Here is a 55,312-nt window from a genome sequence, read left to right on the forward strand (position 1 = left end):
CGCGAGCAAGCTCGCTCCCACAGGGATTTTCAGTGTTTCGTGAATCCGATCCAGAGCACAGCTTCCGGGGCTCGAGCTCGCTGTTTCAAGGAATCAGACGGATAAGGAAACGGCCTGTAGCTCCAATCTGACAACCGTTCATCGGTGAACTACGCTGCGATACATACCCTCGATCTGAATTTCGTGACGCAAGGATCCGACACATGCGGAGCAGGCTGCTCGCTGGAATGTTTACTGTCTTCGGGATGTTTTGGTCGGTGCAATTGTGGGCCGCAGACGCACCGAAAGTGGTTGAAGCTCCCGTTGAATTGAAAGTGGCCAACCGCAGCATCATGGTGTTTCGCGCGACCCTCCTCGGTGAAGCTCCGGCCTCGCGGGTCAAGCGGGCGAAAGCGGTGATCGGTGAGGCGCTGGACGACGTCGACGATCTCAATGTCTCCATCGACCCGATCATGAAAAGCTACATGGTGCTGCTGGGAAGCCGGCGCGCCTTTATCGTTTCGCCCAGGGACTTTGACGAGACCGAATACGACTCGGTACAGCAGGCCGCCGAAGCCGCGGCTGAAAAGCTGCGCCAGGCGGTGGCCGAAACCCGGGAAGCCCGCAGCCTGCGCTTGATACTCCGCTCGGTTGGCGCTGCGCTGCTGGCCACGGGTATCTACTTGGGCTTGCTGCTGTGCATGTTTTTTTTGCGCCGAAAACTACTGAAAAAACTGCCCGGCCTGATGCACCGCCACACCCAGGCCCTGAAAGTCGGGCGGGTTCCGTTGATCGACGCCAACTTCCTTTATCCAGTGGTCAGCCGCGTGCTGGAATGGCTGCGCTGGGCCATCGTGTTATTGCTCACGTACGAGTGGCTGGGGTTCGTCCTGTCGCGCTTTCCCTATACCCGGCCCTGGGGTGAAAGCCTTAACAACTATCTGCTGGAAGTCGCCGACTATTTGCTGCAAGGCGTTCTCGGGGCCGTCCCCGGGCTTGGCGTGGCACTGGCGATCTTTTTCATTGCACGGGGTGCAACAGCGTTCACTCGCCGGATACTTCGGCGCATGGCCACGCCCGGCACCTTCAGCTGGCTGAACCGCGAAACCCTGCAGCCTACCCAACGCCTGACGTCGCTGGCGATCTGGCTGTTTGCCTTGGCCATGGCTTACCCCTACTTGCCGGGCGCCGGTACCGATGCGTTCAAAGGCTTGTCGGTGTTGGTCGGCCTGATGATCTCGCTGGGCGCTTCCAGCGTAGTCGGCCAGGCGGCGGCCGGATTGATCCTGACGTACACCCGAACCCTGCGTCCCGGTGAGTTCGTACGCATTGGCGAGCACGAAGGGACGGTCACTGAACTGGGCATGTTCACCACAAGCATTCGTACCGGTCTGGGCGAAGTGCTGACCTTGCCCAACTCGATGATCACCGGCGCGGTCACCAAGAACTATTCACGGGTTGTACAAGGCCCCGGTTATGTGGTCGATACCGTGGTCACCATTGGCTATGACACACCGTGGCGGCAGGTCGAGGGCATGTTGCTGGAGGCCGCCAGACGGACACCCGGCATCCTCGAAGTACCGCCGGCGCAGGTGTTTCAAACGGCATTGTCGGATTTCTACCCCGAGTACCGGTTGGTGGCGCAAGCCATCCCCAGCCAGCCACGGCCACGTGCCGTGCTGCTGAGCATGCTGCACGCCAACATCCAGGATGTGTTCAACGAGTACGGCGTGCAGATCATGTCGCCGCACTACCTGGGCGATCCGCAACAAGAGAAATGGGTGCCCAAGGACAAGTGGTACCCGGCACCCGCGCAGGAATCGAAGGAGTCCTGATTTCGCCTGAAAGGGCGCTCGCACCCTGATCGAATTTGGGGCGCAAGCAATGCGCGATGACCATCTATCGTGCTTGACCATCCTGGGTTATCAGATGTGATTTAATCTGGTTCATATTGAAGCAATCTGAATAACGTTAACCGGTATCTGCTGCATCTCGCGGCACGGGAGCAAATGTCATGGCTACTACCGTCAAAACCCGCTCAGTGACGGCACACGTCCCGGTAGACCTGGCCGAACGGGTTGATGCGCTCGCAGAGCGTCTGGATCGCTCTCGAAACTGGATCGTCAAGCAGGCACTTTCAGCGTGGCTGGATCAGGAAGAAGAGCGTAGTCGTCTGACCCGTGAAGCCTTGGCCGATGTGGATGCCGGTCGTGTTATCGACCATCAGGCTGTCCAGGCATGGGCCGAAAGTCTCGGCACAGACTCTCCGTTACCAGTGCCGCGCTGATGGAGTTGAAGTGGACTGGCAAGGCGCTTTCTGATGTAGCCCGTTTGTACGAGTTTCTAGCCACCGTCAATCAACCTGCCGCTGTCCATACGGTTCAACAGCTGATTGCTGCTCCAGGCACTTTGCTGGTCAACCCGCGCATTGGAGAGCGTCTGGAGGAGTTCGATCCGCGGGATGTGCGTCGAATTCTGATCGGCCACTATGAACTTCGATATGAAATTCAGCATTCAACGATCTATCTGCTGCGCTTGTGGCATACACGCGAGCATCGATAGCGCCTGCAAGCAGGATGTCGGGTTGCAAAAAATCATTGCGGGAGCCGGCGGGCGGGGAACGCGCGTTGCGCAGGGTGCGTTGAGCGACCGGCAAGGCCGCTCAGTTGTAGCGGTGTTAAAAAAGCATATAGGCGGATGCGGTCGTCTGGTTCAGGTCGATCTCGCCGACCTCCAGCACTTCGTATTCAGCGCGCAGGCCGATGTTGCGAAAGACATCGACCTCAAGGCCGACACCGTAGGTCAGGTCAACCCCGGTATCGTCGTCGGTGGCATTGCCGTCGGCGTCCCAGGCGTGAGCGCCGACACTGCCGAATACCCGCATCCGATCGCCCAGGGGAAAGCCGACATGGGCCGCAGCCTGGGCCGATTTGCCTTCGAAATCGACATTCTTGTCCTTGAATTGACCGAGATCGACGTAGGCCCCCTCGAAGGCCAGGTAGCTATTGACGCGATACCCGGCATAAACCTTGTAGCTGGTGTCGTCGTCGTCCAGTCTGGATTCGTCGGTCTGAATGCTGCTTACGCCAGCGCCAAGATATAAACCTTTGTCATCAGCGAGCGCTTGAAAAGACAGCAGCGATAGCAGTGAAGCGAAGCCAAGGTTTCGAAGTCGCATGTGTGGTGGAGTCCTTGTACAGGTTTGTCTGGTGTTAGGGTTCGGCGAGCATTTGAGGGGCCGTGAGGGGTTAATAGAAGTCATTGATTGATATTTTTGCGTCGTAAGGCGGGATGTTTGCCGGGCATTGAAAGTAGCGTCTCGCCAGTGCTTGAACAGGCAGCGCTTTGCAGAACAACCAGCCTTGCGCCAATACAACCCCCTCCGAAACCAGGTGCGGCAGTTGCTCCTGAGTCTCGACGCCTTCGGCCACGACCTTGATCCTTAGTGACTTGGCCAACCGGGCGATGTGTCGCCACAAGGCATCCTCGGCAGCGATCTTGTCGTCTGCGATGAATGAGCGATCTATTTTCAGAATGTCGAAAGGCACCGAATCCAGAAGCGAGAGGTTGGAATGGCCGATACCGAATTCGTCCACTGCAATGCGATGTCCACACGCACGAAGCCGTCGCAATTGCAGGGCGGCAGGCTTCTGATCGAGCATCGTCCTTTCGGTGATTTCAAAGGCCATGGCGGACACAGGCATGTTGTAGGTTGCCAGCACGCTGGCCACATAGTCCGGGAAGCTCGGGTCCTGAATATCCTGGGCGCAAAGATTGACCGTAATGTAGAAGTCCTTGCACGCCCAAAGGTAGGTGCTGTAATCCTGCGCCACTTGTCGAATCACCGAACGCGTCAGTTCGTGGATCAAGCCAGACTTCTCCGCCATCGGAATGAACACATCCGCAGGCACATGGGTGCCGTTGTCGCTCCAATGGGACAGTGCTTCGGCACCCACCAGATAGCCCGTCGTCAAATTGACGATAGGCTGGTAGTGAACACCCAGCGTGTTGGCTTTCATGGCATTGCGCAGCCGTACGGCAGTAGAGGTGTAATGCCGTTGGGCACGCCTAGCGAGCAAGAGCAGCGCTGTGAACACGCACGCAAGGCCAATGAATAATTTGAATTTGAGACTTGTCAGGTAACTCAACGGCAGAGAAATGACCGAGATCAGTTCATTTCGGTTGCCCGCAAAGGCGATGAGGACCTTGTCTGCCGAGGTAACCAGTTCTTCAAGGTGGAAGGGCTTGCGCATCTTCAGCGGCTGAGGCCCCGTGGAGGCAATGGGCACTGCGCCGCCGGGGCCGATGAGGTCCAGTTGCAGGTCCTCGGGAAACTTCAAGTTGTCGAGCAGGATCTTCTTGTTTGCCCAGACGTAGGTTGACTGTTCCGACACAATGATGAAGTCGGTGTCCGCAGAAACTGCGTGGCCGGAACCTACCCAATAAGTGCGTCTTCCAATTGAGAACTTGCGCTTCTCATTGCCTGCCAGTAATGAAGGGAGTTCTTGTCCGTAGGAGGAGCAGATCTTGCCATTGGGCAACTGGATTGCCGCTTGATCGACAAATCGCAGGTTTTTAACCAGGTCGGCCAGTTGTGAATATTGCTCGGCGGAGCATTCCTGGCCCGAACGATCGAGATCGCCGAGGGTTTCCAGTACCTTGTCGATCTGCGCATTGGGCTCCACTTGAGCAGCGCGCAGATCGGCGTAAACGTTATTCAACTTCCGTGCAATGAATTGCTCAGCCAGTCCCCCGGCACAAAACCATGCGGCCCAGCCCGCTGCAGCAATCAGACATACAGTGACTGCGTGCCTTCCAAGTAACGCTTTATATGCGGCAACCATCGAAAAACCTCGAGGTATCATTATTTCACTGTGCACCGCTGTAGAAGCGGATTAAACGTCTTCAGTACCAGTCAATTACCCCGGCCAATAAGATGCCGCTGGCATAGGCGGTAATGCACAGAATGATTTTCTGCTTGAGCGGCAGTGTGTTTATTCGATGATGCATGCTTATTTCCTTGAATGGGCAAATAAGCAATGGTGGGTCCATGTGGTTAATCAAAGGAAATTATTAATCATCATTTGCAGGGCTTGGCTGAGTTGCGCCTGGCCGTTTCTGACGGTGTCTCTCCGTAAGCAATCTGATACGCCTTGGAAAACCGGCCCAGATGGTGAAAGTTCCAGAACATTGCGGTTTCTGTCACGGTGGGCCACGTTTTATTAATCAGGTCGCGGCGGGCACTGGCGAGTCTCAGGTTTCTGATGTAAGCGATTGGCGACATCCCGAACGTTTCAATAAAGCCAAAATGCAGGGTGCGCGTGGTGGTATCAAGTTGCCTTACCAGTGATTTTATAGAGAGCGTTTTTTTTGTGTTTTCATGAATGTACTGTATGGCTTCTATCGCCACCTTTCTTCTTGTCGGAACTTTACGGCTGAAACTGCCAGCGGGTGTCAACGACTGCAATAGAGCAGCAAGCACTGCACTTTCAATCGCTGAACCCTCTGCTGCGCTGCGCTGTGATGAATCAGAGTCGTTGATGTCGACACAGCAAGCGCTGATGGCTTGAATGGCCGATTGTATGATTTGAAAGTTTTCAGCTTGAAAACTGTGTTGTGTTCTGTTTGCAAGTATATCTATGACGGCGTGATGTTGGCGGCACCGGTCATAGTTTTCCAGTGTTGTGGTGATGCTGAAAAGTGTTTCATTCGGTTCGCAGGTGTAATGCACCGATTCATCGCTGTGCAGTACGATGATTTCGTCGGGCCGTAGTTTGTGATTGTTTACGACGGGACGACCAATCGGAGGCTGCGAGATGGCGAATGTCACGAATCCGGCAGGGACAGAACTGACCAGGGTGACGGATGAGTCGAACTCAAGACGGCTGAATTGGAGTTCGGGACTGTGAAAGAGCTTATGTTGCCGAATGCACGCCTCTTGCTCGGTCGGAATAAGGCTCATTTCCCATTTGCCTATTGTTCTGTTCAGTTGGCTCGGCAAGGCAGAAGACAAATGAAAGATCTCGTCGGGCGGTGCGATACTCATGAAATTGAAGGCTCATCTGTTAAATGATTAGGGTCTGGCCTGACGGGCAGTCATGGAGAAGGTACGCGATTGGGCGCCCTATCGGTCGGTGAGATCGACCCCATTGCCATTGGCTTTGAACGGGTTGTCAGAGTCCCCGGATCAGTTCCAGCTCCGCCGAAAATGCATACTTGCTGTCCAATGGTGAATCGTCCATGTGTTGAACGTTGCTCGGGTCAATTTTCGAACTGAAGATCTGCGATTGGGGTTTCATCGGGTCAATGGCTGCAGCTGTAAATGAGTAAAAGTCGTTAATACGATAACCGGTTTTTACCTGATAGCTGGTTTTCACTGCACTTGGGACCTTCTTGTTGGTTTCGACACTCGTCAATTTGGCACTGTAGACGCTCTTGTCGTCGGCCATGGCCTTGAGAGAAAGCAATAAACCAAACGACACGGTGACGAAGTTTTTCAGTAGCATCGAGGCGATTTCCTTATGAACGGTTTATTCAGGCAGAGCTGAATGTCAGTTGCATCTCTGCCGCGATCTGGCCGGAAAATAATCTCACCTCGTGGGTGCCTGCCAAAGTCAATAACTCATATTTATGAGGTTGTCAGAAGAGGTCAGTCACCGCTTGCTCCTGCGAGCACAACACTCTTCAAAGTAGTATGAACGAGTTGGCGTAGCTCATGCCGGTATCACTTTGTGGCGGGGCAGGCAGCGCAGAATCACTGTTCTGCTCGTCCGCATGATACTCATTCTCACTGTGAATCTTCAGATGCGACAGTTTCTGGCTGTCATCCGGGCTTGTTTCAATTTCATAATATTCAATGGTCATGCTTTCGACGGAGCGTTCGTCGTGCGCCAACGAATAAAGTGGCATGGCAGACAGAAAAAAGACCACCAGGAAACCGAAAGTCGTCAATTGATGAGGTTGCAGCAAATGCATGGCTTTCACTTGATTCTCCTGTATAGGGCATTGTCCCGGGCGAGAATCAAGCAGGCTCGATTCCTAAGATTATCGGCGAGGGATTGTTGTCAGGAGAGACGTCTGATTCAAATCAATAAGTATTATTTTTGTTTGAGAATTCCTTGATGTGAACCTGTGCCAGGCGGGCGTCGAGTCGCTGCGGGAGCCCGACTAATGGTTCATGCAGCGCAAGCGGCCAAGTTCATGGATATAAAAACACACGGCGTTTTTATCCTGGGTCGGGATCAACTCGTAGTTTAGGATGGCGCCTTCTTGCAAGACATATTGACGTCTGAAAAACAGGTCAGGGGTCTTTTCAATGGCAAAAAGTTCATTGTCCTGGCTGAGTTTGATGTTGCTGACTTTTATCTCGACGTGTGAATTGTTTTCTCCAATTATATTCGCCGAGATGGTCGCATTGCGGATTTTTCCATTCAGGCTTTCAAGGGTGGTCCCCGTGAGTCGGCCATGCCCGATAGTGAGGTACTCTTCGGTGTTGAGTTGATCAAGATCTTCCAGCCATTGTCGGGATTTTGTCTGGTAACTGGTATTTTCCATGTAGTGCGAAGGGGAGTAAACAAGGGAGAAAATGCACAGTGCATTGATCAAGCCTATAAGAGGCCAGTGAACGGCTTGCGGAATTCCGAACTTCATAGGGTGACTTCCAGACATTGACGAATCATCAAGGCGAGGTCTCTTTCGCTGCTGTTCAATTGCAGATTTGCAGTGCTTTGATCCTGGCGGATGCACGAAATGGAATAATTGGCTTTATACAGGTTGATCCAGACCTGGCCCTTCAGGTTTGGCGGTAGCTGTTCAGTTTGTTTGACCGACAGATCCATCAGCGCTTGAGCCTCGGCAAGATCGCTGCCCACGGCGTGCATGACCAGTCCATTCTTGTCGATACTGGAGATTTCAATTTTTGGCGCGTCGAAGTCGAATTGAAAAACAGTAAAGGCAACGACTGCCAGCGTAACGATATAAGCGATCAGCTGGGCTTTTGTAATGCGAGTGGATCTACTGGGTTTACCCGGGGATGCAAGCAGTTCTTCGCTATCAGGTGGCGGTCGTTGTCCGGGGAGGGAGGCGGGTGGCGGCGCTGTTTCCTCTCGGGGTACGGGTACATCCGCTTCTGCATCGACTACGCATTGCCGGTTGAAGCAATATCCTCGTCGAGGAACAGTCATCAGGATCTCGTGATCTCGACTGTCATTGAGAATATTGCGTAACGAGAAAACCGTTTGATTCAAACTGCCGGAGGCAACCACGCGGTCATTCCAGGTGTAGTCGATGATTTCATCGCGGCTTTTAGTGACACCTGGCTCCATGAGCAGCAGGTCCAACAGACGCGACTCAGCTCTACCTAGCGTGGAATTTTGTACATCTCCATGGGGTGTTGTAATGGAAAGCATGGCGTTGTCCGGGTCGAATACCGCCACGGCGCCATTTTTCAACTTGAAGGTGTAGCTCATATAAATCTTCCGTTCAGGCGGTGCTGGCCTGAGTATAGGGGCCGGATTTGGCTCGGTACATTCTGGTCTGGGAAGTGAACGAAGAGGAGGGCCAGGAGGAAGGTGCACTGTGTGTCGCATTCACAAAGCCGGACTGGCTCGTTTCAGAGGCGTGCCGTGTGGCAAACAGCCCGGCCTGTCAGAGGTATCAGTTCAATCATACAAGGGAAAAGCATTGCTGGATGACCCACGGTTTTTGATTTGGACACCGTGAATAATGCTTGGAATGGATTATCTGCGCTATCCGAAAACTGCAAGCTCGGGCTGGTGGGTTTGCGCGGAGCCATGCCGGAATGAACTAACTTCGCTCTTGCGACAGATTTCAATTGCAACCTGAAGTATCAAGATACAAATCAATGATTGTGTTTTTGTCCGCCTGTCTCATTGAAGACTATTTTTGATTCTGATTAGCTTTGAATCAGGGGCATTAGCGCTTTAAATGGCTCTCGAGGAGCGTTGATACACATCGCGTTCATGATTTGTCTGTCGCGATGTAAACGATCCTCACCTCTCGTTCTACGACTTTGCCCCGAGTCCTTTCATGAAGGGCTCGGGGCTTTTTTTCAAGCTTTTGCGGGTAGCCAGAAGCCAGGACGCGAGCAAAACGACAGGGACACAAATACTTCACGCCTCTGTCGCCGTCGATCAAGGCAAGACATCGTAGCCACGTTGTTGCAGGCAGCTGCTGTAGACGGAGTTGTTGGCAGTGACGCTTTGTTCGCTCGCACTCAGATTCTGCCGCCGCTCCTGACGCTGCCTGGAAGCCCCCACGACGGCGCCGGCAGCCGCGGCACTGTGTGCGCGGTTCTGGCGATAATCTTGCTTGGTATCGTTGTCGATCTGGTCATAGAGGTTTTCATGTTGTCGACCGCGAATTTCTGCCGCGGTCGCGCCGGCTACCGCGGCGGTTGCGGCGCCCTTCACCCGCCCCCCGGATGGCACGGTGCTTTGTACCGGATGTTGCGCGTTGGCCTGGGACTGGCAGGCACTGGTGTCCTGCTGGATGGTCTGGGAGGTCTGACCTTTGAGGGGAACCACGGTTGCAGCCAGGGCGCTGGTGCTCAGCAACATCGTAACGAGCGCTACGTTATGGGCCAGTATTTTCATCATTGAGTCTCACGTCAGGCGTCGGTACGGTTAACGGTTTGTCAGAGGGAAAACACGGCAAGGTATCACATTGAAACCCCATGCAGGTCTGCTTGCGATGGGGTTTGCCTGAGCGTCAACGCTTGAGGAGGAGGGCCTGCATATCGTCGGTCATGCCTTTGAGCGCAATCTTGAAGTCATTGGCAACAATCGGCTGTTCGGCATTCTTGATGGTCTCGCCGAATACCTTGCGAACGATCTTCGCGACCGGCATACCGGTTCTGGCGTCGATCAGGTTGGCTTCGATGTACATCTCGGCAGTCTGATCCCGATGCCCGGTGGCTGCTTGCGTTGCCCCGACAATGGCCCCGATTGGAACGGCCTCATACCAGTGCATGCCTTCGTTGTTGGCGCTGACGTGAGTGATCGCCGCTTGCAGGATCAGCGATCGCGAATCGGTCGGTACCAACTGTGCATAGGGGACGATCGTGTAGCGCTGGGCAAAGGCGGTCTTGACGCTGTTGCTGGCCATCAATTGCAGGTCTTGCAGCGTCTTCAGGCTGACACGCGCGGTCGGCTGCGGCGCTGGATACAGCTCCATCTGCCTGAACACCACCGTGGAGTACGCGCGAGGATCGAACCCCGGCGATACCCAGCGCAATACCTTCTGCTCACTCGGTGTAGTTTGCTCCTCCAGGCCCTGGTAATTGCCCAGGAAGCCCGAGTATTGTTCTTGCTGCGCTACTTTCGAGACACAGCCGACCTGAAATACACAACTCAAAGCTATACCCGCAATCCATTTATTCGACATGCCCATGTATTTGGTTCTCAAGTGATGAAAGTTGTCATTCGGGTTCCGACCTGGCTCCAGGCATTGGTCTGGGCGCCTCGTATTCGGGCACTGGTACTCGCCAGTCGGTTACGCACAGCAGGTGCTTGCACGCCGGTCAAAGCGGGCCGAATGCTGCCTGTAGCAGCGGGATAATCCGAATCAATAACGCTTAAAAACTATTAAACGCACGGCCAGGAAAGATTGCACATCGATCACAGTTGCCTACGCTAACCCTTTGCAACGCCGGCTTTGGCGTCTACAGGTGATTGAGAATGGATGTGAAAGAACGATGGATGGGTAGCGCGTCGACACTCGTCGCTGTGTTGGGCTTCATCCCGATAGCTCAGGCCGACGATTCGGCAGAGTTGGCGAAGAAAGCCCTCAACCCGGTCGCGGCGATGTACAGCCTGCCAGTGCAGTACAACTGGGACCAGAAGATGGGGCCAACCGGGGAGGGCATGCACAGCGTCACCAATATCCAGCCTGTACTGCCGTTTGCCTTGAACGAAGACTGGAACCTGATCTCTCGCACAATTCTGCCAGTCATCGACCAGCACGGCCTGGCCCCCAATGGCGCGGCGGACAAATCCGGCACCGGCGATGTCACCCAGAGTTTTTTCTTCTCGCCGACCAGGCCCACGGACAGTGGCTGGATTCTCGGTGCCGGTCCTGCGATGTTGATACCGACCGGCAGTGACGAATTGCTCAGCAGCGAGCAATGGGGCCTGGGCCCGACGGCGGTGGCGTTGAAACAGTCCAATGGCTGGACCCGAGGCATTCTGGCCAACCATATCTGGGGCCTGGACGACAGCCCGCCGGACGACAAGGAAAAGGTCAACCAGACCTTCCTGCAACCCTTCCTCTCGTACACCACTCATACGTACACGACCTACGGGGTGAACACCGAGTCGACCTACAATTGGCAATCGCGCGAATGGTCGGTACCGATCAACCTGACGGTCACCCAACTGTTGAGAATCAGCGGCCAACCGCTGACGGTGCAGGCCGGCCCGCGCTACTGGCTCGACAGCCCGGAAGACGGCCCGCAAGGCTGGGGCTTTCGCGCCGCCGTGACGTTACTGTTTCCACGCTGATACGCCGTTTCCGCTCATACGCCACTACGAACGCGATCGGGATGCCACGGGCGTTTTGAGGACTGGCGGCGATAGCCTTCGGCGTCTTCAGAATTGCCAGAACCGGCATCGATCTACGCAATAACGTGTGGTATCGGAAGCGTTATTGCTGCAATCTATGCACTAATGACCTGCATTAAACCCGTCTTGTTCATTACAGGGTCAGTTCTCACACTAGAAGCTCATATGTGAAGGCAGCTTCTGACTGAAGGGGAAATGACCATGGTATCTGCGATCCGGTTTAACCAGCCCGGCAATCCTGAAGTACTGAACCTGGAAACACTGAGCGAACAATCGCCAGGGCAAGGCGAGGTCTGGCTCGAGCAAGCAGCTATTGGTGTCAACTTCCTCGACGTCACCCAACGTAGGGGCGCGGTGCCCGTTGCGTTGCCATCCGGACTTGGGCTGGAAGGCGCTGGGCGCGTCGCCGTTGTGGGGGCCGGTGTCAGCAATGTGCAAGTTGGAGATCGCGTCGCCTATGCGACCGGCCCTATTGGCTCGTATGCGTCGGCGCGGCTTTATCCGGCAGAGCGGCTGGTGAGGATTCCGGATGCACTGTCGTTCGATGATGCAGCGGCTGTCATGTTCAAGGGCATCACTGCACAGTATCTTCTGAAAGCCACCTACCCCGTAGGGCATGGCACAACCATGCTGCTCTACGGTGTGGCTGGAGGGCTGGGGGAAATTATGGTGCCGTGGGCAAAACACTTGGGGGCCACTGTGATCGGCGTGGTTTCAAAGCAGGCCAGTGTCGAAAAAGCTCAAGCGTCGGGATGTGATGAAGTCCTGGTGTTCGACGCTGACAGCCTGGCATCGAATGTCGCTCGTATCACCAACGGGAAAAAGGTCGACGTCGTCTATGACCCGATAGGGCGTGTTTCTTTCCAGGCCTCCCTGGATAGCTTGCGACCACGTGGTGTGATGGTATCGTTCGGCGCTTCATCGGGTGCGCCGTCAGCCGTGGAACTGTCGACACTCAACGCCAAAGGCTCGCTGTTCCTGACACGTCCTTCGTTGGCAGCCCATACGGCGAGTGTCACGCAATACCAGGAGCGAGCGCAGGATGTGTTGGCCGCCATCGGTGCGGGTATCATCAAACCTTCGGTCCGGGCCAGCTATTCACTGGCTGATGCAGCATTGGCGCACGCCGACCTGGAGTCGGGGCGCTCATCGGGGGCGATCATTCTAAAACCATGAATCCTGATGTTCTGAACAATCAGCACAGTGACGAAATCGCTGCGTTTCTGGCCGTGGCCTCGCAAGGCTCATTTGTCGGCGCCGGCCGGCTATTGCAGCGGCACCCAACCGTCGTCTCAAAGCGGCTCGCGGCCATGGAAAAGCGCCTTGGCGTTCGGCTCGTGGAGCGCTCGACCCGGCAGGTGCGAATTACTGAAGTCGGTGCCAAGCTGGAGCAGCGTCTGCGCTCAGCCATCGAGTTGATGAATGAAGCGCAGCAGCAAGCGGCCGAGGGTGCCAGCGAAATTCGGGGTACATTGCGACTTGCATTGCCGGCAGCCATGGGAAGGCTTTGGCTTGGCCCGATGCTGCCGGAGTTTCTCAAGGCCTATCCCCATGTCTCGATCCTTGCAGACTATAGCGAACGTCTGGTCGACATCATTGATGAAGGTTTTGACGCTGCAATCCGAATCGGAGAATTGGAAGACAACCGGTTGATCGCCAGAAAGCTGAGTGACCATCGCCGGATACTGTGTGCCTCGCCTGCTTACATCAGAGAGCACGGCATGCCGGAAACGCCGCAGGATCTGGTCAATCACAATTGCCTTCGCTTCAGCGGTCTTGCGTCTTTTCCCCAGTGGAGACTCCATCGCGGCAATGAGCTGCAGACGGTTTCTCCGAAAGGAAACCTGACGGCCAATGACAGTGAATCATTACTGGCGGCGGCCCGCGCGGGTGCAGGAATACTGGGGGTCGGTGACTGGTTGATGAGTCGTGATATCGTTGCCGGGCGGCTGTTGCATGTCCTGCCTGACTGGCAACTGGATGCCGCAGGTGGGGTTTATCTGGTCAGGCCATCGGCCAGATTTCCCAGTGCCGTGGTTGTCGCTTTCAAACAATGGATCGAGTCAAAGTTTATCCCTGCGCCCCCATGGGCCATTTGATCGACGTTGTAACTGAGCATGGGGGCATATCCTGATTGGCAAGCTAACGCTCAAAAAAGCACGAACTCGATCGTCTGGCGATACAGTTCAGTTTTTCTTCTTGATGAGTTTATTCATGTAGTACTTTAGGCTAAAACGATCTTTTGGCCTTGGTTTGTAGTGAGTTTTGTTTCTTTGTGCAGGATCGATCACCATGGTTCCTGCGGTGTAGTAATAAAGTGCGATAGACCTGCGGGTGATGTGCTCTGGAGTCGTTAGAGGCTCTGGGTGCCCATGATTGCTGTCTTTGTCCGTATTGAAAATGACACAGCGATTGTAAATCGGCAGGATTTTTTTAAGGCAGGTCTTCATGTCGACATCCCAAAGTTCCAGGTTGCCGCCGTATTCCTCTCGCCAGTCTTCAGTCAGATAAATGATGATATTCAGTCGGCGCTCGACATTAAGCTTTTTGTTGAGCCTGAAGTCCGAGTGCACCCCCAGGAAACCACCGCTTTTGGTTTCATGCAGGCCGCCACCGACAAAGTAGGGGTCGGGTATCAAACCTTCAATGCCTGTGAGCTTTTCAAGAAATTGCAACATGGGCGCCGAGTTGAAGATGTTGAAAACAGCCTTCAAATGGGGCGCGCATTCGTTGGGGCTGATTTGACGTTTTCGTTGACCTTTATAGCCTCGCTCGTAGAGCATTTCGTTGTTGGTTGGCTCGGTCGGGAAGTGCGAGCAGATACTTGCAATCAGGTCTTCGTGCAAGAAATTGTCGATGACGATGTGCGGAAATGGCGTAGCCTGAGTATAGCGATTGGTCAATGACTCACCAAAGGCGCTGGCGGCGTTCTGGTCGAAATCAAGCTCCGGGGACAGGGTGATAGGTAGTGCTTGAGTGATGGGGGCCATTACCGCTCCAATAACTTGATATTAAGACTTATTAGGTGACGTCAAACAGCGTTGAGCGCACGGCTCGTTGCGTCTGTTCGTAGCTTAACTTTTTTTGTCGTCCTTGTTCAGACGCTTAAGGATGTTGTTGTACATTTTGGTGCGTCTATGACTCTTGTCATAACCACCAGCCGCTGCGACAGTGCCGGCCTGAATGTGATCCAGGTAACTGAAGATTTTACGCGGTGATAACATTTCAACGACATAGCCAAGTTCGGTCATGCGGTCTTGGAGCGTATAGCCTGGTACACGGTCATCCATCGAAAAATGCAAGTTGTGTTGTTTGATAAGCTTGCAGTTCCACAATGTGCAGAAACTTTTCAAGTAGACTTCTTTGTACGGTTTTGGTTCTCTGGAGCGCATTCCCATCGAAATTTTCAGGCGTCGGAAATGATGTTTGAATAGTCGCGAGCTAAAGCGCCAAAAAGTTCTGGTGGTGCCGCGGTTTAATTGCTCAACACAACCGACGGCCACGACGTTCGGGTTTTTCAAGCATTTATTCAGCATCATCGGAAAAACATTTTTATCGAAAACAAACGTATCAGTGTGCATCAAGAATAAATAATCAGTTTCAATCCGCTCCAGCACCAGATCAAGTGCCTTGCCATGCGCGATGTGGCCCGGTTCTGGTTCAGTCACAGAACGCTCGATTAAATTGATCCAGTCAAGCGTGCGTAAATACTCAGTGCTTTCATCGGCGGAATAGTTGTCAACTACCCAGATTGGGACGCCTTTGCTGCCCACATGCTGGTGCAATAAGTCCAGGCATATCTTGGTGATTTCCGGTGTTTTGTAATTCACTATGACGATGCTGAAAGCTTTAGAGCTTTCGGGCGCAGAATCAGGGTTGTTCATTGTTCAGGTGCTCAATGGTATTGTATTTAATTGTAGAAGTAGTTGAATCTGCATGCGGATTCTGCTTGGCTTTCTACGAAAAATTTGCGTGGCTATAGAGCACATTTTGTTAGATCGCTTTGTTATGCATAACAACCATAGCTTACTCAGATCTGATGGCGCGCAGTAGAACGGACTTCATCGTATAAGGATCTGCTCTACAGGTAAATATCCGTGACTTGATTCGTTGAATCAGGAGGCTGCTCAGGCGAGCGCCTTGGGAAGGTGTGAACTGAGCTCATTGATCACTCCAGTTCGTCATCCAGCACATGCCACCGCTACTTTTTCGCAGCGAGAAATGACTCGGAGCTACCCCATGCCAGCGCTTGAGTGCCTGGGAAAAGCTCGACAGGTCACTCAAAGTCAATCGCTCGGCAATCTCGGTGAGGCTCAAGCGTTCGGCATTGAGCATCTCGATGGCGCTGCGGCTACGGGCCTTGGCCAGCAAGGCTCGCAAGGTGGTGATGTCATCGTGCATGCTTAGCGACGATAGTAGCGGTGATCGTCCTCGTAGCGGTGCCGCATGGCCCGATCCTGGTGGTATTCCCAATCACGATGGCGCAGGGCTTCTCGACGGGCTTGTTCTCTACGCCACTGTTCTCTACGCCAGTCGTCCCGGCGCCAATCGTCTCTACGATCATGCCAACGGCCGTCGTGCCAGTATCGGTCGTCATGGGCAAGCAACGGCCCAGATTGCTTGCCGGCCATACTGGCCAGGGTTGGCCAAGGGTTGCCGGCAACCTGGACCGGAACCTGGACGGCTGCGACTTCAGTTGCCAAAACAGAGGTTGAGGCTTTCATCTGTGTTGCTGATGCCGAGCCCATTGCCGCGAACGCGAACAGGCCGAAGAGCACCATCCGTGGGTCATGAAATTTCATGAGCGAAGAAAACCTATGGTTGACATTTGGGGGTATGGCCATCTGGCTGCGGGAAGCCTGTGAACTCGCGCTTACCGAGCGGATGTGCCTACCCACATAGACCGATAAATAAGGAAAAGTTCTAGGAGCCCGTTACAAACGACACGCCGCAGATGTGCAGCCAGACGAAATCAGACCAGTCCCTTTCTCACGAAATGCCCGCTCTGCAATTCACAGCTTGTAGCCAATCTGCCGCAACAGGTTCTTGCGCCACTGGATGTCTTCATCGCCTTCAATGTCATGGGCACAGAAGCCATCCACTACACCAAGGATTGCTCGCCCTTGTTGCGTCTCAGCGAGAATCACTTCGACTGGATTGGCGGTTGCACAAAAAATACGGCATACCTCTGGAACCATTTTGATGGTGTTCAACACGTTCAGCGGATAGAAGCCGTCGCCCAGGAAAATGATGAAGCTATGGCCTGCGGCGATGGCTTTCGCATTCTTCTGTGCAAGTTCAATCATTGAGGTACTGGTGCCAGACCATCGCACCAGGCACTTGCCAGAGGCTTCACAAAAGGCCACGCCAAACTGGATACCCGGCACGGCATTAACCAGTGCTTCGTGGATGTCTTCGACGGACTTGATGAAGTGCGTCTGACCCAGAATGAAGTTCGTCACATCCGGTTTATCGATTTTCAACGTGATGAGTTGCATCTCAAACGCCTCCTTTCACGATGTTGCCAGCAGAGTCTGCCAACAAACCAAGCATAGCTACTCATTGGTTATCGCTGCGTCCACTGAAGGAACTCGAGGAGACCCTGGCTGGGCCACGCTGGCCCTCAGCGCTCTGGCTACCTGGCTCTGGATCGCGTACGCAGGCGTTTCAACGGCTGAGTAATCACGGGTATAGCGAGTGGCGAACTCGCTGACGCCCCATTGCTGGTACTGCTGCACGTGCTTCAGCTCGTGCGCCCACAGCGCGACATTGTTCAGTGCATCATCGGGACTGCGAAAGACGATGATGTCGACAAGGGTGACCGCATTTACATCGGGATTCTGCAGCATGGCGTTAGCGGCGTTCAGTTCCACATCGTCGCCGACCTTGTAGCGAGCCGAATCGAGCACTCCAATGTCATAGTAGGGTTCGAGCTGGGCCCGGATATTCAGCGGGACTGGCCGGATATCACCCGTTGCCAAGGTATTGCGCGATTGCACGATCCAGTTCTGTAAACCGACGGCCGCCATCTGGTTCATGTTATCGAAGAGCTCCCCAACGTCCCCTTTGGCGCCTGGAGCACAAAAACAAGCGACCGCGCAGACCTGGTACTGTCCTTGCGGGCAGGCGAAAGCAGAGGACGAAGTAGCCACGCAGAAAAGCGCTATCGCCAAGCGGACAAGTTGACGCATAAAGGCAGGTGACAATTGGTTCTCCCAGAGGCAATGGCGGTCGGCAGGCGATCATTCGGGCAGCTTGCGCACGTGTTGGACCGCTTTGGGTACCGTTCGATTCCCTGGTGTCCAAATATTATTCAGGCCATTGCCCCTATCGTTCTGGAGTTTGCATGAAGGTTGGCGTGATTTCCGATACCCACGGCTTGCTCCGTCCCGAAGCGCTTGCCGCCCTGGCGGGGTGCGAGCAGATCATTCATGCCGGCGACATCGGTAGCTTGGACATTCTTGAGCGACTGGCGGCTATCGCTGCGCTGCACGTCGTGCGCGGGAACAATGATCAAAACCAGGCATGGGCAGGACATCTCCCTGATTTTCTGCGATTGGACCTCAACGGTTGGCAGACGCTGTTGGTGCATGACATTGCCGATGTCCCGGTCGATCTGGACCCAGGCATAAAGCTGGTGATCACCGGCCACTCCCACAAGCCACGAATGGAATGGCGCGGGGAGCGATTGTTTGTCAATCCAGGCAGCGCGGGGCGACGACGCTTCAAGCTGCCTGTCACGCTGGCCCTGCTCGAGATAACGGCGACTTCGATTGAGCCTCGGTTGCTTGACCTGTTGGAGCAGCCCCCCGGATTGATTGAACCCTTGACGATTTGAATCGGCAGTATTCAGAAAATACAAATGAGAATATGTATTAAATGCTGGTGGTCCGTCATCAGAGTTGTTTCAGGAAGCCCTGTAGCAGTTCATTGACCTCTGTCGCCCGCTCTCGCTGTATCCAGTGGCCGGCACCTTCGAGGATATGGCACCCGCGCAGGTCCGGCAGTGTCTGCGCGAAGGCTTCGATCTGCCGCGCAGAGCCCGGAAATTTCAGCACGGCGTCGCGGCTCCCGGCAATGAACATCGACGGCTGCCGGATAATGCAACCGCGCCAGGGGGCCAGCAGTGCCCACGAGCGCGTTATGTTGCGGTACCAGTTCAAGCCGCCGCGAAATCCGCTGCGGGTGAATTCGCCGGTGTAGTAGCCAATATCCGCAAGGCTTAGCCAGGCTGGCAGGGTTTCGGGCTCGATCATCCCGCCCAGGAAGCCCTGGCCCGGCTGCAGCCGGCCGAATACCGGCCCATCGGGCCCGTCACCCGAGCCACTGAAGTAGATGCGCCGGATCGACGATTCGACATCGCTTTCCAGTTCGGCCTCGGCCACACCCGGCGTCTGGAAGTACTGGATATAAAAGTCGCTGATACCCCGCGAGGCAAGCGCGCCCAGGGGCTCCACGCGACCCGGTGGCGAGAAGGGAACGCTCATGCCGACCACTGCTCGGAACAGATCGGGTCGCATCATTGCTGCGCTCCATGCCACCAGCGCGCCCCAGTCATGACCGACGATCACGGCTTGTTGTTCGCCGAGTGCGTTGACCAATTCCACCATGTCGCCTACCAGGTGGAGCGTGGTGTAGGCGTCGGGTTCGGCCGGCGCATCGGTGCCGCCATAGCCACGCATGTCAGGCGCGACCGCTCTATACCCAGCGGCCGCCAACGCCGCAAGCTGGTTGCGCCACGAGTACCACAGCTCCGGGAAGCCGTGGCATAACAAAACCAACGGGCCGCAACCTTGCGTTGCTACCTGCATGCGGATGCCATTGATATCAAGCATTTCGAGGCGTGGCTCGTTCATGTGCGCTTCCTGCCATTCAAGCGATGGACTCCAGCAGCCGCGGCAGATTCGCCTGAGCCTTCTGCCGGCTGACAGAGAGCCGATACAGTTGTGCCATTTTCTCGGTGTCGGTTTGCTGCAGGCCCCTGAGCACCGCAGTCAGAAAAAACAAGCGCGACTGCCTGATCCAGCGCGACAGGCCTTCATGCTCTGCCCAGCGTAGTTGGTTACCCAGGTAGACCGCCCACATTCTGATCCAGTCCGTGGGTACGTGAGGCGGGGGGACCATCGTGCAAAGCGCGTTCATTTGCGCTTGATCGGTCAGGTGGCTTTCCACGTAAGCGATCAAGGCCGCGCTGAACACGGGTTGGCAACTGCTGACCATCAACAGGTTGATCTTGCCGCCGTCGAACACCCTCATTTCAGGCAGTGACGGGATGGCACTGGCGCTGCAATCAATGTGCAGAGTGCCTGGGCTCGTGGCGATGCTGCCCTGGTCGAGCACGATGCGCGTTGGCTCGATAGCTCGCACCCTGCCCAGGCGCACAATGTTGCCGATGCGTCGAAGCTCGCGTAATTCCGCCTGTGTGACGGTGGCGCAGCGGTAAGCAGTGGGTTCGACGGACTTGTCCAGGCGCAAGAGTTGGCCGGCGGCCTCAAGTCTTGCGAACAGGTCCGGGATCGAGTCTGCGGCTGCGATGGCCTCGAATTGTGCCATGAGGCCGCCGATTGTTCGTTCGAAGCTGTCGGGGCCGGGTTGCAGGTTGGCCCGGTCGATCAACCAAGGATCGTTCGGCATGATCCAGCAGATTTTTGCGGGCGCAACACCGTTTTGCAGACACCACAGGCAAGCGTCGATCCCGGTCTTGCCCGATCCCACCACGACGTAGCCGCAGTGGGGGTGGCGGATCTTCGGCAGGTCGTTCAGTGGCACGCATTGCACGCCGGGCTCCACCCTGTACCTGGGCGGGTGGGTCGAGGGAACTGCCGTCTGGGCATGGGTGGCGTCTACCACCTTTTTGTGCACCCGGACCTGATGGTTTACGCCGCTGAGCAGCGAGGTAAACCGGTGCTCGTCAATGCGGTCGCCGGTGTAGTTGCACATGGGAAAGTAACGGACTTGACCTGACGGCAGAAACTGCTGATTCATCACCTGGTCGAAGTAGCTCACCACCTCGGCGCCGGAGGCTAGCTCATACAGGCCTTCGTTGAGTTGCGCCTGGTCTTTCGTTCCGCTGCCCAGTTCCCGTGAGTTGACGCCATAGAAGGCCGAGGGCTGGTGCAATCGGACGAATGGGTAGGCGTCATTCCAGTGCCCGCCAGGTCGGTCGTGTCGATCCACCATTATGATGTGCGCATTCGTTTCCTTGAGTAGCGTATCGACGAAAGCCATGGCCGTCGCGCCAGCACCGATGATCAGGTAATCGGTTTCGATCAGATTTGCGTCCATATGCTTTCGCCTTTCTGAAGGTTCCCCCCTCAACCTCAGAAGATTAGCCACCTGTACCGAGCCCGATAGAACGAATGCTCCTCATACAAATAACCGATGGAATTAATGGTTGCAGCCTGAGTCGCGACTCTCCAGTCGATGCAATACCTGACGCTCTGGCGCATGCACGTGGCGGCTCCGCACTCGCGCATTCAAACGCCAGTTCGGCACCTCCCAAGGCATCTGACCGTTACTCAATAAGCTGATCGATCAACACCGCGTTGGTATAGATCAAGCTGCCGTCGCTCGCACGGTGCCCGACCAGATGAAACTGACCGCGTTCGTCGTGCAGATAGACTCGCATTTGACAGTCGGACAAGGGGGCGTATCCCTCGGGTATGATCAAGTCCATCGAGTCCATATCGACATCGACCATGGCTTCAGGCTCGTGGGTCTTCTGCAGGCGCTCTTCGGCCTCTTCCAGACGCAGATGCAAAGGCCCGTCGACGTAGAAGTGGACTTCCCCCATCGGGGTGGACTTTGGGGCGCCGCTGGTTTTGCACCAGCCTTCGATCGTCAAGGCACTCATGACGAAACCTCCCATTTGGATTGCTGGACGCTGTAGCTATCGTCCCTGCTCAATGCCATCACTCATGTTTGATGACTGCACAAGGGCAGGGTTCATCCTTTGGGGCCGCCTCCGGTCGCACTCTGCCGTCCGTCATCAGGAATTAAGTATAGCCGGCAACCTGAACTCCCTTGCCAGCCTCACGGTACAAGCCGATGGCTCTATACTTCTCACTGACATTACCGCCCGGATGGGTGGTATTTGTCTGCCCTGCCTGGACGTAAGTGGCGATGCTGTTGCATAACCAATGAACAACAGGAATAGGATGAAGAGGACATGGCAATAGCAATTGTTTTGATACTAATCGTTATTGCATCAGTGCTATTCAACATACTAGCGCCCTGGCAGGCGACACCGGCAGCTTCCAACTGGGGCTCCATAGATACCACCCTGTTCATCACCTTGGTCATTAGCGGAATATTTTTCATTGCCATCACCGTATTCATGGCGATAGCGGTGATGCGCTTTCGGCACAAGAAGGGGGCTCGGGCGGCCTATCAGCCAGAAAATAAAAAGCTGGAACTATGGCTGATTATCGTTACGTCGCTAGGGATCGCCGGGATGTTGGCGCCTGGTCTGGTTGTTTATAACGATTTCATCCGGGTGCCGAAAAATGCTTACGAACTTGAAGTGGTCGCCCAGCAGTGGCAGTGGGCCTTTCGTTTTCCCGGTCAGGACGGGAAGTTGGGCAAGTCGGATATCAGGTTTGTTGATTCCACCAATCCCCTCGGCCTTGATCCCAAGGATCCTGCAGGGCAGGACGATGTGCTGGTAATGAATAATGAAGTTCGCCTTCCGCTCGATCGGCCGGTGAAAGTCTTGCTGCGCGCTAAAGATGTCCTGCACGATTTCTATGTACCGCAAATTCGCAGCAAGATGGATATGGTGCCAGGGATGGTGTCGTACTTTTGGTTTACGCCAACTAAAACCGGAAAATACGAAGTCCTTTGCGCTGAATTTTGCGGCGTAGGGCATTACAACATGCGCGGCCATATGATCGTGGAAGAGCAGGGCGTCTTCGATCAATGGCTAAAGGGCCAACCGACTTTTGCGCAGACATTGACGACAGCGGCCAAACCCGGTCGAGACAGCGTGCTGGAAAAAGGCCGCCAGTTGGTCGAACAGCACGGCTGCAAGGCCTGCCATAGCCAGGATGGCAGTGCCAGTCTCGGTCCGGGATGGAAGGATTTGTACGGCCGAACCGAACAGCTTGCCGATGGCACCCGTGTGCAGGTCGACGAGGCCTACCTGAAAGAGTCGATTCTCGATCCGAAGGCCCGGCTGGTACAGGGCTACCCGCCGGTGATGGTGGCCTATACTCTGAAAGATGATGAACTGGGTGCTGTCATCGCCCTGATCAAATCACTGGGTGCTGCCGGGCAAGACGATGCAGCTTCGACTGGCGAAGCGTCGAGCCCAGGTGAGGACCTGGCGGCGCAAGGACAGCGGCTGGCCGGATCGCTTGGTTGTCTGGCCTGCCACAGTGTCGATGGCAACAAGGGCGTCGGCCCCAGCTGGCAGGGCCTGTATGGCAAGACCGAAACCTTTGCCGACGGTACGAGCGTGAAGGTTGATGAGGCCTATCTCAAAGATTCGGTTCTTCACCCCAATGCCAAAATCGTCAAGGGCTACGCAGCCGTCATGCCGACCCTGGCGCCGAGTGACAAGGAGCTGGATGCGCTGATCGCTTTTATCAAATCCAAAGCGAATACTGACGCGGATGCGGGCAAGGCGGAGCCAGGGAAGTAGCCGTAAAGCAGCCAGAAATACACTGAAACTTCGGCAGGAGGATGACGTGATGGCCTATGCGGAGCAAGCCGAGACAGAAGCATTGCACGAGCCCAAAAGTTTCCTGACCAAATACATCTGGAGTCAGGACCACAAGGTCATAGCCATTCAATATTCCTTGACGGCTCTGTTCGTGGGGCTGATCGCTTTGGTGTTGTCCGGCTTGATGCGCCTGCAGATAGGTTTCCCCGGCAGTTTGGCGTTCATGGACGCCAGTACTTACTATCAGGCGATGACCATGCACGGCATGATCATGGTCATTTACTTGCTGACGGCCTTGTTTCTGGGGGGCTTCGGCAACTATCTGATCCCGTTGATGGTGGGTTCCCGCGACATGGTCTTCCCTTATGTCAACATGCTGAGTTACTGGACCTACCTGCTGGCGGTACTGGTGTTGCTCGCCGGTTTCTTTGTGCCTGGCGGTCCCACGGGGTCGGGCTGGACGCTTTATCCGCCACAGTCCATTACTCAGGGCACACCGGGAGTGGAGTGGGGCATCGTACTGATGCTGGTCTCACTGGCGATTTTTATTGTCGCAACCACCATGGGCGGGTTGAACTACGTCACCACGGTGTTGCAGGCGCGCACGCACGGCATGACATTGTTTCGCATGCCGCTCTCGGTATGGGGCATCTTCATGGCCTCGATCATGGCCTTGCTGGCGTTCCCGGCGTTGTTTGTCAGCGCGATCATGATGCTGTTCGACAAGCTGTTGGGTACCAGCTTCTTTATGCCGGCGATGGTCTCGCTGGGGCAGCAGCTCGGTCACCAGGGTGGCAGCCCGATATTGTTCCAGCACCTGTTCTGGTTCTTCGGCCACCCGGAGGTGTACATCGTTGCTCTCCCTGCATTTGGCCTGGTCTCCGACTTGATCAGCACCCATGCGCGTAAAAATATCTTCGGTTACCGAATGATGGTGTGGGCCATTATCGCGATTGGCGTACTCAGTTTTGTGGTCTGGGCGCACCATATGTATGTCAGCGGAATGAACCCGTACTTTGGCTTTTTTTTCGCTGTCACCACCTTGATCATCGCGGTGCCTACCGCGCTGAAAGTCTATAACTGGATACTGACCCTGTGGCGCGGCGACATCCATCTCACCGTGCCGATGCTGTTTGCCCTGGCTTTTATCGTCACCTTCCTGGTCGGCGGTCTGACCGGGTTGTTTCTGGGCAATGTGATCGTGGATATACCGCTCTCGGACACTTATTTCGTCGTGGCCCACTTTCATATGGTCATGGGGGTCGCACCGGTACTGGTGGTGTTCGGCGGCATTTATCACTGGTTTCCGAAAGTGACCGGGCGCATGTTGAACGACACCCTGGGCAAGCTGCATTTCTGGATTACCTTTCTGGGCACCTACGCCATCTTCTTCCCCATGCACTACCTGGGTTTCCAGGGCATGCCACGCCGCTACTACGCCTATGAAAACTACGTGTTCATCCCACAATCGGCGCAGGAGTTGAATGCCTTCATTACGGTGGTCGCATTGACCGTCGGCGTTTCCCAGCTGCTGTTCCTGTTCAACCTGGCCTGGAGTGCATTCAAGGGCAAGCCGGCAGGCAGCAATCCCTGGGGCGCGGCCAGCCTGGAATGGCAAACGCCGGACACTCCGCCGAAACACGGTAACTGGGGAGAGAAGTTGCCGGTCGTGCATCGCTGGGCCTATGACTACAGTGTGCCGGGGATAGAACAGGATTTTGTACCGCAAACGGTTTCCGCCGAGGAGCTGGAGCAGCTTCGACAGTCCGGCGCTGGAACCAAAATAGCGGACGTTAAAACATGAACAGACTGCTATTGAAAAATACCGGCAGCGCTGACCCCGGCGGCAGTTGGAGTCGCGACCCTGGGGGTATTCAGGCCGCGGAGGGGGCCGATCGAAGCCAAACCGCAAGAGTAGGCCTGCGCCTGTTTCTGGTGGTGGTGAGTTCGTTATTCTTCCTCTTCCTGATCGCTTTTATTGCCCGCTCACAAATGGCCGACTGGCTACCCCTGACAGAGCCTTTGGCGCCGTTGGCCAATTTGCGGCCGCTCTGGCTGAACTCGGCTTTTCTGGTACTCGGTTGCATCGCGCTGCAGTGGTCGCGTATGGCCGCCCGACAGGCTCGGCTGGGCGCAACCGTGATCGGTTTTGCATTGGGGGGCGTCTTTGCAATTGCCTTTCTGGCGGGGCAATTCTGGGTCTGGCAGCAGTTTGTCGCGTGGGGCTACTTTGTGGCCAGCAATCCGGCCAACAGTTTCTTCTATCTGTTGACCGGGCTGCATGGGCTCCACCTGCTGGGCGGGCTGATCGCCTGGTGCTGGATCGTCGCTAAATTCCTGCGTCATGTGCCATTGGCGCAACTTGGCGCCAGCGTAGAGCTCTGTGCCATCTATTGGCATTACTTGTTGGGTCTCTGGTTCGTGCTATTCGCGCTGCTGGCCAGCACGCCACAAACCTATGAAGCCATCGCCAGATTCTGCGGCCTGAGGTGAAAAGCCATGGCATTGCACCCACAATCCCAAGCCCAAACCGAGAGCCGTTCATCCAATCCACCGGGCTCACCACCTGCACCGGGATGGCAGGGCATCGCCAGCGACTGGTCCTCGGATAAAGAGGCCTTCAAGCAGGTCCCCTGGGGCAAGGCGATGATGTGGATATTCCTGCTCAGCGACACGTTTATATTCACCTGTTTTCTGACCGGCTACATGTCGGTACGCATGGCCATCACCACCGCCTGGCCGAACCCCAGTGAAGTGTTCGCATTGACGATCGGCGGAAGAGAGATCCCGCTTATTCTGATCGCCATCATGACCTTTGTGCTGATCAGTAGCAGCGGCACCATGGCCATGGCCGTGAATTTCGCCTATCGCCGTGATCGCGCGAAAACCACTGCCCTGATGCTGGCGACCGCTGCCTTGGGGGTGACCTTCGTCAGCATGCAGGCCTTTGAATGGAGCAAGCTCATCGCAGAAGGGGTGCGTCCCTGGGGGAACCCCATGGGGGCGGCGCAATTTGGTGCCAGCTTTTTCATGATTACCGGTTTTCACGGACTGCATGTGTCAATCGGCGCCATCTACCTCAGCATTGTGGCGCTGAAAGTATTGCGGGGAGATTATGAGCGCTCCGGAAACTATCAGAACGTTGAGATAGCCGGGCTTTACTGGCACTTCGTGGATTTGGTGTGGGTGTTTATTTTTGCATTCTTCTATTTATGGTAGAGGAGCACGGGTGATGGCACATGCTCAGAGTCAGCAACATCCAATCAGTTTGTACCTTAAAATCTGGGGGCTGTTATTCGTCCTCAGCACGATGTCGTACCTGGTCGACTATTTCCACTTCCATGGCTACCTTCGGTGGACCCTGATAGTCACTTTCATGTTGTTGAAGGCAGGTTTAATTGTCTCCATCTTCATGCATATGGCCTGGGAGCGGCTGGCCATGGTCTACGCCATATTGGTGCCGCCTTTGTGTTTGCTGGTGCTCGTCGGACTGATGGCCACCGAGGCAGACTATGTTTTCCTCAGCCGGGTCATTTTCTTCGGCCAATAAGCCGTTTTCGGATGGCCATCAGTTTCCAGACGCTAACCCGATATCACTCGCTTGAACTGATGCCATTTGTGCTGCCAGGCCACTGTCCAGTGGGGGGCTGCCGCTCCCGTGCCGGCGATCTTCAGATTTGGATGATGATCGATTACCTGGTCCAGGATCGTTTCCTGATCCGGTTCTACATCCACGAAGAAAATATGTTTGCCCTCTTTTACCACCTGCTGGAAATTGCGAAAGTGAGTGTTCGGCACCTGGAACCCAAAAAAACCGCCTTCCCAGATGCAGAAGCCCAAAATAACAATGGCCAGGAAGACAAAAGGCGTCCAGCCTGCGGCGGTTTCGGTCCAGCCCATCCAATAGGCGCCACCCAGGACCAGTGCCGCGAGGGGCAGACCGACTACAGCACCAATCTCACCGGAGTGAACAGCATCTTGTTCCATCAACGAGTTGACCTCGTGGAGGTGATGTTCTTCGACATCAGCAACTTTTTCACTGAGTACATGGATCTGTTCAGAATTGATGCCGCTGGCTTCCAACTCATTTTCAACTGTTTCGAGATCGTTGAGATTGTCACTGATGTAATAGTGCCGATTCATGCCACACCTCCAAACCCAAGTTTGCCGTAGACCTCCTCTGTCCGGCAGCCGTTAATAACCGAGATTTGCAGTCAGTAGCTGTGCCGTGGGGAACGTTGCACACTTCTTGCAAACTGAAAAAAAGTATAGCACTCGCCAGCACGCCCCCTAGTTGATCTGCACTATGACCGGTCCTTCGGTTACGATCGGCGGGTTGGCGCGGATACTCGAGGTGTTTTTCTGAATCCAGTCACGCGCCACTTTCAAGCTCGCATCACTGCCAGCCTTGTCTCTGCAAACAGTGATCGCCGTACCACCGTCACCCGTATTGAGCAATGTGTAGCTGACGAGGCCAGGCACTGTCCGCAAGGTCGCTTCGATGTCGTCTTTGCGCTCTTCCAGAAGCTCGAAAAGCTGCTTCGCTCCCGTACCCAGGTAGGTTCTTATCACCGCGTACATAGTCGTCTCCTTTGGGAGTACCGTCTTGATCCCCATCCAGATCCGTTGATGGCCGCCATCACACAAGTTTCAGCTCGCCCTGATTCATTAAGCTTAGCCAAACGCCGGCGACAACCGAAATGCAACGACCACCGGCCCATCGCAAACATCCAAACCCGGCGCTAACTGAAACTTGAACCTTGACGCAACTGCGCCGGGCTCACGCCAAGGCGTTGCTTGAAGGTGGTCGCCATGTGTGCCTGGGAGTTGAAACCGCAGGCGTAGGCGATCTCCGTCAGCGTGGCAGTCGAATCGCGCATCAAGGCTCGGGCCCTGGCGAGGCGTCGGTCGATCAGGTAAGCGTGCGGGCTTTTGCCTGTGGCGTTTTTGAAGGCCCGCATGAAATAGCCTTCGGACAATCCAAGCAGGCCCGCCATCGCCGGTACGCTCAACGGGCCATCGAGGCCAGCATCAATGAACTCATCGAGCAAGCGCATCCGGTAACCGGTTATCGAGCCATGGGCCGGTGACGGCAGCGCTTCGCCATTCGTCGCCCGCGCAGACAATGCCAGTGCCCAGGCTTCCCAATCGTCCTCCACGGACGCGTGCAACAGCGCGGTGCGCATTCGCCATGCGAGGGCAGTGGCCTGCCGGTCGATGCGATTGTTGAAGGCACGATCGCCCACCAACCCAATACCGTCGGTGCGCATCACCCGCAGGTATTCACCGCCCGTGGCTGATTCGGACAGCACGTCACATCCGGTGGGAACGAACGCGAGGCCGTCGGGCACGGCATCGAAAGGACGTATTCGGTCACTGCCGATAGCGTGCAGGCCTCGCTGGCTGTCGAAGGCAAAGCCGATTCCCGCCTGGGTCGCCACATAGCGGGTCGCGTAGGCACGGCCGGGTAGCAATTCGATCGCCCAGGGGCCGGCCTCGATGCGGCGGACCGGATCGGACAGGAGCGTTGGCGGCAGGCGATTTCGATGGCTCATGAATGCCATAGTAGTGAAGAGGGGGGACAAAAGTCAGGTCAGTTTTTTGAAAGCCAGCGTACTGCGCCCGTGTCCAGACTGGGCAAAATCTCAGGGGGATAACTCATGCACAGACTCACTCGCGACGATATCGAACAGGCTGCACGCAACGTTTACCAGGTCATGCCGGCCACCGCCCAATACCCTTGGCCCTTGCTGGCTCGGCGGTTGGGTTGCACGGTGTGGGTCAAGCACGAAAATCACACGCCTACCGGTGCTTTCAAAGTGCGCGGCGGTATTACCTTCATGCACTGGCTCAAACGCGAACACCCGGGTGCGAAGGGCATTGTCAGCGCTACCCGCGGCAACCATGGCCAGAGCCTGGCGCTGGCGGCTGGCGCACTGGGTTTGCGGGCGTTGATCGTAGTGCCGCAAGGTAACTCGGTAGAAAAGAACAACGCCATGCGCGGCTTTGGCGCTGAAGTGGTCGAGTATGGCCGCGATTTCGATGATGCCCGTGAAGAAGCGGCACGCCTTGCGCGCGTGCATGACCTGTTCCTGGTTCCGCCGTTTCACACCGAGCTGGTCAAAGGCGTCGCCACTTATGCGCTGGAGCTGTTCAACGCAGCGCCGGACCTGGATACCGTATATGTACCGATTGGCTGTGGCTCGGGGATTTGCGGGGTCATCGCCGCCCGCGATGCGTTGGGCCTGAACACCCGGGTGGTGGGCGTGGTTTCCACCGAGGCGGCGGCCGCACAGTTGTCGTTCGACACTGGGATCCTGTGCGAAACCGCCTCGGCAACCACCTTTGCCGACGGTCTGGCTGTACGCAAGCCAGTGCCTGAGGCCTTTGCCGTCTACGCGCAAGGTGCGCAGCGGATCGTAGCGGTGAGTGACGCGCAGATTGCCGAGGCCATGCGCGTGTATTACACCGATACCCATAACCTGGCTGAAGGGGCCGGTGCGGCGGCGCTGGCAGCGCTCATTTCGGAGCGTGAAGCCATGTCGGGAAGAAGGGTGGGTGTGATTCTGTCCGGCGGCAACGTCGACAGATCGGTGTATGCGCAAGTGATTGCGTGAAGGGGCAGTGGCCTTGGTCACATAAACCTGGCCACATAAATTTGAAAAGCACGGCGTTGCTCGACACAATCGCGCCCCGATCCGGCCAAAGGCGCCGGACGTTCGTGGTGAAAAGGGGCCGCAGGTGAACGAACAGACATTGTCCATGCGCCTGGAGCGCGTGGCGGCGCATGTGCCAGCCGGCGCGCGCCTGGCCGATATCGGCTCGGATCACGGCTACCTGCCGGTGGCGCTGATGCGCCGTGGCGCCATCGCGGCGGCGGTGGCTGGCGAGGTGGCGTTGACGCCGTTCCACGCGGCCAACCGCACCGTGCGCGAGAACGGCCTGGACTCGCAGATCACCGTGCGCCTGGCCAACGGCCTGGCGGCAATCGAGCCGGGAGACGGGATCACGGCGGTCAGCCTCTGCGGCATGGGCGGCGAAACGATCCGCGACATCCTCGACAGCGGCAAAGCGTACCTGAGCGGTCAGGAGCGCCTGATCCTGCAACCCAACGGCGGCGAACAGCCACTGCGCCAATGGCTGATGGACAATGGCTACCGCATCCTCTGCGAGGAAGTGCTGCGGGAAAACCGTTTCGACTACGAAATCATCGTCGCCGAGCATGACGGGCCGGTGATGTACACCGCCCAGGAGCTATACTTCGGCCCATTGCAGATGCAGGCCCGCAGTCCGGCGTTCCTGCTCAAGTGGCAGCGCAAGTTGCGCCAGAAACAGAAGACCCTGACCCACTTTGCCCGGGTGCAACAGGCCGTGCCCGAGTCGACGGTGCAGGACATCGCGCGGCAGGCCCGGTGGATCACTCAGTTACTGGCTTGAAGATGCGAGGGCCAGGCGAGGGGCATACAGCGCGATGGCGGTTTTTTTCGGAATAAAGCCAGAAACGATTCAGCCTCTTGGCTACGCCGGTTTCAGCCAGGGAGACAGGTACTCCCTGGTGCTGGATTTGGTACCGTTTGTCGAGCATTCTGCTCAAAAAGTGAACGATTTTGATAGGCTTCGCTCTGATGTTCCAGCAGGCGGGCCCCTTTGAGCGGTCGCGCTGCACTCACTAATAAAAAGGACGTATACCTCATCTGCATTGAATGGAATGCACATGGGGATTTTTTTTACCTGAGACCTGGAGTGATAGTATGCCGTCATCACTGACTCGCTGGGCGAGTCGCTCCCTCTTGTAATACCTAATTATTAAGTTGCTTCAATCATTGCGAACTTGATCTTGCAGTTGCGAATAAATAATTCGCACGCCTGGGGCATGGTCAGTTTGCACTGCTGTTATAAGTGGAGATGTCATCTTGGATATTAATACAATGATCGGCCTGATCGGCCAGAAAGAATCCATGGAGTTTTTGCGTTTAGGTGTTGTTTACGTTCACCTGTTGGCTTGCTGCGTGGCGATTGGCCTGGTGTTTGCCAGCGATGCCGCAATGGTCAAGGATTTATGGAAAGGTCGTGTGTCGTCGGGGCACGATAATGAACATATGGCCAGTCTTCAGAAGTCTGTTTCCAATGCGTTGATATTCTTGTGGATCACTGGAGCCGCGGTAATAGGCATTGATTATCTGGATAAAGGCATGAACTATTTTGCCAATCCAAAACTTCAAGCCAAAGTCATCATTGTATTGTTGCTGACGTTCAACGGTATGTTGTTGCACCGCTTTGTATTGCCGGCAATGCTGAAGGCCGGGTCGCTGCTTGATCTCAAGGTCAGTGTACGAATGTTTGCCCTGTTCTCTGGCGCACTGTCGGGTGTGTCCTGGCTGTATGCCGCCATGCTCGGTGTCGGTCGACCACTGGCCTGGAAATATTCGCTCACCGAGTTGCTGATGGCCTATCCGGTGTTGATCGTGCTCGGCTTTGCGATGATGGTGGCGCTGACTCAGTGGGCGCGCAATCGCCACGAGGCAACGCCGACCCAGGAGACTTGGCTGTTCGCGGGAATTCCTGCGCTGCGCTGAGCTGACGAAAATCCAGGTAAAGACGGGTAAAACCGTTTGACCCTTTGAAACATCAGACCCACTACTGAGCGCCGACAGCAACGTCGGCGCTTTTTTTTATTTCAGTAAAGATCAAAAGATCTTCAGTTGATCTGCGCCGCGTCAAAGCCTGCAAGTAAGCTTTTTCGTCATAGACGATTCTGATCCACTTGAAAGCGAGTGACCTCAGGGCCGTTTGGCTAGATGCCTGCTTCAGCGCCAAGGCCCGGCCGGGGTCCATGGCCGACTATAATTTAGTGTGGGGGGACCGTCGGAGGTGGCGCTATGCGTATCTTCAAGCAACTCCTGCTCTTGGTCGCGGGGCTTCTGGCAAGCAGCTTTTCCCTGGAGGCAATCAGCGGTGGCAGCCTCGGTCAAAATCCTCACCCGGCCGTTCTGGCCAGTGGGCAGGCACAGCAATGCGGGCAATTCCACCATTTCCACAGTGGCCCGTTTCATATGGGAAACCGGCATTTCGCACCAATGCACAGCCGGCATTTCGTACCAATGCACAACCGGCACTTCATACCGATCCACCGGATAAACCGCTTCGAGGTGATCAGGGGGGCCGGGTTCAGCGATCAGCGCTTCGGTTCCAGGCACGTTCACTTTGTGCGCCAGTTCGATCCACGTACGGGGCAGCTTGTGATTCGGGAAATTGTCTGGTGACGCAAGCCGCTCCAGAGAACCGAGGTTGCCAACGGTCTGGTTGTCTTCCTCCCATAGCGCAACCAGAGTGATGTATTGCGTCAGGAACGGATCAGTCTCACCAAAGAGGGGCAAAAACTGCGCGAGGGCCTCACCGAGGACGGCTTCCCGCAAACCGGTCTTGACCCCGACGACTTCGTGCAAATGCAGAAGGCCATTGTGAAGTTACGGGGCAATCTCATCCGCTCGACGAAAGACAGGGAGTAAGTCGTAGTGAGTCAAGTGAGTGGCCCCCCCGAATTCGGAGTGAACTGCCCCACAAATGGGCCGCCATTCCCCAGCAGTATTCGCGTCTCCTCCAGCACGGTAATTCAACCTCTGGCCAATGTTTTCGGGGCTCGCACATGTTTTACACAACGCTGGCAAAGTAATTGCTGAGTGAGAGCTTGTCCCGTTCTTGAAAGTTGCAGAGTCGGGAACCTGTGGAGCTGTCAGTACCCCATTGAGAGATTGCATGTAACCATCGGTTTACATCGCGAACTACCCCGCCTGCTCAATTGAAGTGCTGCTGTCCTCCTCTGCAACCGTCCAGGGGAAATGCTTATGAGCCACTCCAGATATACGTGCGCGCAGGTAGCGCTGCGCGGGTTGTGTTTTCTAGCTGGCCTGCTGACGGTAACGCTGATGGCGGCAGACGAACCTCAGGTTAATGACAATCAAAGTAATGAGAAATGGCTGGAGCCGGCACGCTCCAGGATAATGCACGTGACTGGCGCGATGCCGTTCTTTCCACATCGGGCCAATACCCCCGGCAACCTGGTTTTGAATATAAAAGACTTCGACAATGCCCAGGTCTGTGGCGCTTGCCATACGGAAATTTACAAACAGTGGCGCTCATCGATGATGTCCCAGGCCTGGGATGAACCCATCTATCGGGCCTTGCTCAGGCGTGCGAGTTCGGCCACCGAAGGGAAGGTCGATAACTTCTGCACTGGCTGCCATACCCCGATCGGTCTCACGACCGGGCAAATCAATTCGCAAGTCAACCGCTCGTCCATTGAAGACAGCGCGAAGAATCATCCGATGCCCGGAGTCGATTGCGAGACCTGCCACAACATCAGTGCCCGCACGGGTCTCGATAACGGCGCCTATGTTCTGAGCCCTCGGGCGCACGGTAAACCGACCAAGTTCGGCCCGCGTAAAGACGCCGTTTCGCCTTATCACGACACTGTGTATTCCGCTCTGCACACGCGCTCGGACTTTTGCGCTACCTGCCACAACGTCACGCACCCGTTCAGCAGTGTGGCGGTCGAGCGTACCTATGACGAATGGCAAGAGAGCGCCTACAGCCTCAACGGCGTCACCTGCCAGAGCTGCCATATGCCGGGCTTTGCGGGCAAGGCCGCGATCATGGGGCCAGACCGCGAGGAGGTCGCTTCGCATTGGTTCAGCGGAGCCAACGCGATGATGCTCAAGCATCTCGGTCAGGAAGTGGGCGCGCAACGCGCGCGCGACATGCTCGCGCGAGCGGGGGAGATAACCTTCCAGCAACTGCCGGCCGCCATCATTCCAGGGCAATACAACTCGGTGGCCGTCAAAGTTTCCAACGTGGGCGCCGGGCACAAGCTGCCGACCGGTTTCCCGGAGGGACGGGAGATGTGGATCGATTTCCGGGTGCTGGATGCCAGTGGTCGCGAGCTCTATCGACTGGGTGCGATCAAGGACGGCAAGACCGAGGACAACACGCGAAACTTCAAAGTGCACATCGGCGACGAGGACGGCAATCCGTTGGACGTCGAGGTCTGGAATGCCACGCAGATTCTCTCGGACAACCGCATTCTGCCCAAGGGCTACGATATCGGGGAGTTCTCCTTCCTGGTGCCGGCCGACGCCGTCGGGCCGCTGACCCTGACGGCCGTACTGAACTACTGGCCGTTCTCCCAGAAGTTGGCCGACTACCTGCTCGGCAAGGACAAGGTGCAGGTGGAAATCACCCAGATGGCCAAAGTCACGCAGAGCGTACCCTTGTCACCGATCACTGCTTCCCGACCCTAGGGAGGGGCGTTGAAGCGCTTTCAGGCTTGCTCCCGGAACACCCGCGCCACGACGGTGGACAAGTTGCTGTGACTGGTGTTGGTCGGGGTTCCGGCCTGCGCCGCGCAGGCAAGTCACGGACCGATACGCAAGACGACAATCGTTTTGTCACCTTCAGACTTCGTTAAGAAATGTCTTTGATACTTCTCCCCATCGATCCGGGGAGAGGTTTTCAATGTCAGATTTCAACTGGAACGTTCAGTTGCCGCTGCACTTTGGCCTGGCCGAAGCACAGCAGATGTATCTCGTCAGGGCCTTGCCGGACGCCCCGCAACGGAGCGCTTTCGAAGCCTTTATCCAGCAACGTTTTCGTAAGGCCCACGGTGCCGATATTCGCCATTTCATGCCGGAGTTGTTTGGCATGAGCGATGCGTCCGGCACGCTTTGTGCGGTGGCCGGGGTACGTCTGGCGAGCGCCGGGCCGCTGTTTCTGGAAGGTTACCTGGACGAGCCGATCGATCCGCTGATCAGTGCCGCGGCCGACCACACTGTAAGCCGCTCAGCCATCGTCGAGGTAGGCAACCTGGCTGCCAGCGACACCGGAAGCGCACGGATGAGCATCATCGCGATGACCTACGTGCTCGCCATGGGGGGGCTGGAATGGGTCGCTTTCACCGGGAACCTGGGGCTGGTCAATAGTTTTCATCGTCTTGGCTTGAAGCCCGTGACCCTGTGTGCTGCCGACCCGGCGCGTCTGGGCGAGGACCGCCACGCCTGGGGCAGTTACTACGAAAGCAAACCCTGGGTTCATTTCGGCAATATCCGCTCCGGTTTCATTCATTTGCGCAACATTGGCCTGTTCAGTCGCCTGGGTTTGCCAACCTCCATTGAGGGGGCTTGCCATGTCGCCTGAAATGGAGCGTTTCAAACAGACCCTGCGTAATCACGCCGAGCAAAAAAACAACGCCATTGCCTTGTGGGGCGATCATCTGAGGCTGGATTACGCCACGCTGTATACCGAGATCATTTATCGCCAGCAGCGCCTGCGCGATGAACGGGTCAGGGTGGTCGCACTGGCGCTGGACAATGGTGTCGAAGCCATGCTGTGGGACCTGGCCGCGTTGTTCGAGGGGTTGACCTGCGTGGCCTTGCCGCCTTTTTTCAGTCCGGCGCAACGCAAGCATTGCCTGGAGCAAAGCCAGGCCGAACACGTCATTGCCGAGCCGCAACTGCAAGACGAGCTGCAAGCGGCCGGGTATCAGCAGTGCGGCGAGTTCTGGCACCGCACGTTCAGTGGCCCGAACCGGATGCCTGACGGCACCGCCAAGTTGACCTTTACCTCGGGCACTACAGGCACGCCCAAGGGCGTGTGCTTGAGTGCCGACAGCATTCTGCGGGTCGCTCGCGAACTGGATCTGGCCAGCCGCTCCACCGATCCGCAACACCACCTGGCGCTGCTGCCGCTGGCCATTTTGCTGGAGAACGTCGGTTGTTACGCCGCACTGTATGCCGGCGCTACCGTGAGCCTGCCGAGCCAGAAAACCCTGGGGATTGAAGGCGCCAGCGGCGTGGATGTACCGAAACTGTTGGGGTGCCTGGCCAGTCGATCGCCCCAGAGCCTGATTCTGGTACCGCAGTTGTTGCTGATGCTGGTCAGTGCTGCCGAGCAGAAGGCCTTTGACCCACAGCACCTGCGTTTTGCCGCCGTGGGCGGTGCCCGGGTCAGCGAAGATCTCCTGCACCGCGCTCAACGGGTGCGCATCCCCGTCTATGAAGGTTACGGGCTGTCCGAGTGCGCGTCGGTAGTGTGCCTCAATCGCCCGCAAGCATCGCGCCCCGGCAGTGTCGGACGGCCGTTGCCCCATGTGGAGATTCGCCTGGCGGACGACGGCGAAGTGCTGATCAAGGGCTCGACCTTGCTGGGCTATCTGGGAGAGGCGCCGCACACCGCCCAGTGGTGGCCCAGCGGCGATCTCGGCGAGTTCGACGCCGAGGGTTTTCTCTACCTCAAGGGGCGCAAGAAACATCAATTCGTCACCAGTTTCGGACGCAATGTAAACCCTGAGTGGGTGGAAGCCGAATTGACCCAGCGCGGGCCTGTCGCCCAGGCCTTCGTCTATGGCGAGGCCATGCCTCACAACCATGCGCTGCTCTGGCCCCACCGCCCGGACTGCACCGACGAACAACTGGCCGCCGCTGTGGCCCAGGCCAACGAGGCATTGCCCGAGTACGCCCAGGTCCATCACTGGAGCCGGCTCGACCAACCCTTCACTGCCACCAACGGCTTGCTCACCGCCAATGGCCGGCCCCGCCGTGACGCCATCGTCGAACGCTACCGGGGGCCATTGAGCGAATCTGCATTTTCCGAGGAATCCGCACCATGAGCTTTTTTGACACGCTGCAACAAGCCACCGAGCAAGAACGCATTGAGTTGTTCAACCTGCCGATCATCCGTGATGCGCTGCAGGGCGACGTCAGCCTGGAAAGTTATCGGGCCTTTCTGGCACAGGCCTACTACCACGTGCGCCATACCGTGCCGTTGATGATGGCCTGCGGTGCGCGCCTGCCATTACGTCTGGAGTGGCTGCGCGAGGCGGTATGTGAATACATCGAGGACGAATACGGCCACGAACAATGGGTACTCAATGACATTGAAGCCTGCGGCGGTGACAGAGTCGCTGTACGCGACGGGCGTCCGTCATTGCCGATCGAGCTGATGGTCAGTTTCCTCTACGACCTGATCGCCAGGGACAATCCGGCGGGACTGTTCGGCATGGTCAACGTACTCGAAGGCACGAGCATCGCCCTGGCCACCCAAGCCTCCGAGAGCATTCGCCAGCGTCTGGACTTGCCGCAAAGCGCCTTCAGCTACCTCAGTTCCCACGGCTCACTGGATATCGAACATATGCAGACCTACCGTCGACTGATGAACAGTCTTGAAGACCCGGGCGACCAGGCCGCCGTCATTCACGCCGCCAAAGTGGTGTACCGGCTCTACACCGATATGTTTCGTGGCTTGCCGCGTAACGGGGAGAACCTGCATGCGCCTGTCTGAAGCTCGCGTCGTGTTGACCGGTGCCAGCGGCGGCATCGGCCTGGCCATCGCCACCGCACTGTGCGCCAGTGGTGCCCAGGTGCTGGCCGTGGCTCGGCATCGGGAACCGTTGTCACCGCTGCTGGAACTCTATCCCCGTAACCTGAGTTGGATCCGTGCAGACCTGACGTTACTCTCCGACCGCCGCCAGGTGCTGGCGCAGGCCCAGGGCATCGGCGGCATCAACCTGCTGATCAATGCCGCCGGGGTCAATCATTTCGCGATGCTCGAACAGCTGGACGACAATGAGATCAATTCGATGCTCGCGGTGAACATCGGTGCGCCGATGTGCCTGACAAAACTGATGTTGCCACTGCTCAAGCAAGCCGACAGTGCCATGGTGGTGAACGTCGGTTCGACCTATGGCTCCATTGGCTACCCCGGCTACGCCAGTTACTGTGCCACCAAGTTTGCCCTGCGCGGGTTCTCCGAAGCCCTGCGCCGGGAGTTGGCGGACACCCGGGTCAGCGTGCTTTACGTTGCCCCACGAGCGACCCGTACCACTATGAACAGCCCGGCGGCCCAGGCGCTGAACGATGCGCTCAAGGCCAATGTCGACGATCCGCAAACCGTGGCGGCCGCGGTGATTCACGCCATTGCCGGTGACCGTCGCGACTTGTACCTGGGCTGGCCAGAGCGTTTTTTTGTACGCCTGAACAGCTTCCTGCCCCATCTGGTGGACCGTGGTTTGCGCAAGCAATTGCCTCTGATCCGCCGCCTGAGCCAGAAACCCGACCAGGAGAATCTCGAACCATGAACAAGATCATCGCTTGCCTGCTGCTTGGCGCATTGAGTCAGAGTGCCTGGGCGCTGGATACTGCCGACCAGCAGCGTCTCAACGGTATCCAGCAAAGCTGGGCGCATATTCAGTACGAGTTGCCCGAGGGACAACGAACCGCGGCTTTTGAAAAACTGGCCGCCCAGGCTTCGAGCTTCAAACAGGAACGCCAAACGGTGGCTGAGGCCTGGATCTGGTCTGGCATCGTCACCAGTAGCTGGGCGGGCGCCCAGGGAGGGCTGGGTGCGCTGAGCAAGGTCAAGGACGCCAAGGCCGACCTGGAAAAAGCCCTGGCCCTGGACCCCAAGGCCCTGCAAGGCTCAGCCTATACCAGTCTGGGCGCACTCTATGACCGCGTACCGGGTTGGCCCATCGGTTTCGGCGATTCGGACAAGGCCGAGCAGTTGCTCAAGCTGGCATTGCAATTGAACCCCAACGGCATCGACAGCCTGTACTTCTGGGGCGATCACCTCTACCGTCAGAAGCGTTATGCCGAAGCCAGGGCGGCGCTGCAAAAAGCCATGCTGGCTGCGCCTCGACCTGGCCGCGAGAGCGCTGACGCCGGGCGCCGCAAGGAGATCGAAACGCTGTTGGTGGACGTGAACAAAAAACTCGGCTGACAGGATAATGCTGGAAATTGTAGGAGCGAGCTTGTTCCGGGCGGCGTTCCGACGATGGACTCAAGAGCGCCGCGTTTAGCCAGTAAATACGCGTTATCGTTAACGACCATCGCGAGCGATCGAGCGTCGACCGGCTGCTCCTACAGAGAACCACATTCGCTTGACTGAACAGCATTACGGCTGACAGGAGACCCTGTGCGCTTATTACTCATAGAGGATGACGTGGCGCTCGGCGAGGGCATTCATCAGGCCCTCAGCCGTGAAGGTTATACCGTCGACTGGTTGCAGGACGGCAACAGCGCCTTGCACTCGCTGCTCAGTGAAATCTTTGACCTGGCGGTGCTCGACCTTGGCCTGCCGCGCATGGACGGCCTTGAAGTGCTCAGACGCTTGCGTGACAGCGGTTCCAATCTGCCGGTGTTGATCCTGACCGCGCGCGATGCCACCGAAGACCGCATCGCCGGCCTGGATGCCGGAGCCGATGACTACCTGATCAAGCCTTTCGACCTGGCAGAACTGAAGGCGCGTATACGTGCGTTGCTTCGGCGCAGCGCCGGGCGTGGACAATCGCTGATCGAACACGCCGGTATCAGCCTGAACCCCGGCACCCAGCAAGTCAGCTACAAAGGCGAGCCGGTGGCCCTGACACCCAAGGAATATCAGTTGCTCCACGAACTGCTCTCGCCACCCGGCCGGGTAATGACTCGCGATCATCTGATGCAGTTGCTGTACGGCTGGAACGAGGAGGCCGAAAGCAACACCCTGGAGGTGCACATCCATCACCTGCGCAAGAAATTTTCCAACGATCTGATCCGCACCGTCCGTGGTATCGGCTACCTGGTAGAGGAGCGTCGATGACCTCGATCCGGCGTCGCACCCTGACCCTGATCATCGGCCTGATGCTCGCTGGCGTGGCCGTGATCAGTGTGTTCAATCTGCACGACAGCAACCACGAAATCGCCGAAGTCTATGATGCCCAACTGGCCCAGAACGCTCGCCTGCTGCAAGGCGTCATGCGTATGCCCATGGTGAGCAAGGACCATGCGGATCTGTACAAGGCATTCAACCAGGCCCTGAACGAGGCGACGCCCAGGGCCGACGGGCATTCGTATGAAACGAAAATTGCGTTTCAGGTCTGGAACGCCAGGAACGAAGTGCTGGTACATACGGCCAGTTCTCCGTCCTTCAGCACACCTGCGGTCACACCAGGCTTCAGCGATGTAGTCGATATTGACAACCGGCATTGGCGCGCCTTCCTGCTGGAAGACAAGCAGAACAACCTGCGTATCTGGGTGGGCGAACGGGACGATGTGCGAATGGACTTGGTGGACCGGATCGTACGCCACACGCTGTGGCCCAATATTCTGGGGAGTTTATTGCTGGCCGCCATGATCTGGCTGGCCATCGGCTGGGGATTGAAACCTCTGGTCAACATGGCTGCAACGCTGCGGGCCCGGCATCCCGGCTCACTCGAACCCTTGCAATTGACGCCGCTACCCACCGAGCTTGAGCCCATGCAGGCAGCCCTCAATCGCATGCTCGCGCAAATTCAGGAAGTCATGGGGCGCGAGCGACGCTTTATCGCGGACGCCGCCCACGAAATGCGTACACCACTGGCCGTGCTCAGGATTCACGCGCAAAACCTGATGGAGGCGGGGAGTGAAGAGGATCGTCGCGCATCGCTTGAGTTCTTGATTGCAGGCGTGGACCGTACCAGCCGACTGGTTAACCAATTGCTGACGATGGCTCGTATTGAGCCTGCGGCAGGGACTAAACCGCCTGCACCTATTGATCTGGCCAGCACTGTTCGCGACAGTCTGGTTCAGTTAACGCCCTGGTTGCTGAGCAAGGGGCTTGAACTGGTTTTTGATGTCAGCGACGACATCAGTCTTGCCAGCGTCGACCCGGCCGCGATTGATATCGCCTTGAACAACCTGGTGACCAATGCGGCGAATTTTTCCCCCCGGCATGGAGTGATCACTGTAAGGCTGGTCGAAAAGGAGAATAGCTACGAACTGTCTGTCGAGGATGAAGGGCCAGGCATCGATGAGCAGGATCGCGATCGGCTTTTCGAGCGTTTCTACAGCAGCGGAAATGATCAGGGTGCAGGGTTGGGGCTGACCATCGTCAAGGCCATTGTGGATCGCTATGGTGGGCAGATCAAACTGGAGAACCGCATCCCTGGAGGTTTACGCGCTACGTTAGAAGTTTGTCGCTTTTGACGTTGTTCCAGGTTTTGTCTGGTGCGCAGTACAGGCGAGCGACTGTTGGTCGGATGAAAGATGGCGCCGGGTTTTATGAGCCTGGCTGTTTATTGACGTTTTTAATAGCGTTTTAAAACAATGGGTTGGCGTCTGAAAATCAGAGTCCTGTCATAGTGAACGTTTGTTGACGATCGAATTGGGTCCGACTTAAGTCTGATTTCCGAACGCCGGGCGCCCGGGGCATGCGACTGGCAACCGGCGGCGTCCCCGGTTCCCTGCTATTAATCAATGTGTGTACGAGTGCTGATCGTTTCGGGAGCGCGTCATGAATCCAACCATTCGCATCGGCATTGCCGACGATCATCCGATGTTGCGTGAGGGTGTTGCCAATACGTTGAGAAAGCGGGCGGATCTTCAGGTCGTGGAGCAGGGCGCCAATGCGCAGGATGCCATGGATATTGCCCGCAAGATCCGTCCGGATGTGATGTTGATGGACGTCAATATGCCGGGCGATGTGTTCGCCGCGGTGCGGTTCATTTCCACTCAACTGTCGAATGTGAAAGTACTGATGCTGACGGTTTCGGAATCCGAAGATGACGCCTTTTTGGCACTGGAGGCCGGCGCGCGCGGGTATGTGTTGAAAGGAGTCAGCGGACCGGAACTGGTCCTGGCAATCAGATCGGTTGCCAGGGGGGAGACGTATATCACCCCCGAGTTCGCCAACAAACTGCTGAGTAACGACAAGAAGCACGAAGCGCAAAATCACACGATTGATCTGACCCATCGCGAGGAGGAGGTCATTCGTGAAGTTTCAAAGGGGCTGACCAATAGGGAGGTTGCGTCAAAGCTGATGATCAGCGAAAAAACCGTCAAGCACCACATGGGTTGCGTGATGCAGAAACTGCACGCCAGAAATCGTGTCGAAGCGGTCACGGCTCTACGGCATTACAGGGAGCGCGAAGCTGTCGGGCGACTTCACACCGGTGCAGCGAAAACACCAATGGATGCCGGAACGCCCCCTAGAGCTTGAACTGTGCATTGACCGACGTACCAGAGACGCCAGAGTCGATGCTGAACAACCCACCCAGAGATTCAATGCGATAACGCAAACCGGCGAGCCCCAATCGGGTTCTGCCGGATGCCCCTTGCAGCATGGCGTCTGCCGCCATGCCTGGACCACTGTCCCTGACGCTGATGTTCAATACGTCATCAATGTATTGCGCCTGGATGACCTGACCCTCGCCGTTGGCATGCAGGTAAGCGTTGTTGAGGGCTTCCTGCACAAAACGGTACAAACAGAGTTTGAGCGGCAGTGGCGCGGCCTCCGGTAGCAGTCCCAGGGTTAATGTGACCTTGGTGCCAGTGCGTTGCTCGTGCCGTTGCGCCACCAGTTGCAACTCTTCCACCAGGCTCAACTCATTGATTTCCGGAAGTGCCAGACCTCGCGATAAATCGCGGACCTCACGCAATGCGTCGGTGGCGGCGCCACGAATGGTTTCCAGCGACTCCTGATCGACATCGGAACAGTTTTCGGCCAGGTCGTCGAGCCGGATCAGAATCAAGGTCAATAACTGCGCCGGCCCATCGTGCAAGTCTGCACCAATGCGCCTCAAGGTGAGTTCGTTGACATGGGAAAACTCCTGGGTAGCCGTCGCCATCTTGCGCTGCAGTTCGGCATTGCTGATGTGCAGACGGGCTTGCTCCTGCAGTCGTAAGCGCAGTGCCACTTGTTGGCGCTGGATGATCTTGTCACCGCGTCGCACGATGAAAAAAAGCAGCGTCAGCATTGCCAGGGTCGCGGCGCCAACGACCACCCATACCTGCTCTCGGACGCGATTGATCTCGCGCTTGAGACTACCGGCCTTTTCATAAAATTCGCCCACCGCGATGACTTTCCTGGTGCTTGAATCCCGCAGGGGCGCGTAGATCTCATAGAGCGGCACGTTGAGGCTGCGCTCGAACTCGTTCTCATCCTCGTTCAGCCCTTCAAGGTCGGTGACTACTTTGCCCTTGAGTGCCTCGGTGATCTCATCCAGTGGGAATGTGTGGTTGGTGATGGCTTTATTCGTGCTGTAGACCACCGTGCCATCCGCCCGCCAGATCTTGATCGAGACGATATGATGTTTGAGCGAACGACTTTCCGTGAGGTGGTCCAGAGACTGGACACTTGCCGCCGAGAGTTTGTTGTCCCGGCTCATCTCCTGCACATAGGGCTCCAGAAACGTATCCATGTACTGAGCGCCTGCTTCTGCTGCGCTATGTACCGCGGCACTTTCTATTCGTGCGCTCACCAGTTTGCCGACGAAGAACATGGTCAGTCCCAGGATCACCGCAGCGGCAATGACAAACTGGGTCGAGCGACTCAGATTGCGCGCCTTGACCCTGATCCGTGTGCGCCAGATTCCATTGCGAGACGCATCGCAAACAGGGGCTGGTTCGACCAGAGCCTCAGTCTCCAGCGCGGTAAAATTCGCGTTTTCCGATTCGGCTTTTGCATCTTTTGCCATCGACCTGGTTCCCTGATCATCGTGATAAGTCGGTTGGAAACCCTGCAACTCAACGGATATCTGGAGATTGGCTGTGGGCGCTACGCCCATGACTGACAGTAGTTCACTGTATGGCGATCCGACAGCTTCACCGATGGACTACACACTACGGATGATCAGCAAGAGCACCGTCAGTGCTGCTGGATGGTGGCGCTCGTGCGGCGCTAACCGAGAGGTTTCGGTTAGCGCCGCACGGCGATGTGTTGCGAGGCGTACACCCGACCTATGTTCAGGCTTGCGCGGCGCTGACCTTGCCGGTGACCGTGGAATTCTTGCGAACCGCTTGATGCAGCAGGCTGGAGACCATGAACCCGATAATGGCCAATACGCTCATCAACGAGAACACGTAGTTGTAGCCTTGCTGACCGGGGAAGTGGTCAAGGATTGCGCCATAGATGACGTAGGCGAACATGCCCGGCGCATAACCGATCAGGCAACCGATCCCGAAGGCTGAACCGGTGATGTGCTGGGGAATGCCGACTTCGCCCATGGGTGCCCAGAACACGCCGCGCATGGAAAATACAATCAGCGCGAAGGAGAGGGTGGCTGCCATGCCCGCGTAGATGAAACCCGGGCTTTTCGGGATGAGCATGATCACGCCCATCAGCGGCAACAACGCCAGGAATGCCCACTTCAGATAGCGGCTGGAGCTCTTGAACTGCTTGTCGGCAATGAAGCCACCGGCGGGGCCGCCGAGGATCTTGAGGAAGTACTGGTTGATGATGCCATAGGCGCCGACCAGGGCGACGGGCAGTTCGTACATGTCCTTGAGGTAGGGAATGAAATAGGTCAGGCCGCAGTACACGATGTAGACCATGAACACGTTAAGGCTGACCAGCCAGATGCCCGGCACCTTGATGGCCTCGAGCAGGTTCGACAACCCGTTCTTCGGCTTGGCGGTCGACTGGGTATTGCCGCTCTTGAGCAGCAGCCAGGTCAGGGTACCGGCAAGAATGTCGATGACCGAGTAGAAAAGGATCGCCGACTTCAGACCGTTCTCACCGGAGCCCATGGCGACGAACACGCCCAGCGCAGAGAAGGCGACCAGGGTATCGATGACACCACGTCCGCCTTCGAGAAGGCCGAACAGGCGACCCTGTTCCTTATCGTCGCCCAGGTTGCGGATGGCTTTGAGCAGCGAAGGCCAAAAGAGGCAGTCGGCACATACCGCCAGCAGGCAGAACACAATCAGCAGATTGCTGAAGGGTGGAAAGGTCGCCAGGTAGAGCCCGAGGCTGCCGGTACCGATCAGGCCGAGGGGGATCAGCTTACGCGTGTCGTACCGATCGGCGAGCATGCCGCCGACCACGAACAGCGCGGTGGCGATGATGGCGTTGGCGCTCAGCAGCACGCCGATTTCAGTGTGGGACAGCCCCATGAACTCCTGCATGGGAATGTAGAAGGCGTCTTTGAGATTCGCCAGCTTGTAGATGGTGCCGCCACCGAGGATGAGAATCAGGAATCTGAGCCATTTGGCCTTGTCTTGGGATGTCATTATTGTTCTCCAGGCGTAATTGGGTAGGCAGTGCCGGTGGGCACGCCAGGTTCAGTCGTCAGCGCAATGGGCCAGGGTCAACTCGGCCAGGGTTCGGAACTCGGCCAGCAGACCTCGTACATAGGCCACCTGGTTGTTGGCCCAACGGTGTTCATCGGCCAGCATTCGTTCCAGCGAGAAGCCTTCCGGCAGCGCTGTTTCACTCATTTCCCGGTAGGCAATGAACGGGTCGGCGGCTTCGTCGAGTTGGCGGAACGCCGGAGCAACGTAGTGGTTTTCCTGCTCGAGAATGAAGGCGATCACTTGCGGGGTTGATTCGCCGAGCATCAGCAGTTCGAACAACATGCGTGCGTTGGGCAGGTCGTCTTCGTCACAGCCCTGCAACACGCCGTAATGGCCGAATGCGTTTTGCTCGGGGACGATGCGCACACCCTTGAGGTGGGTCTGGCGTATGTGCGGCGCCAGGTTACGCAGCGCAGCAAGGGGCTGTTCGCAGGCATTGATCATGTTGCCGAAGTCGAACAGGGCGTGCAGGCGAGGGTGGTTCAGGCGGCTCAGCAGTTGCGCGATCTCGTCGCTCTTGAGTTCTTCATGCTGCTCGAAGTCGAAGAACAGGTCGTGCTCGTCTGCCTGCTGCGCAAGGTAGTGCAGGTCTGACTCGATCAGGTCCATGACCCGCGACAGCGCCCCTTCGTAGCGTGAGTAGACACGGATGTTGCGGGTGCCCAACGCCTTGGCAACGGCGATCACTTGATCGACATCTTTTTTCAGGGTGCTGCTGATTTCCAGATGCACGTCCAGCCCGAGTGCATTGGCCTTGTCTGCAAACGCCTGAAGCTGCGCGGGCGTCATTTGACTCAGGCTGTTTTCCTCACCGTCGAGCAAGTGCAGGCTCAGCCCCTGCAGCTCGTGGCGATAGGCGAAGTCCAGCAGGTCAGCAGGTGTCACGCGGCCGTGGGTCAGGTTGGTCAGCAAGGGGTAGGCATGGGCAAACAGGCGCAGTTGCCCAAGCCGGTCGAGCAACTGGCGGGCCAGTGCCTCAGTCAGTACGGGGGCAGCCCCGGCCCGGGCAGCCTTATGGCTGAGCAAGGCGTTGAATCGTTCCTGGATCTTATTGTTCATTCGAGTCGTTCCTGGTTCAGACGCCGGGTCTACCGGCGCAGCCTTTATCGCGCCAGTCAGGAACTCTCGATAGATCCATTATCAGTTAAATCATAAGACCACTTGCCTTGCGTCAGGTGGCCTGCTGCAGATGGCCCATGTCGCTCAAGGCATGGGCAAGCGCTTCGACCCGCGCTTGGGCCTGGTCCTCAGGGGTGCTGGCAAAGCCGATCAAAAGGGCCGGCGGCAGGACATGCTCGAGGCAGTAGTCACTCAGGGGATAGGTATGAATGCCATGCTGGCCGAGTTCCCGGGCGATGGCGTCGTCGTCAAGATGCGCGGGTAACCAGGCGATCAGGTGCATGCCGGCTTCAACAGGCGTGATCCTGAAGAAAGTGCCCAACCGTCGCTGCAGTTGTTCGACCAGTGCTTGCTGGCGAGCCTGGTACAGCGCACGCATTCGACGAATATGACCGAGGAAGTGGCCTTCGCGCATGAAGTCCGCCGTGACGGCCTGTAGCAGCGTGGGCGGGCTGCGATCCATGACCGCCCGCAAGGTGCAGAAGGGTTCGATCAGGGCGTTCGGCAGTATCACGTAACCCAGCCGTAGCGAGGGGAAGAGCACTTTGCTGAAGGTTCCGGCGTAGATGACCCGGGCCCATTGATCCATGGCATAGAGTGCCGGCAGGGGGCGGCCGTTGTAGCGAAATTCACTGTCGCAGTCGTCCTCGATGATCCAGCTTTGATTGCGCGCAGCCCAGTCGATGAGCTCCTGGCGCCGCGCATAACTCATGGTGATGCCCAAGGGATGCTGACGGGAAGGCGTGGTAAACACCAGGCGAGCGTCAGGACACAACGCCACACCTTGCCGGACATCGATCCCCTGTTCGTCGATACGCAACGGGACCACCAGCCCCCCCTGGGCCTGGAGCGCAATGCGCGCCGCGATATGCCCCGGATCTTCCATCCAGAAGCTGTCCTGCGGATTGAGCAACAGCATGCCCAGCAGGTTGAAGGCTTGCTGGGCGCCGGAAACGATGACCACCTGCCCGGCAGTGCAGTCGATGCCCCGGGCATCGAAGACGTATTCGGCAATCGCCTCGCGCAGGGCCAGTAAACCTTGCAGTTCGCCATAACCGAGCATGGCCTTGGTCGGCTTGTGCAGGTGGCGGTTCATCAGCCGTTTCCAGACTGATTGCGGAAACGCATCGTAGGCACTGTGGCTGGGCAGGAACGAGGTCGGGCTCCCGGTCGCCCAGTCCGCATAGGAAACGCCGCGAAAGTGATCGCTGCGCAACGACAGCATGGACTGGCTCAGGTCGGACAGGCGAGGCGGCTGGGGCTGGTGTTCTGCGTCATCAGTACCGCGGCCTTCCCATTCATGGCCGACGTAAGTCCCGGCCCCGGTGCGCGACGTCAGAAAACCTTCGGCAATCAGTTGATCGAACGCGTTGAGAATGCTGATTCGCGACAGCTGCAGTTCTTTGCTCAGGGTGCGGGTAGACGGCAGACGCACGCCGCCCTGAATCCTGCCACCGAGAATCTGTTTGCGAATCTGCAAGTAGAGTTGGCGGTACAAGGGGATGGAGCTGGCGCGGTCCAGCTCGATACCCGACAACAACAAACCTGCGGAGGATTTCATTTTTTGTTCGTCTGGATGGAGTGTGGTTGGGCCTGAATTGCCGTCAGGCACCCGGGTGCGAAAGGGTATCGAGCGGTACTGGATATGTCATCCGGTCCGCTTCTTCGACGAGCACTGGCCAATAGAATCCAACCGCCGCCCGGCACTAACGTATCTTGTCATGGTCCATAACCCCCGCACGACCCTCCGCGGTCGAATTGCCCGGAACCGACCGGCCCCGCATCGGTAATTTGATCAAGGACAGTGAAAGCATGCTCGCCGCCACATAATCAGCAACGCCCTCTACCCGGTTCCGTGAATCGGGACTCGCCATACGTTTACCCCTCAATCCCATTCGAAGATTTTAAGCATGCACCTACGCAAAATTGCAGTTGGGCTGTCGGCCCTTGTTTTGCTCTCGACCGGGGCGCAAGCCCGCAGTCTGCTGGACATTCTCAAGCCGCCCACCGCGCAACATGAACAAACGTCCCGCTCGGGCTCGATCAGCCAGAACGCGGCCCTGGATCTCTATTCAAGCAAACAGAAACAGGCATCGTTTGACGGCTGCGCAGATCTGTTCCCGGCAGCGAAACCGATCAACACGGCCACTGTGCCGGCAACCATGAAACCCCTGGCGCTGTGTTCCGACAACTTCGCGGTGCTGTACTCGCAAACCAGCAAGACCCCGCTGGTTGTGGTCGAACGTCTGAACGCGGCCCAATTGCAGGATGCCAAAGGGGAGGAGCGCACCAACCAGTTCTACCCGGACCCACGCATTCCCAAGAGTGGGCGCGCCGAGTTGAGCGACTACCGCAGCCAGCATCCGGCCGTGGACCGTGGTCACCAATCCCCGGCAGCCGATGCACCGAACCCCAATGCAATGGCCCAATCCTTTGCGCTGTCGAACATGGTGCCGCAAGACCCGACCAACAACCGCAAGATCTGGAGCAAGATCGAGTCTGATGTCCGCAAGTTTGCCAAGCGCGCCGATGGCAACGTGTTTGTCTTTACCGGCCCGCTGTTTGACCCTGGCCACTCCACCGTTGGCGACAACCAGGTGTGGGTACCGACCCGACTGTTCAAGCTGGTGTACGACGCATCGTCCAAACGTGCCTGGGCCTACGTGCTGCCTAATGCTGAAACCCGTATCGAGAAGCCGATGGACTATGAGGCATTCGTGAAGAGTACCGGGCTCAAACTGCTCGGGAACTTGCCTGTCACAGGTTCCGCAGGGCGCACCTGATGGCTGGATGAGCAGCACCCCAAAGGTTGAATGCAACCGATGGGGTGTTTCATTGCCATTAACCACGCAAAAACAAGGTCAAGGAAATAAATTCAGCAAGAAGTAACAAATACTAAAAATGAACTATACCCAATAGGGCAATCGCTCCTGACCCCGGGATATGATGCCTCCACACATACGCGTCCCAGGAACTTCAACGTCAAACAGACCGAGAGATTCTGGTTATGATCGCTTTGAAAATCGCTGCGAGCGACGCGGTCCGGGATTGCTTTCGTAATGCCCGTGAAATCGTCCGACTCGACCAGACTGACTTTACCGATGTCGCCGTCGCCGTACTCTCGAAAGATGATTTGGCAGCAGGGGCGCTGGATGCCATCAAGCGTACCGGCTTCGACATCCCCATCTTCCTGGTGGCCTCTCAGGGCCGCAGCAATCGTTCCCTGGAGGTCTACAAACAACTGCAGGATGTGATTTTGCAGGTCAACGGTGTGTTCGACCTGTCCAGCAATAATGCCGAGTACTACGGCAATCAACTGGAAACCGCGGCCAGGGCCTATGAAGAAAGCCTGCTGCCGCCGTTCTTCGATGCGCTCAAACACTACACCGAAGCCGCCAATGCGACCTTTGCCTGCCCCGGTCACCAGGGCGGCCAGTTCTTTCGCAAGCACCCGGCCGGGCGGCAGTTTTTCGACTTCTTCGGCGAGACGCTGTTTCGCGCCGACATGTGCAACGCCGACGTCAAGCTCGGTGACCTGCTGATCCACGAAGGCCCGGCGCTGCTGGCACAGAAACACGCCGCGCAAGTGTTCAACGCCGACAAGACCTACTTCGTGCTCAACGGCACCTCGGCCTCGAACAAGGTGGTGACCAACGCCCTGTTGACCCCGGGCGACCTGGTGCTGTTCGATCGCAACAACCACAAGTCCAATCACCAGGGCGCGCTGTTGCAGGCCGGCGCCACGCCGGTCTACCTGGAAACCGCGCGCAACCCTTATGGCTTCATCGGCGGCATCGACGCCCACTGTTTCGAAGAAAACTACCTGCGCCAACTGATCGCCGAAGTCGCCCCGGACAAGGCGCAACTGCCACGGCCGTTTCGCCTGGCGATCATTCAACTGGGCACCTATGACGGCACCATTTACAACGCCCGGCAAGTGGTCGACCGCATCGGCAAACTGTGTGACTACATCCTGTTCGACTCGGCGTGGGTCGGTTACGAACAGTTCATTCCGATGATGAAGGATTGCTCGCCCATGTTGCTCGATCTGGACGAGAACGACCCGGGCATCTTCGTCACGCAATCGGTGCACAAACAACAGGCCGGTTTCTCTCAGGCCTCGCAAATCCACAAGAAAGACCGGCACATCAAAGGTCAGGCCCGCTACTGCAACCATCACCGGCTCAACAACGCCTTCATGGCCCAGGCGTCCACCAGCCCGTTCTACCCGCTGTTCGCCTCGCTGGATGTCAACGCGCGCATCCACTCGGGACGCAGTGGTCTGCGCCTGTGGGACGACTGTGTGAAGTTCGGCATCAATGCGCGCAAGCTGATCATCGAAGCCTGCACCCTTGTCCGCCCGTTCGTGCCGGATACCATCAATGGGCGCCCATGGCAGGATCACTCGACCGACGCTATCGCCAGCGATATCCGTTTCTTTGAGTTCCATCCCAAGGATCGCTGGCATGCTTTTCCCGGTTATGCCGACAAGCAGTACTTCATCGACCCGTGCAAACTGCTGTTCACCACGCCGGGCATCGACCCGGTGGACGGCAGCTACACCGACTTCGGCATTCACGCCGGCATCCTGGCCAACTTCCTGCGCGAGAACGGCATCGTTCCGGAAAAATGCGACCTCAATTCCATTCTGTTCCTGCTCACCCCGGCCGAAGACTGGGCAAAGATGAGTCACCTGGCGGCACAGATCGCCCGTTTCGAACGCTTCATTCAGGACGACGCGCCGATGAGTCGGGTGCTGCCCGCGATCTATATGCAGTACGAAGAACGCTACCGCGACTACACCATCCGCAGGCTCTGCCAGGAAATGCACGACCTGTATCGCAGCCACAACGTGCAGCAGTTGCAGAAGGACATGTTCCGCAAGGAGCACTTCCCGAAAAAGGCCATGAACCCGCAGCAAGCGCAAATCGAGTACATCCGTGGCAACGTCGAGCTGGTGCCCTTGGCAGATGCCGATGGTCGCATTGCGGCCGAGGGCGCACTGCCTTACCCGCCGGGCGTCTTGTGCGTGGTGCCGGGGGAAATCTGGGGTGGCGCAGTGCTCAAGTATTTCCTGGCGCTGGAGGAGGGCATCAACCGCTTGCCCGGCTTCACACCGGAACTGCAAGGCGTTTATCTGCAGCACGAAGGCGGTCGCACGCGGGCGTATGGCTATGTAGTCAAGCAGTAAGGATCACCCTCGTACTCGGTGGCAGGTGTCAGGTCAGCGGGCCCCGGGGTTAACTCTCTGAACAGGGCAAGGAGTTTGCGATGGCTGATTCAAGCAAGAAAATGGGCCTGATGGGGCTCACGACGTTGGTAACGGTCAACATGATGGGCTCGGGTATCATCATGTTGCCCACCAACATGGCTCAGTTGGGTGCGGTCTCTTTGTTGTCGTGGATCTTCACGGCGATCGGTTCGATGGCCATCGCCTACTGCTTTGCCCAGTGTGGCGTCTTCTGCTCACGCTCCGGTGGTTTGTCCGCCTACACCGAAGAGGCCCATGCAAAGTCGGGTTTTTTCCTCTGTTCGTACCTGTACTTCCTGTCACTGGCCATCGCCAACGTGGCCGTGGCCATTTCGGCGGTGGGCTACATGACGGCCTTCGTGCCCTGGCTGGGCACGGGTGCGATTCCACTGTGCATCGGCACGATCGCACTGATCTGGCTGACCACCTTCGCCAACTTCGGTGGGCCGGGCATCACCGGCAAGATCGGCGCGTTCACGGTGTGGGGTGTGATCATTCCGGTAGCCGGCCTGAGCATCATCGGCTGGTTCTGGTTCAAGCCCGATGTGCTGGCCGCCGCCTGGAACCCCAACAGCCTGCCGATCTCCGAAGCCATCAGCAAGGCGATTCCCCTGACCTTGTGGGCCTTCCTCGGCATGGAATCGGCGGCCCAGGCCACCGATGCCGTGGAAGACCCCAAGCGCAACGTGCCATTGGCCTGCCTGTTCGGCACCCTGGGTGCCGCCGTGGTCTATGTGCTGTCGACCACCGTCATCCAGGGCATCATTCCCAATGACGAACTGGCCAAGTCCTCCGCACCCTTCGCGCTGGTCTATGCGACGATGTTCAGCCCGATGGTGGGCAATATCGTCATGGCCCTGGCGGTCATGGCCTGTGTCGGCTCGCTGCTGGGCTGGCAATTTACCCTGGCGCAAACCGCCAAGATGACGGCTGACCAGAACCTGTTCCTCAAGCTGTTCAGCAAGGTCAACTCGATGAATGCGCCCGTCGTCGGCATGATCGTTTGCGGTGTGCTGCAGACTGTCCTGGCCCTGTCGACCATCTCGCCCGACGCCGCCGCACAGTTCAGCAAGCTGGTCAGCCTGGCAGCGGTCACCAACCTGATCCCTTATATAACGGCGATGACCGGCCTGCTGGTGATCATGCACAAGGCCGGGGTCTCGTCGGCCATACGCTCGCGTAACGTGGTGGTCCTGCTGATTGCAATCACGTACGCCTTGTACGCGTTGTATGCCTGCGGCAAGGACGCGGTGATGGGTGGCACCCTGGTACTCGCTGTCGGCTACCTGCTCTATGGATTCCTCGCCAAACGCTTCACCGAAGCGCCACCCGCCAACCAGGCCAGGGCCGGCAACCTTTAGGCGTGGCCATCAGGACTGCACAGACATCTGCATACGGGGAAACCGGACATGAACGTACCATTTGCCACAACCACCAGACTGCTGCTTGCCTTCGCACTCTCGACGCTGCCGCTCGTGGCAGGCGCCAACACCCTTGAACGCGTGCGCAGCAGCCACACCTTTACCCTGGGCTACTTGCCGGACCTGGCCCCTTTCAGCAAACAGGAAGGCGACAAAGCCAGCGGTTATGCCATCGACCTGTGCCTGAAAGTCGCCGACAAGCTCAAGAGCGAGCTAGGTCTGCCCGACCTGCAAGTGCGCTATCAGCCCGTCAAGATTTCGGACGAGGTCAACGCGGTGAGCCAGGGTAAAGTCGATATCCTCTGCACGCCGACACCGCCCACCCTGGAACGGCGCAAGATGATCAGCTACTCCATACCGATCTACACCGCCGGCCTTTCGGTCGTGGTGCGCAACGATGCTCGCGAATCGCTGCTCAATGTGCTCAATGGCAAGGTCGCCAATACTGGCCCGACCTGGCGTGCCAGCATCAACAATGGTCTGGCCAACCATACCTACGCGACCATCGAGGGAGGGGTGACCGAAGACTGGATTCGCGAGCAGATGCGCCTGCTCAACGTGATCGCCTCGCTGGTGACCGTGGCCAACAACGACGAGGGCGTCAAGCTGGTCGCCGAGGGCAAGGCCGATGCCTTCTTCTCCGAACGCATGCTGCTGCGCAATGAAGTCACCAAGGAAGGCGCGGCGAAAAACCTGATGCTCCTGGACCGTATTTTCGAGTACTCGCCGGTGGCGATGATCGTGGATCGCAACGACGAAGACTTCCGCCTGCTGGTCGATACGGCCCTGAGTGAAGCCTATTACTCGGGCTTCATAGCAAAGGCCTACGACCAGTACCTGGGCGGGTCCAACGCTACCGTGGAAAAACTGTTCAGGGTGTATGCGTTGCCTTAGTGGCATCGTTGGCAACGGGCGGTCCACGGACGTAATGCTACTGTAGGAGCGAGCTTGCTCGCGATGGACTCAAGAGCGCCGTGTTTATCCAGTGAGCACGCGTTATCGTTGACGACCTTCGCGAGCAGGCTCGCTCCTACAGTGTAGGAGCTGGCTTGCCAGCGATGGACTCAAGAGCGCGGTGTTTATCCAGTGAGCACGCGTTATCGTTGACGACCTTCGCGAGCAAGCTCGCTCCTACAGATGAGCACCAGGCTCAAGACAGGCTTGTTTGGTGTTTCAGGCGGATGCACTCACCCCTACACCTTTTTCCTGCGACGCAACGTCATGCAGGGAAATCCTCGAAGTCTCCGGCAATGCCAGCCCACCCGCCAGTGCGAGCAATGCAACCGCGATCAGATAGAACGCTGGCGACAGGTTGCTGCCGGTGGTGCTGATCAGCCACGTCGCCACCAACGGTGCCGTGCCGCCGAAAAGGGTGTACGCCATGTTGTAGGTGATCGCCGAGGCGGTGTATCGGGTACGGGTAGGAAAGGTTTCCGAGAGCAAGGCCGCCGTCACCACGCCACACAACACCGCGCCAATCGCCAGGAGCATGACGCCGACGATGGACGCTGCGAACGAGCCGGAGCTGGCCATCAGGAACGATGGGTACACGACCACAATCAACAGCGCGCACGTCGTCATCACCGTAACCCGACGCCCGACCCGGTCCGAGTACAGCCCGGCCAGCGGGCAGATCGCCGCCGCGAACAGCAATGCAATCAGCGACACCAGCAACGCTGTGGCGCGACTCAGGCCACCGGCGACTTGCAAGTAAGTCGCGAAATAGGTGGTGAACATATAAAACGACAATGCCGTGAGTGACACAAAAGCGCCCAGACAGCCGATAGCCGCACCATGGTTGCGCAAGGTTTCCTTGAGGGGGGAGTGTGCGACTGCATGTTCCTGGGTCACCGCCTGGAATGCCGGTGTCTCATCGAGCTTCCAGCGCAAGTAAAGACCCACCAGGCCCAGGGGCGCGGCAATCAGGAACGGCAGGCGCCAGCCCCAACTGCCCATTGCTTCGGCTGACAATGACGCCTCGAGTGCGTAGGCCACCACGGCTGCCGCGGCGAAGGCGGAAAATGTCGACACCGGAATGAAGCTGCCGTACCAGGCACGTTTATCACTCGGTGCATGCTCCATCAGGTAGGCACAGGCACCGGCGTATTCACCCCCGGCGGAAAAGCCCTGGGCGCAACGGATCAGGGACAGAAGAATCGGCGCCATGACTCCGATCGCCGCATAAGTGGGCAGCAGACCGATCAAGGTCGTCGCCCCGGCCATCA

At 57.2% G+C, this 55,312-nt stretch carries 55 protein-coding genes and 1 pseudogene (1 of these 56 running past the window's edge); 30 read left to right on the forward strand and 26 right to left on the reverse strand.

Going from position 1 to position 55,312, the window contains the following annotated elements; all coding sequences use genetic code 11:
• Window positions 1-203 precede the first annotated feature (203 nt).
• The 3 genes from ACM6IK_RS07150 to ACM6IK_RS07160 all read left to right on the forward strand — a co-directional run bounded on the left by ACM6IK_RS07150 (window position 204) and on the right by ACM6IK_RS07160 (window position 2,541).
• Window positions 204-1,814 (forward strand): mechanosensitive ion channel family protein, encoded by a 1,611-nt coding sequence (locus ACM6IK_RS07150; RefSeq protein ID WP_414873735.1) that lies wholly within the window; start codon window positions 204-206, stop codon window positions 1,812-1,814.
• A gap of 179 nt (window positions 1,815-1,993) precedes the next feature.
• On the forward strand, window positions 1,994-2,266 hold the full coding sequence (locus ACM6IK_RS07155) for a CopG family ribbon-helix-helix protein (RefSeq protein ID WP_414873736.1): 273 nt from the start codon (window positions 1,994-1,996) through the stop codon (window positions 2,264-2,266).
• A complete protein-coding gene (locus tag ACM6IK_RS07160; protein WP_414873737.1) occupies window positions 2,266-2,541 on the forward strand; it encodes a type II toxin-antitoxin system RelE/ParE family toxin in 276 nt (91 codons plus the stop codon). Before ACM6IK_RS07155 ends, ACM6IK_RS07160 begins: the two co-directional genes overlap by 1 nt.
• A gap of 115 nt (window positions 2,542-2,656) precedes the next feature.
• On the opposite strand, the gene ACM6IK_RS07165 is transcribed toward ACM6IK_RS07160, so the two are convergent.
• The 9 genes from ACM6IK_RS07165 to ACM6IK_RS07205 all read right to left on the reverse strand — a co-directional run bounded on the left by ACM6IK_RS07165 (window position 2,657) and on the right by ACM6IK_RS07205 (window position 10,389).
• Window positions 2,657-3,157: an outer membrane beta-barrel protein gene (locus ACM6IK_RS07165; protein ID WP_414873738.1), complete on the reverse strand. Its 501-nt coding sequence runs from the start codon at window positions 3,155-3,157 to the stop codon at window positions 2,657-2,659.
• Window positions 3,158-3,227: 70 nt separating this feature from the next.
• The gene (locus tag ACM6IK_RS07170) at window positions 3,228-4,823 is read right to left on the reverse strand and encodes an EAL domain-containing protein (protein WP_414873739.1); all 1,596 of its coding nucleotides are present in this window, start codon (window positions 4,821-4,823) and stop codon (window positions 3,228-3,230) included.
• Between the two features lie 236 nt (window positions 4,824-5,059).
• Entirely contained in the window at window positions 5,060-6,025 is a 966-nt protein-coding gene (locus tag ACM6IK_RS07175) for a helix-turn-helix domain-containing protein (RefSeq protein ID WP_414873740.1), read from the reverse strand.
• 127 nt (window positions 6,026-6,152) lie between these two features.
• A complete protein-coding gene (locus tag ACM6IK_RS07180) occupies window positions 6,153-6,485 on the reverse strand; it encodes a hypothetical protein (RefSeq protein ID WP_414873741.1) in 333 nt (110 codons plus the stop codon).
• A 178-nt stretch (window positions 6,486-6,663) separates the two neighbouring features.
• Complete coding sequence (locus ACM6IK_RS07185; protein WP_414873803.1) at window positions 6,664-6,954, reverse strand: hypothetical protein; 291 nt, start codon at window positions 6,952-6,954, stop codon at window positions 6,664-6,666.
• Between the two features lie 192 nt (window positions 6,955-7,146).
• On the reverse strand, window positions 7,147-7,629 hold the full coding sequence (locus ACM6IK_RS07190; RefSeq protein WP_414873742.1) for a hypothetical protein: 483 nt from the start codon (window positions 7,627-7,629) through the stop codon (window positions 7,147-7,149).
• Window positions 7,626-8,447, reverse strand: coding sequence for a winged helix-turn-helix domain-containing protein (locus ACM6IK_RS07195; RefSeq protein ID WP_414873743.1), 822 nt, complete (start codon window positions 8,445-8,447; stop codon window positions 7,626-7,628). Before ACM6IK_RS07195 ends, ACM6IK_RS07190 begins: the two co-directional genes overlap by 4 nt.
• Window positions 8,448-9,131: 684 nt before the next feature.
• A complete protein-coding gene (locus ACM6IK_RS07200) occupies window positions 9,132-9,593 on the reverse strand; it encodes a hypothetical protein (protein ID WP_414873804.1) in 462 nt (153 codons plus the stop codon).
• Window positions 9,594-9,708: 115 nt separating this feature from the next.
• A complete protein-coding gene (locus ACM6IK_RS07205) occupies window positions 9,709-10,389 on the reverse strand; it encodes a DUF3313 domain-containing protein (protein WP_414873744.1) in 681 nt (226 codons plus the stop codon).
• Window positions 10,390-10,697: 308 nt separating this feature from the next.
• Here ACM6IK_RS07205 and ACM6IK_RS07210 point away from each other — a divergent pair, with 308 nt between their 5' ends.
• The 3 genes from ACM6IK_RS07210 (at window position 10,698) to ACM6IK_RS07220 (ending at window position 13,657) form a co-directional block, all read left to right on the forward strand.
• The gene (locus ACM6IK_RS07210; RefSeq protein ID WP_414873805.1) at window positions 10,698-11,498 is read left to right on the forward strand and encodes a transporter; all 801 of its coding nucleotides are present in this window, start codon (window positions 10,698-10,700) and stop codon (window positions 11,496-11,498) included.
• 261 nt (window positions 11,499-11,759) lie between these two features.
• Window positions 11,760-12,734, forward strand: a complete 975-nt coding sequence (locus ACM6IK_RS07215) for a quinone oxidoreductase family protein (protein ID WP_414873806.1) — start codon at window positions 11,760-11,762, stop codon at window positions 12,732-12,734.
• Window positions 12,731-13,657: a LysR family transcriptional regulator gene (locus ACM6IK_RS07220; protein WP_414873745.1), complete on the forward strand. Its 927-nt coding sequence runs from the start codon at window positions 12,731-12,733 to the stop codon at window positions 13,655-13,657. Before ACM6IK_RS07215 ends, ACM6IK_RS07220 begins: the two co-directional genes overlap by 4 nt.
• A gap of 87 nt (window positions 13,658-13,744) precedes the next feature.
• On the opposite strand, the gene ACM6IK_RS07225 is transcribed toward ACM6IK_RS07220, so the two are convergent.
• From ACM6IK_RS07225 to ACM6IK_RS07250, 6 genes are all read right to left on the reverse strand, one after another.
• Window positions 13,745-14,548 carry a 2OG-Fe(II) oxygenase gene (locus tag ACM6IK_RS07225; protein WP_414873746.1) on the reverse strand — a complete coding sequence of 268 codons (804 nt, stop codon included), beginning with the start codon at window positions 14,546-14,548 and terminating at the stop codon, window positions 13,745-13,747.
• 84 nt (window positions 14,549-14,632) lie between these two features.
• Window positions 14,633-15,442: a glycosyltransferase gene (locus ACM6IK_RS07230; RefSeq protein ID WP_414873747.1), complete on the reverse strand. Its 810-nt coding sequence runs from the start codon at window positions 15,440-15,442 to the stop codon at window positions 14,633-14,635.
• A 277-nt stretch (window positions 15,443-15,719) separates the two neighbouring features.
• On the reverse strand, window positions 15,720-15,959 hold the full coding sequence (locus tag ACM6IK_RS07235; RefSeq protein WP_414873748.1) for a helix-turn-helix domain-containing protein: 240 nt from the start codon (window positions 15,957-15,959) through the stop codon (window positions 15,720-15,722).
• A 2-nt stretch (window positions 15,960-15,961) separates the two neighbouring features.
• On the reverse strand, window positions 15,962-16,360 hold the full coding sequence (locus tag ACM6IK_RS07240; protein ID WP_414873749.1) for a hypothetical protein: 399 nt from the start codon (window positions 16,358-16,360) through the stop codon (window positions 15,962-15,964).
• Between the two features lie 210 nt (window positions 16,361-16,570).
• Window positions 16,571-17,056 carry an adenosine-specific kinase gene (locus tag ACM6IK_RS07245; protein WP_414873750.1) on the reverse strand — a complete coding sequence of 162 codons (486 nt, stop codon included), beginning with the start codon at window positions 17,054-17,056 and terminating at the stop codon, window positions 16,571-16,573.
• Between the two features lie 57 nt (window positions 17,057-17,113).
• The gene (locus ACM6IK_RS07250; protein ID WP_414873807.1) at window positions 17,114-17,749 is read right to left on the reverse strand and encodes a DUF4157 domain-containing protein; all 636 of its coding nucleotides are present in this window, start codon (window positions 17,747-17,749) and stop codon (window positions 17,114-17,116) included.
• A gap of 155 nt (window positions 17,750-17,904) precedes the next feature.
• Between ACM6IK_RS07250 and ACM6IK_RS07255 the strand changes: the two genes are divergently transcribed.
• Window positions 17,905-18,396 carry a metallophosphoesterase family protein gene (locus ACM6IK_RS07255; RefSeq protein WP_414873751.1) on the forward strand — a complete coding sequence of 164 codons (492 nt, stop codon included), beginning with the start codon at window positions 17,905-17,907 and terminating at the stop codon, window positions 18,394-18,396.
• Window positions 18,397-18,454: 58 nt separating this feature from the next.
• Here the strand turns inward: ACM6IK_RS07255 and ACM6IK_RS07260 are convergent, their stop codons facing one another.
• The 3 genes from ACM6IK_RS07260 to ACM6IK_RS07270 all read right to left on the reverse strand — a co-directional run bounded on the left by ACM6IK_RS07260 (window position 18,455) and on the right by ACM6IK_RS07270 (window position 21,411).
• Window positions 18,455-19,414 (reverse strand): alpha/beta fold hydrolase, encoded by a 960-nt coding sequence (locus ACM6IK_RS07260; protein WP_414873752.1) that lies wholly within the window; start codon window positions 19,412-19,414, stop codon window positions 18,455-18,457.
• A gap of 16 nt (window positions 19,415-19,430) precedes the next feature.
• On the reverse strand, window positions 19,431-20,843 hold the full coding sequence (locus tag ACM6IK_RS07265) for an NAD(P)/FAD-dependent oxidoreductase (protein ID WP_414873753.1): 1,413 nt from the start codon (window positions 20,841-20,843) through the stop codon (window positions 19,431-19,433).
• A 229-nt stretch (window positions 20,844-21,072) separates the two neighbouring features.
• Window positions 21,073-21,411, reverse strand: coding sequence for a hypothetical protein (locus tag ACM6IK_RS07270; RefSeq protein ID WP_414873754.1), 339 nt, complete (start codon window positions 21,409-21,411; stop codon window positions 21,073-21,075).
• A gap of 315 nt (window positions 21,412-21,726) precedes the next feature.
• Between ACM6IK_RS07270 and ACM6IK_RS07275 the strand changes: the two genes are divergently transcribed.
• Genes ACM6IK_RS07275 through ACM6IK_RS07295 form a run of 5 tightly spaced genes read left to right on the forward strand, consistent with a single transcriptional unit; the run spans window position 21,727 to window position 26,770 of the window.
• The gene (locus ACM6IK_RS07275; RefSeq protein ID WP_414873755.1) at window positions 21,727-23,199 is read left to right on the forward strand and encodes a c-type cytochrome; all 1,473 of its coding nucleotides are present in this window, start codon (window positions 21,727-21,729) and stop codon (window positions 23,197-23,199) included.
• A 49-nt stretch (window positions 23,200-23,248) separates the two neighbouring features.
• Window positions 23,249-25,024: a cytochrome c oxidase subunit I gene (gene ctaD, locus ACM6IK_RS07280; protein ID WP_414873808.1), complete on the forward strand. Its 1,776-nt coding sequence runs from the start codon at window positions 23,249-23,251 to the stop codon at window positions 25,022-25,024.
• Window positions 25,021-25,713, forward strand: coding sequence for a cytochrome c oxidase subunit 3 (locus tag ACM6IK_RS07285; protein ID WP_414873756.1), 693 nt, complete (start codon window positions 25,021-25,023; stop codon window positions 25,711-25,713). Before ctaD ends, ACM6IK_RS07285 begins: the two co-directional genes overlap by 4 nt.
• 6 nt (window positions 25,714-25,719) lie before the next feature.
• Window positions 25,720-26,439 carry a heme-copper oxidase subunit III family protein gene (locus tag ACM6IK_RS07290; RefSeq protein WP_414873757.1) on the forward strand — a complete coding sequence of 240 codons (720 nt, stop codon included), beginning with the start codon at window positions 25,720-25,722 and terminating at the stop codon, window positions 26,437-26,439.
• 13 nt (window positions 26,440-26,452) lie between these two features.
• Complete coding sequence (locus tag ACM6IK_RS07295; RefSeq protein WP_414873758.1) at window positions 26,453-26,770, forward strand: cytochrome C oxidase subunit IV family protein; 318 nt, start codon at window positions 26,453-26,455, stop codon at window positions 26,768-26,770.
• A 32-nt stretch (window positions 26,771-26,802) separates the two neighbouring features.
• Here ACM6IK_RS07295 and ACM6IK_RS07300 read toward each other — a convergent pair whose 3' ends face one another.
• From ACM6IK_RS07300 to ACM6IK_RS07310, 3 genes are all read right to left on the reverse strand, one after another.
• On the reverse strand, window positions 26,803-27,363 hold the full coding sequence (locus ACM6IK_RS07300; protein WP_414873759.1) for a magnesium transporter: 561 nt from the start codon (window positions 27,361-27,363) through the stop codon (window positions 26,803-26,805).
• 147 nt (window positions 27,364-27,510) lie between these two features.
• Window positions 27,511-27,801, reverse strand: coding sequence for a hypothetical protein (locus tag ACM6IK_RS07305; protein WP_414873760.1), 291 nt, complete (start codon window positions 27,799-27,801; stop codon window positions 27,511-27,513).
• A gap of 161 nt (window positions 27,802-27,962) precedes the next feature.
• Window positions 27,963-28,775: a helix-turn-helix transcriptional regulator gene (locus ACM6IK_RS07310; RefSeq protein WP_414873761.1), complete on the reverse strand. Its 813-nt coding sequence runs from the start codon at window positions 28,773-28,775 to the stop codon at window positions 27,963-27,965.
• Window positions 28,776-28,880: 105 nt separating this feature from the next.
• Between ACM6IK_RS07310 and ACM6IK_RS07315 the strand changes: the two genes are divergently transcribed.
• The 14 genes and pseudogenes from ACM6IK_RS07315 (at window position 28,881) to ACM6IK_RS07380 (ending at window position 42,222) form a co-directional block, all read left to right on the forward strand.
• Window positions 28,881-29,837, forward strand: a complete 957-nt coding sequence (locus tag ACM6IK_RS07315; RefSeq protein ID WP_414873762.1) for a threonine dehydratase — start codon at window positions 28,881-28,883, stop codon at window positions 29,835-29,837.
• Window positions 29,838-29,961: 124 nt separating this feature from the next.
• Window positions 29,962-30,657: a tRNA (adenine(22)-N(1))-methyltransferase gene (locus ACM6IK_RS07320; RefSeq protein ID WP_414873763.1), complete on the forward strand. Its 696-nt coding sequence runs from the start codon at window positions 29,962-29,964 to the stop codon at window positions 30,655-30,657.
• 491 nt (window positions 30,658-31,148) lie between these two features.
• Window positions 31,149-31,796 carry a hypothetical protein gene (locus ACM6IK_RS07325; protein ID WP_414873809.1) on the forward strand — a complete coding sequence of 216 codons (648 nt, stop codon included), beginning with the start codon at window positions 31,149-31,151 and terminating at the stop codon, window positions 31,794-31,796.
• Between the two features lie 303 nt (window positions 31,797-32,099).
• Window positions 32,100-32,483: a hypothetical protein gene (locus ACM6IK_RS07330; RefSeq protein WP_414873764.1), complete on the forward strand. Its 384-nt coding sequence runs from the start codon at window positions 32,100-32,102 to the stop codon at window positions 32,481-32,483.
• 78 nt (window positions 32,484-32,561) lie between these two features.
• Window positions 32,562-32,729, forward strand: a pseudogene (locus tag ACM6IK_RS07335) (MarR family transcriptional regulator); the annotation flags it as partial.
• A 336-nt stretch (window positions 32,730-33,065) separates the two neighbouring features.
• Window positions 33,066-34,517, forward strand: a complete 1,452-nt coding sequence (locus ACM6IK_RS07340; RefSeq protein WP_414873765.1) for a multiheme c-type cytochrome — start codon at window positions 33,066-33,068, stop codon at window positions 34,515-34,517.
• Between the two features lie 214 nt (window positions 34,518-34,731).
• Complete coding sequence (locus tag ACM6IK_RS07345) at window positions 34,732-35,409, forward strand: thermostable hemolysin (RefSeq protein WP_414873766.1); 678 nt, start codon at window positions 34,732-34,734, stop codon at window positions 35,407-35,409.
• Entirely contained in the window at window positions 35,399-36,880 is a 1,482-nt protein-coding gene (locus ACM6IK_RS07350) for an AMP-binding protein (RefSeq protein ID WP_414873767.1), read from the forward strand. Before ACM6IK_RS07345 ends, ACM6IK_RS07350 begins: the two co-directional genes overlap by 11 nt.
• Window positions 36,877-37,551 carry a TenA family transcriptional regulator gene (locus ACM6IK_RS07355; RefSeq protein WP_414873768.1) on the forward strand — a complete coding sequence of 225 codons (675 nt, stop codon included), beginning with the start codon at window positions 36,877-36,879 and terminating at the stop codon, window positions 37,549-37,551. The genes ACM6IK_RS07350 and ACM6IK_RS07355 overlap by 4 nt, the downstream gene beginning before the upstream one ends.
• The gene (locus tag ACM6IK_RS07360) at window positions 37,538-38,347 is read left to right on the forward strand and encodes an SDR family oxidoreductase (RefSeq protein WP_414873769.1); all 810 of its coding nucleotides are present in this window, start codon (window positions 37,538-37,540) and stop codon (window positions 38,345-38,347) included. Before ACM6IK_RS07355 ends, ACM6IK_RS07360 begins: the two co-directional genes overlap by 14 nt.
• Window positions 38,344-38,988 carry a tetratricopeptide repeat protein gene (locus ACM6IK_RS07365; RefSeq protein ID WP_414873770.1) on the forward strand — a complete coding sequence of 215 codons (645 nt, stop codon included), beginning with the start codon at window positions 38,344-38,346 and terminating at the stop codon, window positions 38,986-38,988. The genes ACM6IK_RS07360 and ACM6IK_RS07365 overlap by 4 nt, the downstream gene beginning before the upstream one ends.
• Window positions 38,989-39,183: 195 nt before the next feature.
• A complete protein-coding gene (locus tag ACM6IK_RS07370) occupies window positions 39,184-39,846 on the forward strand; it encodes a response regulator (RefSeq protein ID WP_414873771.1) in 663 nt (220 codons plus the stop codon).
• The gene (locus ACM6IK_RS07375; RefSeq protein ID WP_414873772.1) at window positions 39,843-41,210 is read left to right on the forward strand and encodes a sensor histidine kinase; all 1,368 of its coding nucleotides are present in this window, start codon (window positions 39,843-39,845) and stop codon (window positions 41,208-41,210) included. The genes ACM6IK_RS07370 and ACM6IK_RS07375 overlap by 4 nt, the downstream gene beginning before the upstream one ends.
• Window positions 41,211-41,517: 307 nt before the next feature.
• Window positions 41,518-42,222 carry a response regulator gene (locus ACM6IK_RS07380; RefSeq protein WP_414873773.1) on the forward strand — a complete coding sequence of 235 codons (705 nt, stop codon included), beginning with the start codon at window positions 41,518-41,520 and terminating at the stop codon, window positions 42,220-42,222.
• Here the strand turns inward: ACM6IK_RS07380 and ACM6IK_RS07385 are convergent.
• The 4 genes from ACM6IK_RS07385 to ACM6IK_RS07400 all read right to left on the reverse strand — a co-directional run bounded on the left by ACM6IK_RS07385 (window position 42,212) and on the right by ACM6IK_RS07400 (window position 47,976).
• Entirely contained in the window at window positions 42,212-43,699 is a 1,488-nt protein-coding gene (locus ACM6IK_RS07385) for a sensor histidine kinase (RefSeq protein ID WP_414873774.1), read from the reverse strand. The genes ACM6IK_RS07380 and ACM6IK_RS07385 overlap by 11 nt on opposite strands.
• A gap of 268 nt (window positions 43,700-43,967) precedes the next feature.
• Window positions 43,968-45,233: an MFS transporter gene (locus ACM6IK_RS07390; protein WP_414873775.1), complete on the reverse strand. Its 1,266-nt coding sequence runs from the start codon at window positions 45,231-45,233 to the stop codon at window positions 43,968-43,970.
• Window positions 45,234-45,284: 51 nt separating this feature from the next.
• Window positions 45,285-46,355: a sugar phosphate isomerase/epimerase family protein gene (locus ACM6IK_RS07395; RefSeq protein ID WP_414873776.1), complete on the reverse strand. Its 1,071-nt coding sequence runs from the start codon at window positions 46,353-46,355 to the stop codon at window positions 45,285-45,287.
• 112 nt (window positions 46,356-46,467) lie between these two features.
• Window positions 46,468-47,976 carry a PLP-dependent aminotransferase family protein gene (locus ACM6IK_RS07400; protein ID WP_414873777.1) on the reverse strand — a complete coding sequence of 503 codons (1,509 nt, stop codon included), beginning with the start codon at window positions 47,974-47,976 and terminating at the stop codon, window positions 46,468-46,470.
• 349 nt (window positions 47,977-48,325) lie between these two features.
• Between ACM6IK_RS07400 and ACM6IK_RS07405 the strand changes: the two genes are divergently transcribed.
• From ACM6IK_RS07405 to ACM6IK_RS07420, 4 genes are all read left to right on the forward strand, one after another.
• Complete coding sequence (locus ACM6IK_RS07405) at window positions 48,326-49,198, forward strand: DNA/RNA non-specific endonuclease (protein ID WP_414873778.1); 873 nt, start codon at window positions 48,326-48,328, stop codon at window positions 49,196-49,198.
• Between the two features lie 224 nt (window positions 49,199-49,422).
• On the forward strand, window positions 49,423-51,606 hold the full coding sequence (gene speF / locus ACM6IK_RS07410; protein WP_414873779.1) for an ornithine decarboxylase SpeF: 2,184 nt from the start codon (window positions 49,423-49,425) through the stop codon (window positions 51,604-51,606).
• Between the two features lie 80 nt (window positions 51,607-51,686).
• Entirely contained in the window at window positions 51,687-53,027 is a 1,341-nt protein-coding gene (potE, locus tag ACM6IK_RS07415; protein ID WP_414873780.1) for a putrescine-ornithine antiporter, read from the forward strand.
• Window positions 53,028-53,075: 48 nt separating this feature from the next.
• A complete protein-coding gene (locus tag ACM6IK_RS07420; protein WP_414873781.1) occupies window positions 53,076-53,981 on the forward strand; it encodes an amino acid ABC transporter substrate-binding protein in 906 nt (301 codons plus the stop codon).
• A 279-nt stretch (window positions 53,982-54,260) separates the two neighbouring features.
• Here the strand turns inward: ACM6IK_RS07420 and ACM6IK_RS07425 are convergent, their stop codons facing one another.
• Window positions 54,261-55,312, reverse strand: partial view of an MFS transporter gene (locus tag ACM6IK_RS07425; protein ID WP_414873782.1) — the 3' portion only. The gene runs 286 nt beyond the window's last position; 1,052 of the gene's 1,338 nt are visible here — the last part of the coding sequence; its start codon lies off the right edge, out of view — the gene reads right to left on this strand; its stop codon occupies window positions 54,261-54,263.

The organism is Pseudomonas sp. IT-196MI5 (assembly GCF_949767415.1).
Taxonomy (GTDB): Bacteria; Pseudomonadota; Gammaproteobacteria; order Pseudomonadales; family Pseudomonadaceae; genus Aquipseudomonas.

Excerpts from the sequence above, each read along its gene's own strand:
- ACM6IK_RS07150 (WP_414873735.1), top strand. The coding sequence starts at position 204 with ATGCGGAGCAGGCTGCTCGCTGGAATGTTTACTGTCTTCGGGATGTTT.
- ACM6IK_RS07155 (WP_414873736.1), top strand. The coding sequence starts at position 1,994 with ATGGCTACTACCGTCAAAACCCGCTCAGTGACGGCACACGTCCCGGTA.
- ACM6IK_RS07160 (WP_414873737.1), top strand. The coding sequence starts at position 2,266 with ATGGAGTTGAAGTGGACTGGCAAGGCGCTTTCTGATGTAGCCCGTTTG.
- ACM6IK_RS07165 (WP_414873738.1), bottom strand. The coding sequence starts at position 3,157 with ATGCGACTTCGAAACCTTGGCTTCGCTTCACTGCTATCGCTGCTGTCT.
- ACM6IK_RS07170 (WP_414873739.1), bottom strand. The coding sequence starts at position 4,823 with ATGGTTGCCGCATATAAAGCGTTACTTGGAAGGCACGCAGTCACTGTA.
- ACM6IK_RS07175 (WP_414873740.1), bottom strand. The coding sequence starts at position 6,025 with ATGAGTATCGCACCGCCCGACGAGATCTTTCATTTGTCTTCTGCCTTG.
- ACM6IK_RS07180 (WP_414873741.1), bottom strand. The coding sequence starts at position 6,485 with ATGCTACTGAAAAACTTCGTCACCGTGTCGTTTGGTTTATTGCTTTCT.
- ACM6IK_RS07185 (WP_414873803.1), bottom strand. The coding sequence starts at position 6,954 with ATGCATTTGCTGCAACCTCATCAATTGACGACTTTCGGTTTCCTGGTG.
- ACM6IK_RS07190 (WP_414873742.1), bottom strand. The coding sequence starts at position 7,629 with ATGAAGTTCGGAATTCCGCAAGCCGTTCACTGGCCTCTTATAGGCTTG.
- ACM6IK_RS07195 (WP_414873743.1), bottom strand. The coding sequence starts at position 8,447 with ATGAGCTACACCTTCAAGTTGAAAAATGGCGCCGTGGCGGTATTCGAC.
- ACM6IK_RS07200 (WP_414873804.1), bottom strand. The coding sequence starts at position 9,593 with ATGAAAATACTGGCCCATAACGTAGCGCTCGTTACGATGTTGCTGAGC.
- ACM6IK_RS07205 (WP_414873744.1), bottom strand. The coding sequence starts at position 10,389 with ATGGGCATGTCGAATAAATGGATTGCGGGTATAGCTTTGAGTTGTGTA.
- ACM6IK_RS07210 (WP_414873805.1), top strand. The coding sequence starts at position 10,698 with ATGGGTAGCGCGTCGACACTCGTCGCTGTGTTGGGCTTCATCCCGATA.
- ACM6IK_RS07215 (WP_414873806.1), top strand. The coding sequence starts at position 11,760 with ATGGTATCTGCGATCCGGTTTAACCAGCCCGGCAATCCTGAAGTACTG.
- ACM6IK_RS07220 (WP_414873745.1), top strand. The coding sequence starts at position 12,731 with ATGAATCCTGATGTTCTGAACAATCAGCACAGTGACGAAATCGCTGCG.
- ACM6IK_RS07225 (WP_414873746.1), bottom strand. The coding sequence starts at position 14,548 with ATGGCCCCCATCACTCAAGCACTACCTATCACCCTGTCCCCGGAGCTT.
- ACM6IK_RS07230 (WP_414873747.1), bottom strand. The coding sequence starts at position 15,442 with ATGAACAACCCTGATTCTGCGCCCGAAAGCTCTAAAGCTTTCAGCATC.
- ACM6IK_RS07235 (WP_414873748.1), bottom strand. The coding sequence starts at position 15,959 with ATGCACGATGACATCACCACCTTGCGAGCCTTGCTGGCCAAGGCCCGT.
- ACM6IK_RS07240 (WP_414873749.1), bottom strand. The coding sequence starts at position 16,360 with ATGAAATTTCATGACCCACGGATGGTGCTCTTCGGCCTGTTCGCGTTC.
- ACM6IK_RS07245 (WP_414873750.1), bottom strand. The coding sequence starts at position 17,056 with ATGCAACTCATCACGTTGAAAATCGATAAACCGGATGTGACGAACTTC.
- ACM6IK_RS07250 (WP_414873807.1), bottom strand. The coding sequence starts at position 17,749 with ATGCGTCAACTTGTCCGCTTGGCGATAGCGCTTTTCTGCGTGGCTACT.
- ACM6IK_RS07255 (WP_414873751.1), top strand. The coding sequence starts at position 17,905 with ATGAAGGTTGGCGTGATTTCCGATACCCACGGCTTGCTCCGTCCCGAA.
- ACM6IK_RS07260 (WP_414873752.1), bottom strand. The coding sequence starts at position 19,414 with ATGAACGAGCCACGCCTCGAAATGCTTGATATCAATGGCATCCGCATG.
- ACM6IK_RS07265 (WP_414873753.1), bottom strand. The coding sequence starts at position 20,843 with ATGGACGCAAATCTGATCGAAACCGATTACCTGATCATCGGTGCTGGC.
- ACM6IK_RS07270 (WP_414873754.1), bottom strand. The coding sequence starts at position 21,411 with ATGAGTGCCTTGACGATCGAAGGCTGGTGCAAAACCAGCGGCGCCCCA.
- ACM6IK_RS07275 (WP_414873755.1), top strand. The coding sequence starts at position 21,727 with ATGGCAATAGCAATTGTTTTGATACTAATCGTTATTGCATCAGTGCTA.
- ctaD (WP_414873808.1), top strand. The coding sequence starts at position 23,249 with ATGGCCTATGCGGAGCAAGCCGAGACAGAAGCATTGCACGAGCCCAAA.
- ACM6IK_RS07285 (WP_414873756.1), top strand. The coding sequence starts at position 25,021 with ATGAACAGACTGCTATTGAAAAATACCGGCAGCGCTGACCCCGGCGGC.
- ACM6IK_RS07290 (WP_414873757.1), top strand. The coding sequence starts at position 25,720 with ATGGCATTGCACCCACAATCCCAAGCCCAAACCGAGAGCCGTTCATCC.
- ACM6IK_RS07295 (WP_414873758.1), top strand. The coding sequence starts at position 26,453 with ATGGCACATGCTCAGAGTCAGCAACATCCAATCAGTTTGTACCTTAAA.
- ACM6IK_RS07300 (WP_414873759.1), bottom strand. The coding sequence starts at position 27,363 with ATGAATCGGCACTATTACATCAGTGACAATCTCAACGATCTCGAAACA.
- ACM6IK_RS07305 (WP_414873760.1), bottom strand. The coding sequence starts at position 27,801 with ATGTACGCGGTGATAAGAACCTACCTGGGTACGGGAGCGAAGCAGCTT.
- ACM6IK_RS07310 (WP_414873761.1), bottom strand. The coding sequence starts at position 28,775 with ATGAGCCATCGAAATCGCCTGCCGCCAACGCTCCTGTCCGATCCGGTC.
- ACM6IK_RS07315 (WP_414873762.1), top strand. The coding sequence starts at position 28,881 with ATGCACAGACTCACTCGCGACGATATCGAACAGGCTGCACGCAACGTT.
- ACM6IK_RS07325 (WP_414873809.1), top strand. The coding sequence starts at position 31,149 with ATGATCGGCCTGATCGGCCAGAAAGAATCCATGGAGTTTTTGCGTTTA.
- ACM6IK_RS07330 (WP_414873764.1), top strand. The coding sequence starts at position 32,100 with ATGCGTATCTTCAAGCAACTCCTGCTCTTGGTCGCGGGGCTTCTGGCA.
- ACM6IK_RS07340 (WP_414873765.1), top strand. The coding sequence starts at position 33,066 with ATGAGCCACTCCAGATATACGTGCGCGCAGGTAGCGCTGCGCGGGTTG.
- ACM6IK_RS07345 (WP_414873766.1), top strand. The coding sequence starts at position 34,732 with ATGTCAGATTTCAACTGGAACGTTCAGTTGCCGCTGCACTTTGGCCTG.
- ACM6IK_RS07350 (WP_414873767.1), top strand. The coding sequence starts at position 35,399 with ATGTCGCCTGAAATGGAGCGTTTCAAACAGACCCTGCGTAATCACGCC.
- ACM6IK_RS07355 (WP_414873768.1), top strand. The coding sequence starts at position 36,877 with ATGAGCTTTTTTGACACGCTGCAACAAGCCACCGAGCAAGAACGCATT.
- ACM6IK_RS07360 (WP_414873769.1), top strand. The coding sequence starts at position 37,538 with ATGCGCCTGTCTGAAGCTCGCGTCGTGTTGACCGGTGCCAGCGGCGGC.
- ACM6IK_RS07365 (WP_414873770.1), top strand. The coding sequence starts at position 38,344 with ATGAACAAGATCATCGCTTGCCTGCTGCTTGGCGCATTGAGTCAGAGT.
- ACM6IK_RS07375 (WP_414873772.1), top strand. The coding sequence starts at position 39,843 with ATGACCTCGATCCGGCGTCGCACCCTGACCCTGATCATCGGCCTGATG.
- ACM6IK_RS07380 (WP_414873773.1), top strand. The coding sequence starts at position 41,518 with ATGAATCCAACCATTCGCATCGGCATTGCCGACGATCATCCGATGTTG.
- ACM6IK_RS07385 (WP_414873774.1), bottom strand. The coding sequence starts at position 43,699 with ATGGCAAAAGATGCAAAAGCCGAATCGGAAAACGCGAATTTTACCGCG.
- ACM6IK_RS07390 (WP_414873775.1), bottom strand. The coding sequence starts at position 45,233 with ATGACATCCCAAGACAAGGCCAAATGGCTCAGATTCCTGATTCTCATC.
- ACM6IK_RS07395 (WP_414873776.1), bottom strand. The coding sequence starts at position 46,355 with ATGAACAATAAGATCCAGGAACGATTCAACGCCTTGCTCAGCCATAAG.
- ACM6IK_RS07400 (WP_414873777.1), bottom strand. The coding sequence starts at position 47,976 with ATGAAATCCTCCGCAGGTTTGTTGTTGTCGGGTATCGAGCTGGACCGC.
- ACM6IK_RS07405 (WP_414873778.1), top strand. The coding sequence starts at position 48,326 with ATGCACCTACGCAAAATTGCAGTTGGGCTGTCGGCCCTTGTTTTGCTC.
- speF (WP_414873779.1), top strand. The coding sequence starts at position 49,423 with ATGATCGCTTTGAAAATCGCTGCGAGCGACGCGGTCCGGGATTGCTTT.
- potE (WP_414873780.1), top strand. The coding sequence starts at position 51,687 with ATGGCTGATTCAAGCAAGAAAATGGGCCTGATGGGGCTCACGACGTTG.
- ACM6IK_RS07420 (WP_414873781.1), top strand. The coding sequence starts at position 53,076 with ATGAACGTACCATTTGCCACAACCACCAGACTGCTGCTTGCCTTCGCA.